42 protein-coding genes (1 of these 42 running past the window's edge) are annotated in these 57671 nt (G+C 72.3%); 31 read left to right on the top strand and 11 right to left on the bottom strand.

Annotated features, from left to right (window positions below):
• Positions 1 to 182, top strand: partial view of a nuclear transport factor 2 family protein gene (locus OIE69_RS40380; RefSeq protein ID WP_326580332.1) — the end only. 256 nt of this gene lie to the left of the window's left edge; only the last 182 of its 438 coding nucleotides appear in the window; the start codon falls outside the window, past its left edge; its stop codon occupies positions 180 to 182.
• A gap of 527 nt (positions 183 to 709) precedes the next feature.
• A complete protein-coding gene (locus OIE69_RS40375; RefSeq protein ID WP_326580330.1) occupies positions 710 to 1120 on the top strand; it encodes a hypothetical protein in 411 nt (136 codons plus the stop codon).
• 70 nt (positions 1121 to 1190) lie between these two features.
• On the opposite strand, the gene fabV is transcribed toward OIE69_RS40375, so the two are convergent.
• Both fabV and OIE69_RS40365 read right to left on the bottom strand, forming a co-directional pair.
• The gene (gene fabV / locus OIE69_RS40370; RefSeq protein ID WP_326580327.1) at positions 1191 to 2405 is read right to left on the bottom strand and encodes an enoyl-[acyl-carrier-protein] reductase FabV; all 1215 of its coding nucleotides are present in this window, start codon (positions 2403 to 2405) and stop codon (positions 1191 to 1193) included.
• Between the two features lie 178 nt (positions 2406 to 2583).
• Entirely contained in the window at positions 2584 to 3249 is a 666-nt protein-coding gene (locus OIE69_RS40365) for a methyltransferase (protein WP_326580325.1), read from the bottom strand.
• Between OIE69_RS40365 and OIE69_RS40360 the strand changes: the two genes are divergently transcribed.
• On the top strand, positions 3248 to 3649 hold the full coding sequence (locus tag OIE69_RS40360; RefSeq protein ID WP_326580322.1) for a hypothetical protein: 402 nt from the start codon (positions 3248 to 3250) through the stop codon (positions 3647 to 3649). The genes OIE69_RS40365 and OIE69_RS40360 overlap by 2 nt on opposite strands.
• Before the next feature lie 66 nt (positions 3650 to 3715).
• Here the strand turns inward: OIE69_RS40360 and OIE69_RS40355 are convergent, their stop codons facing one another.
• Both OIE69_RS40355 and OIE69_RS40350 read right to left on the bottom strand, forming a co-directional pair.
• On the bottom strand, positions 3716 to 4549 hold the full coding sequence (locus tag OIE69_RS40355) for a hypothetical protein (protein ID WP_326580320.1): 834 nt from the start codon (positions 4547 to 4549) through the stop codon (positions 3716 to 3718).
• Positions 4550 to 4862: 313 nt separating this feature from the next.
• Positions 4863 to 6050, bottom strand: a complete 1188-nt coding sequence (locus tag OIE69_RS40350) for a bifunctional class I SAM-dependent methyltransferase/NUDIX hydrolase (RefSeq protein ID WP_326580318.1) — start codon at positions 6048 to 6050, stop codon at positions 4863 to 4865.
• 361 nt (positions 6051 to 6411) lie between these two features.
• Here OIE69_RS40350 and OIE69_RS40345 point away from each other — a divergent pair, with 361 nt between their 5' ends.
• The 3 genes from OIE69_RS40345 (at position 6412) to OIE69_RS40335 (ending at position 10593) form a co-directional block, all read left to right on the top strand.
• Positions 6412 to 8775: a glycosyl hydrolase family 95 catalytic domain-containing protein gene (locus OIE69_RS40345; protein ID WP_326580316.1), complete on the top strand. Its 2364-nt coding sequence runs from the start codon at positions 6412 to 6414 to the stop codon at positions 8773 to 8775.
• A 158-nt stretch (positions 8776 to 8933) separates the two neighbouring features.
• Positions 8934 to 9989, top strand: coding sequence for an MBL fold metallo-hydrolase (locus OIE69_RS40340; protein WP_326580314.1), 1056 nt, complete (start codon positions 8934 to 8936; stop codon positions 9987 to 9989).
• A 148-nt stretch (positions 9990 to 10137) separates the two neighbouring features.
• A complete protein-coding gene (locus OIE69_RS40335) occupies positions 10138 to 10593 on the top strand; it encodes a VOC family protein (protein WP_326580312.1) in 456 nt (151 codons plus the stop codon).
• 25 nt (positions 10594 to 10618) lie between these two features.
• Here the strand turns inward: OIE69_RS40335 and OIE69_RS40330 are convergent, their stop codons facing one another.
• The gene (locus tag OIE69_RS40330) at positions 10619 to 11899 is read right to left on the bottom strand and encodes an MFS transporter (RefSeq protein ID WP_326580310.1); all 1281 of its coding nucleotides are present in this window, start codon (positions 11897 to 11899) and stop codon (positions 10619 to 10621) included.
• 417 nt (positions 11900 to 12316) lie between these two features.
• On the opposite strand from OIE69_RS40330, the gene OIE69_RS40325 reads away from it, so the two are divergent.
• From OIE69_RS40325 to OIE69_RS40295, 7 genes are all read left to right on the top strand, one after another.
• Entirely contained in the window at positions 12317 to 16108 is a 3792-nt protein-coding gene (locus OIE69_RS40325; RefSeq protein ID WP_326580308.1) for a S8 family serine peptidase, read from the top strand.
• 201 nt (positions 16109 to 16309) lie between these two features.
• On the top strand, positions 16310 to 19747 hold the full coding sequence (locus tag OIE69_RS40320; protein WP_326580306.1) for a phosphocholine-specific phospholipase C: 3438 nt from the start codon (positions 16310 to 16312) through the stop codon (positions 19745 to 19747).
• Positions 19748 to 20287: 540 nt separating this feature from the next.
• Positions 20288 to 21394: a maleylacetate reductase gene (locus tag OIE69_RS40315; protein ID WP_326580304.1), complete on the top strand. Its 1107-nt coding sequence runs from the start codon at positions 20288 to 20290 to the stop codon at positions 21392 to 21394.
• Positions 21387 to 22274, top strand: a complete 888-nt coding sequence (locus OIE69_RS40310) for a dioxygenase family protein (protein WP_326580302.1) — start codon at positions 21387 to 21389, stop codon at positions 22272 to 22274. Before OIE69_RS40315 ends, OIE69_RS40310 begins: the two co-directional genes overlap by 8 nt.
• Complete coding sequence (locus tag OIE69_RS40305) at positions 22255 to 25182, top strand: BTAD domain-containing putative transcriptional regulator (protein ID WP_326580300.1); 2928 nt, start codon at positions 22255 to 22257, stop codon at positions 25180 to 25182. The genes OIE69_RS40310 and OIE69_RS40305 overlap by 20 nt, the downstream gene beginning before the upstream one ends.
• Before the next feature lie 106 nt (positions 25183 to 25288).
• Positions 25289 to 25783 (top strand): flavin reductase family protein, encoded by a 495-nt coding sequence (locus tag OIE69_RS40300; protein ID WP_326580298.1) that lies wholly within the window; start codon positions 25289 to 25291, stop codon positions 25781 to 25783.
• 95 nt (positions 25784 to 25878) lie between these two features.
• Positions 25879 to 28116, top strand: a complete 2238-nt coding sequence (locus tag OIE69_RS40295; protein WP_326580296.1) for a LuxR C-terminal-related transcriptional regulator — start codon at positions 25879 to 25881, stop codon at positions 28114 to 28116.
• On the opposite strand, the gene OIE69_RS40290 is transcribed toward OIE69_RS40295, so the two are convergent.
• Entirely contained in the window at positions 28089 to 29603 is a 1515-nt protein-coding gene (locus OIE69_RS40290; RefSeq protein ID WP_326580294.1) for a 4-hydroxyphenylacetate 3-hydroxylase family protein, read from the bottom strand. The two genes, OIE69_RS40295 and OIE69_RS40290, sit on opposite strands and share 28 nt — an antisense overlap.
• Before the next feature lie 158 nt (positions 29604 to 29761).
• Here OIE69_RS40290 and OIE69_RS40285 point away from each other — a divergent pair, with 158 nt between their 5' ends.
• From OIE69_RS40285 to OIE69_RS40220, 14 genes are all read left to right on the top strand, one after another.
• The gene (locus OIE69_RS40285) at positions 29762 to 32587 is read left to right on the top strand and encodes a helix-turn-helix transcriptional regulator (RefSeq protein WP_326580292.1); all 2826 of its coding nucleotides are present in this window, start codon (positions 29762 to 29764) and stop codon (positions 32585 to 32587) included.
• A gap of 588 nt (positions 32588 to 33175) precedes the next feature.
• On the top strand, positions 33176 to 33769 hold the full coding sequence (locus OIE69_RS40280) for a malonic semialdehyde reductase (RefSeq protein ID WP_326581550.1): 594 nt from the start codon (positions 33176 to 33178) through the stop codon (positions 33767 to 33769).
• Positions 33770 to 34141: 372 nt separating this feature from the next.
• Positions 34142 to 34618 (top strand): cupin domain-containing protein, encoded by a 477-nt coding sequence (locus OIE69_RS40275; RefSeq protein ID WP_326580290.1) that lies wholly within the window; start codon positions 34142 to 34144, stop codon positions 34616 to 34618.
• A gap of 578 nt (positions 34619 to 35196) precedes the next feature.
• Positions 35197 to 35973, top strand: coding sequence for an HpcH/HpaI aldolase family protein (locus OIE69_RS40270; RefSeq protein ID WP_326581549.1), 777 nt, complete (start codon positions 35197 to 35199; stop codon positions 35971 to 35973).
• The gene (locus OIE69_RS40265; protein WP_326580288.1) at positions 35970 to 36701 is read left to right on the top strand and encodes a CoA transferase subunit A; all 732 of its coding nucleotides are present in this window, start codon (positions 35970 to 35972) and stop codon (positions 36699 to 36701) included. The genes OIE69_RS40270 and OIE69_RS40265 overlap by 4 nt, the downstream gene beginning before the upstream one ends.
• Positions 36698 to 37357, top strand: a complete 660-nt coding sequence (locus OIE69_RS40260) for a 3-oxoacid CoA-transferase subunit B (RefSeq protein WP_326580285.1) — start codon at positions 36698 to 36700, stop codon at positions 37355 to 37357. Before OIE69_RS40265 ends, OIE69_RS40260 begins: the two co-directional genes overlap by 4 nt.
• Positions 37354 to 38508, top strand: a complete 1155-nt coding sequence (locus OIE69_RS40255; RefSeq protein ID WP_326580283.1) for a thiolase domain-containing protein — start codon at positions 37354 to 37356, stop codon at positions 38506 to 38508. Before OIE69_RS40260 ends, OIE69_RS40255 begins: the two co-directional genes overlap by 4 nt.
• Positions 38505 to 38897, top strand: a complete 393-nt coding sequence (locus tag OIE69_RS40250; RefSeq protein ID WP_326580281.1) for a Zn-ribbon domain-containing OB-fold protein — start codon at positions 38505 to 38507, stop codon at positions 38895 to 38897. The genes OIE69_RS40255 and OIE69_RS40250 overlap by 4 nt, the downstream gene beginning before the upstream one ends.
• Entirely contained in the window at positions 38894 to 39805 is a 912-nt protein-coding gene (locus OIE69_RS40245) for a cupin domain-containing protein (protein ID WP_326580279.1), read from the top strand. The genes OIE69_RS40250 and OIE69_RS40245 overlap by 4 nt, the downstream gene beginning before the upstream one ends.
• A gap of 46 nt (positions 39806 to 39851) precedes the next feature.
• Complete coding sequence (locus OIE69_RS40240) at positions 39852 to 41204, top strand: MFS transporter (protein WP_326580277.1); 1353 nt, start codon at positions 39852 to 39854, stop codon at positions 41202 to 41204.
• Positions 41205 to 41225: 21 nt separating this feature from the next.
• A complete protein-coding gene (locus OIE69_RS40235) occupies positions 41226 to 42440 on the top strand; it encodes an MFS transporter (protein ID WP_326580275.1) in 1215 nt (404 codons plus the stop codon).
• Complete coding sequence (locus OIE69_RS40230) at positions 42403 to 43404, top strand: cyclase family protein (protein ID WP_326580273.1); 1002 nt, start codon at positions 42403 to 42405, stop codon at positions 43402 to 43404. The genes OIE69_RS40235 and OIE69_RS40230 overlap by 38 nt, the downstream gene beginning before the upstream one ends.
• A 41-nt stretch (positions 43405 to 43445) precedes the next feature.
• Positions 43446 to 44390, top strand: coding sequence for a DUF6282 family protein (locus OIE69_RS40225; RefSeq protein WP_326580271.1), 945 nt, complete (start codon positions 43446 to 43448; stop codon positions 44388 to 44390).
• Positions 44391 to 44449: 59 nt separating this feature from the next.
• On the top strand, positions 44450 to 45232 hold the full coding sequence (locus OIE69_RS40220; protein WP_326580269.1) for an IclR family transcriptional regulator: 783 nt from the start codon (positions 44450 to 44452) through the stop codon (positions 45230 to 45232).
• A gap of 198 nt (positions 45233 to 45430) precedes the next feature.
• Here the strand turns inward: OIE69_RS40220 and OIE69_RS40215 are convergent, their stop codons facing one another.
• The gene (locus tag OIE69_RS40215; RefSeq protein ID WP_326580267.1) at positions 45431 to 46351 is read right to left on the bottom strand and encodes a MurR/RpiR family transcriptional regulator; all 921 of its coding nucleotides are present in this window, start codon (positions 46349 to 46351) and stop codon (positions 45431 to 45433) included.
• Between the two features lie 62 nt (positions 46352 to 46413).
• Positions 46414 to 48192 (bottom strand): serine hydrolase, encoded by a 1779-nt coding sequence (locus OIE69_RS40210; protein ID WP_326580265.1) that lies wholly within the window; start codon positions 48190 to 48192, stop codon positions 46414 to 46416.
• Between the two features lie 575 nt (positions 48193 to 48767).
• On the opposite strand from OIE69_RS40210, the gene OIE69_RS40205 reads away from it, so the two are divergent.
• The 3 genes from OIE69_RS40205 (at position 48768) to OIE69_RS40195 (ending at position 52993) form a co-directional block, all read left to right on the top strand.
• Positions 48768 to 52172, top strand: a complete 3405-nt coding sequence (locus tag OIE69_RS40205) for a S8 family peptidase (RefSeq protein ID WP_326580263.1) — start codon at positions 48768 to 48770, stop codon at positions 52170 to 52172.
• A gap of 197 nt (positions 52173 to 52369) precedes the next feature.
• Positions 52370 to 52570 carry a cysteine hydrolase family protein gene (locus OIE69_RS40200; RefSeq protein ID WP_326580261.1) on the top strand — a complete coding sequence of 67 codons (201 nt, stop codon included), beginning with the start codon at positions 52370 to 52372 and terminating at the stop codon, positions 52568 to 52570.
• Between the two features lie 9 nt (positions 52571 to 52579).
• Positions 52580 to 52993, top strand: coding sequence for an isochorismatase family protein (locus OIE69_RS40195; RefSeq protein WP_326581548.1), 414 nt, complete (start codon positions 52580 to 52582; stop codon positions 52991 to 52993).
• 72 nt (positions 52994 to 53065) lie between these two features.
• On the opposite strand, the gene OIE69_RS40190 is transcribed toward OIE69_RS40195, so the two are convergent.
• Positions 53066 to 54253 (bottom strand): alpha/beta hydrolase family protein, encoded by a 1188-nt coding sequence (locus tag OIE69_RS40190; protein ID WP_326580258.1) that lies wholly within the window; start codon positions 54251 to 54253, stop codon positions 53066 to 53068.
• Between the two features lie 331 nt (positions 54254 to 54584).
• Between OIE69_RS40190 and OIE69_RS40185 the strand changes: the two genes are divergently transcribed.
• Complete coding sequence (locus OIE69_RS40185) at positions 54585 to 55061, top strand: MarR family winged helix-turn-helix transcriptional regulator (protein ID WP_326580256.1); 477 nt, start codon at positions 54585 to 54587, stop codon at positions 55059 to 55061.
• Between the two features lie 22 nt (positions 55062 to 55083).
• On the opposite strand, the gene OIE69_RS40180 is transcribed toward OIE69_RS40185, so the two are convergent.
• Both OIE69_RS40180 and OIE69_RS40175 read right to left on the bottom strand, forming a co-directional pair.
• On the bottom strand, positions 55084 to 55863 hold the full coding sequence (locus tag OIE69_RS40180) for an SDR family NAD(P)-dependent oxidoreductase (RefSeq protein WP_326580254.1): 780 nt from the start codon (positions 55861 to 55863) through the stop codon (positions 55084 to 55086).
• 268 nt (positions 55864 to 56131) lie between these two features.
• Positions 56132 to 57640: an FGGY-family carbohydrate kinase gene (locus tag OIE69_RS40175; protein WP_326580252.1), complete on the bottom strand. Its 1509-nt coding sequence runs from the start codon at positions 57638 to 57640 to the stop codon at positions 56132 to 56134.
• Between the last annotated feature and the right edge of the window lie 31 nt (positions 57641 to 57671).

Raw genomic sequence — 57671 nt, 5'->3', positions numbered from 1 at the left:
GTGCCGTCGTCGGAACGCTCACCGGAACGCTCACGGCCCACACCACCGGTGAGGAGTTCCCGCTGACCATGGTCGAGATCCACCAGGTCGAGGAGGGCACGGTCCGCAGGATCGACGTCTACACCAAGAACCCCCACGAGCTGGCCGCGTTCTACGCGCGGGCCGAGGCGGGCACCCGCTGACGAGGCCGGCCTTCAGAGCGCGGCCTCGCAATCCCACGTCAGCGGCACCGGTTGGGCCGGCTCGCGCTCAGGCCGCCGGTACCGTGCGGATTCAGCGTCACCGCCACCGGCTGTCCGAACCTGCCGTCACTCGCACGAGCCCGCGTAGATCCCCATAGCGGTTCCCAAGAGCAACGGTCCGTCGATGGTCACGTCCCATCGGCGGGCTGCCGCGACAAGTGCTGCCTGTACTTCTTCCACGGGGCGGCCCCAATGTGTCGCAAAGACCTCATCCCACACCGCTCGGAATCTCTGCGCCTGTTCCACGGCGTCTTGGACGGCCGCTTCTCTCCCGAGTCCCTGGTCTCCCACGCGTCGTACCCCTTCTCGTTTCTGCACGCACCCATGAAATCAAGCATGTGAGCGGGGTGGCTTCGGACTGCGGGCAGACTGGAAGCCACACAAGGAGGACGCATGGATTCCGACGAGCCGATGTACCGGTTCCGGCGCGATGTCACGCGGCATGAAGCCCCCCGAACCTTCTGCACGTGACAGGAGCGAACGGTCTGGCCCAGGCCGCCGGCATCGCGAGCTTCTGGATTCGCAAAGGCATCGCTGAACGCGTCGAGGTACTCCACCGGAAACGGCTGGTCATCGCGATCTCACGGTTCGACGTCCGCATGCTTGATGAGCCGCGTAGGCGGAGCACCTATCAGGTCCGGACGCTGGACCGGCGGCACGCCTTGATCCGGCTCGACCACGCGGCCCAGCTGCGGGATGCGTTGGTCGTCGTCGACGAGCGGTTGCTGTCCCGACGCGCATGCGTTCCGGTGGAGATTCGTACAGGCCGCTCCGTCGTTGCACTGCTGACCCGGGAGGACCTGGGTCGGGTGTGGCCCGGACGTGGCGTTCGCACGTGTATGGGGGAGGGCGACGCCCGATCAGCTGATCCTTCGTGAAATGCCGCTACGTGGCCACCGACGCTCGCAGCACGCTCGATCGCGGGCGTCCCCCGATCCACACCGCCCGTCAGGGGGTTTGGTCCGGCCAGGGGATGTCTGTGGCGACCGGGGCGGCGTAGTCGACGCCGGGCACGGAGAACCCGTACAGGCGCCGGACTTCGGCGTGGAACCAGTCGAGGTCGGCGAGGCCGGAGATCGTGTCGGTGGTCGCGGCTTCCCAGCGGTCGGCGACGGCTGCCTGGACGTCGTCGGCGAGTTCCCAGGTGTCCAGGCGGATCCGGTCCTCGTCGTCCGGCGCGAGCGGGGCACGGCCGGTGAGGTCGTCCCACAGGGCGGCGAGTTGGTGGACGGGCGGGAGCATGTCCTGACCGAGGACGCCGCGCAGCAGGCCGGTGTAGAGGGCGATCCCGGGGATGGCGGTGGAGGACTGGGTGACGGCGGCGCCGTTGACGCAGGTCACGGCACGCCCGCCGACGGTCTTGCCGAGCCGTTCGTTCAGGGTGCGGGCGGTGGCTTCCAGATGGGCCTTGGCCACGCCGATGGTGCCCTGCCGGTAGATCGCCGCCGTCAGCGGCGATCCGATGTACGACAGTGCGGCGGTGGTGAAGCCGTCGGCGAGCACACCCCGGTCGGTGAGGTGGTCGATCCAGCGCTCCCAGTCCGCGCCGCCCATCACGGCCACGGTCTGCTCGACGTCGTCCGGCTCGGCCGGTCCGGTCTCGACCTCGCGGACCTCGGGAACGCCCTGGTCGTCGAAGACGAGGGTCTTGGTGCGGTGCGCCCGCCCGATGGGCTTGAGGACGGAGGCGTAGGTGGTGCCGGTGTCGGGGTCGGTGCGGCGGGGGGCGGCGACCGAGTAGATCAGGTGGTCCAGCCTGCCGCCGAAACGCCGCTCGACGAGGTCGGCGACATGGTCCTTCATCGTGTCGGAGAACGCGTCGCCGTTGAGGAAGACCAGGTCCCGCCCGGCGGCGCGGGCGACGTCGGCGGTGGCGGCGGTGCGGTACCAGCCGGCGGTGGCGGTGCGTCGTTCGGTGGGGGCCTTCTCGAAGGACACCGCGATGCCGCGGATGCCGGCGCGCTTGAGTCCGGCGAGGGTGGCGGCGAGGCCGTATCCGGCGGAGGAGCCGATGACCAGCGCCACGGGGCCGGGGCCCTGCGGCGGGTCTGCGGGGTCGGGGCAGGCGCGCCACATGTCGGCCACCGACTGCCGGCAGCCCTCGGGGTGGGAGTCGAGGAAGAGGAAGCCACGGTTGCGGGGGGTCAGAACGCGCTCGTTCACGAGGTTTCTCCGAGGATGCCCCGGACCGCAGACCGGGGAGGAATCGGGCCCCTGCAGAGCAGGGCGGGAAAGGGGGTTTCGCCCCCAGGGCGAAAGATCGGCGGGTAGTGTGCGTGTTGTGCTGAGCGAGAACCAAGCCAGCGCGACGGCGCGTTGTGAGAACCAGGCACGAGCCACCTCAGCTTTGCCGCACACGACCGGGCAGGTTCCGTCCCGGCTGGTGTTGAGGGAGTAAGACCCTGTGGGTCGCTGACCCACGGGGCTTCCTGAGCCAGGAATCCCCTCGCGTCAGCAGGGGAGGGTTCAAGCTGGCAGTCCTTGGGTCGGTCGGCAGGGTGGCGGTACGGCGGCCGGCTCGGTCACCACGTGCTGCCAGTCTGCGGCAGCACCCCCGTGGGAACCGGCTTTGCCGGGGACAAAGTTCGCTTGTCGGTCTTGGAGCGTTTCCACCACGTGCGGCCGCCCCGGTGGGGTGGGCTTCACCCACCGGGGCGGCAAGGGCCGTGCGGACCCGCGGATCCGTGCGGCTTCCTCGTGGGGGGGGGTACGCGCGCTTGTGCGCGACGATCGCCGCGTTCGCGCCGGCCGCGTCCAGGGGCACGACCGTGGTCGCGGTGAAGCCCGCGTCGGCGAGCCACCGGCGGTACTCGCCGTAGGTGTAGTTGTGGCCGGACCGCGTCTCGACGAGCATGTTGAGGCCCATGAGTGCCGCGGGCGCGGGGCCCGTCTCGTCGTCGTCGAGGACCAGTTCGCAGATGATGACGGCGCCTCCGTCGGGCAGCGCCGCCCAGCATTTGTCGAGCAGCCGGCGACCTGTCTCCTCGTCCCAGTCGTGCAGGATCATGCTGAGCGGGATCACGTCGTGCCCCGTCGGCAGGGACGCGTCGGCCCTGCTGATGTTCCTGCCGATCGTCCCCTTCACCGGACGGGGCGTGCGGCGTGCGGCGGAGCTGGTCCGGGGTGCTCTGCACGGCTGCACCGCGCCGCCGGGCATCACCATGAACGTCCTCGACGGCGACACCGTCGACCATGTCGTCACGCCGGGCTTCACACCCGGGGAACCGGACGCGGTCCGTGACGCACACCGGACCCTGGACCGGCTGCACGCGACCTTCGGCGCCGAGGGCTACCACCCCTACCGCCCCGACATCGACCATCCCCTCCACGCCTCCCGCACCGCCCTGCACGGGCTGCTCGGCCAGGCTCTCGATCCGTCCGGGGTGTTCGCGCAGGGGCGCTTCTGAGGGAGGTGCGACAGGCCCGGCCGCGCTACGGCGGTACGTGCGCGGCCGGGCCCGTCCGACCTGACGTCACCCGCCGGTGCGGCCCCAACGGGCGACGCCGCCCGCGTCGGCCGGCAGCTTGCCGTCCTCCGTCCTGGCGGCGGCGATGCCGCGGGCGAGCTGGAAGGCGGCGACCGGGTCGCCCTTGTCCGTCCACGGTTCCGCACCGCACCACGGGCCGATGAGCCGGAACTGCTCGAGCGCGGCGGCGTGCTCGCCGTTCTCCCCCAGGTAGTACGCGAGCAGGTGCCGAAGGCGCGGCAGTTCCTCGGCGTCCTCGGGCACGTGGCCCAGCGACCGGGCGACCTCCGCCAGGATGCCCTTGACCTTGGCCGTGGCCACGGGTGCCGAAGCGCCGTGGCGTTCGGTGAGTTCGGACAGGGCGTGCAGGTAGATGCCCGCCAGCGGGCTGCCCTCCGGTGCGTTCCGCACGGCGCGCTCGGCGAAGTCCATCATCTGCTTGTCCGTGCCGCACCACTTGGCGCACCAGTACTGCAGGGCCTGCCAGTGGCCCGAGTAGTGGTGCGGATCGCGTTCGACCAGGCCCTCCCACAGCGTGTTGAACTGCATGCCGCGGTACTTGAGGGGACGTGCGGTGGTGATCATGACGACCCAGGGGCCCGGATCGCGCGGCGCGAGTTCGGCGGCGTGCTGCGCGGCCTTCATGGCGGCAGGCAGCATCTGCCGGAAACGCTGCATGCGTTCGGGCGGGACCTGGTTGACGTACCCGGGTCCCCGGATCTCCCATGCCCGGTGCACGAGCAGTTGGGCGTGGAGTGTGGCGGCGTCGCCGTTGTCCGGGTCCTTGCGGCGCCACTCGTCCAGCCAGGCGTCGTCGTGCCCGGCGATCTCCTGCAGCACCTCCAGCCGGTGCCAGCGCTCCCCCCCATTCCTCCCCGGCGCGGTCCACGTACGAGGCCGCCGTGCGCCAGTCACCCGCCCACGCGGCGTCCGCGACCGCCTGCATCTCCTCGACCCGGCGAGCGGGCGTGGGCGGCCCGGCCCGTCCGGCGTCGAGCATCGCGAAGGGCACCATCCCGTACTCGGTGGGGTCGAACTGCGTACGGACCCACCGCGCGAGGCGGGCTTTCTGCGTGAAGGCGAAAGGGTTCACGTCGGAGATCATCCAGACCGCCGTCACCTAGAGCAACCCATTAGCCTTCGCCCCCTGACCTCATGCCTCTTCGCCGCGGAGAGACGCGGTGCCGCCCGCCCCAAGGAGGTGGAGCCGGGCGGGCGGGTGCTCGATCGGCAGGTCGGGGCGCCAGGTGGTCAGACACTGGGCGCTCGGGATGAACAGGCCGTCGGGGAGCCGGTCGAGGGGCCACCACCGCCAGTCGCCCACGCTCTCGCCGGGCTGATCACCCGGTTCGCCGTCCCATGCGGTGATCACCGCGGCGACCGTCGCCCGCACCGTGCCCTGGACCTCGTCCAGGAGCAGGCCGAGCAACTCGACGTCCTCCTCGCGTACGGTGCAGCCGGTCTCCTCCTTCACCTCGCGGGCAGCCGTGCCCGCCAGCGACTCGCCCCGCTCCACGGAACCCCCGGGCAGCTCCCACGTACCCCGCCGGTGCCGGCCCAGCAGCAGGCCGCGGGGGCCGTGGAGGATGGCCCCCACGCCGAGGGCGGTGTTCGGCGGCGGCGGATCGGCAGTGCGGTTGCGGCTGGTGACCCGGGTGCGCCGGCGTACGTGGAAGAGGCGGCAGGAGGTCGGGACGTCTTCTTCCGGGGCGTCGAGGGTGTCGATCCGCGCGACGACGAGGCCGTGCTCCTCCAGCAGGTCCCGCCACAGCTCCGGTGCCAGGACCCACATCTGGACGGTCAGTTGCCCGCCGCCCGCCAGAGGCAGGATCTGCGGGCGTGCCGTCACGGTGTTCGAGGGGCCCTGGCCGTCGGAGTCGGTGTGCAGGACGGAGAACACCAGCCTGCCGCCCGGTGCCAGGGCGCCCGCGACGGCGGGCAGCAGCCGGCGCGGGTCGATGTACGCGAAACCGTGGACGGAGTAGATCACTTCATAGGGATCCGCCCGCCTCAGGTGGTCGACCGCGTCCGCGAGGACCAGGTGCAGTCCCGGCACGCCGGCGTAACGCGCCGCGGCGCGTTCGTGCTGGGTGGGCGAGGCCTCGACGGCGTCGACCACGGCTCCATGTGCGAGGGCGAGGTGGGCGGCGTGCCGGCCCTGGCCCGATCCGAGGTCCGCGATCCGCCGGCCTCGTACATCGCCCAGGACGTCCACGGCGTGCCCGTCGGGCCAGAACCCCCAGGAGATCTCCTCCGCGTCGGGGACGTGGGTGCCCCTTGCCACATGGTGGGCTCCGTAGACGGTCCAGGCGTTCGCGTTCGTCACTTCGGGATGGTCCACGGTGGAGTCCTTCCCCGCCGCGGGGTCGTCGGACCGTCGTGGACGGGAGGGCGCGCGCCGACTGGTCGCGTCAGCGCGGCAGTCGGTCCCTTCGGTCCGCCGGTGCGGACGCCCGGGCGCACGCTTTGCCCGTGCGCGGGGTCCACCACCCCGCCCGTCAGACATCCGATCTCATCCAGTCGAGGAGCTTGCAACTACCCACCCGCGATGAGGAAATCATGAACTAAAAGGGCATAAGTACAACGACCGTGCTGGCAAAGATCGGGTTAATCCAGCGATGGCCGTTGACATGGGCGAAACAAGTTGATTATTTATGAATACTTTTTGTGGGCTCCTGCAACCCCGGAAGGGAACCCTTGCCGTGTCCGCTTCTTCCCGTCGTGACTTCCTCCGCATCGCCGGTGCCACCGGCGGAGGTCTCGCCCTGTCGGGCGGCCTCCACCCGTTCGCCGCGCACGCCGCTCCCGCCCGCCCGTCCAGCGTGGACATCGTCCCGGAGGGCAAGGCGACGTCGATCTGGTACCGCACCCCTGCCAACGAGGCGCGCATCATCCAGGAGGCCCTGCCCGTCGGCAACGGCCGGCTCGGCGCGCTCGTCGGCTGCGATCCGGCGGACGACTTCCTCTATCTGACCGACGGCGCGTTCTGGACCGGCGGCAGCAATGACACCCTCACCGATGACGGTCAACTCCCCTACGGGCCAGATGACTTCGGCAGTTTCGGTCTTCTGGCCAAGCTCCGGATCGCGCTGCCCGGCCACTCCGGCAAGGCGGTCGCCTCCTACCGTCGCCAGCTCGACCTGAGCAATGGCGTGGTCTCCGCGACGTACCAGCACGAGGGCAACCTCCTCCGCCGCGAGGTCTACGCCAGCCAGCCGGACGACGTGGTCGTCGTCCGGCTCACCGGCGGCCCGCACACCGGTACGGTGTCGCTGGCCGGCACCCACGGCGAGACCACCGCGGGCGGCAACGGGCAGCTGTCCTTCGCCGGGAAGCTGAAGAACGGCCTGCGCTACGCCGCCGCGGTGACCGCGGTCAGCGCCACGGGCCGGGTCAGTGTGGACGGCGACAAGCTGTCCTTCGCCGGTTGCCGTGAGCTGGTGATCGTGGTGTGCGGCGGCACCGACTACTCCCCCGACGCCGCGAAGGACTTCCGCGAGCCGGGCACCGATCCCCTCGCCGTGGCACGCGCCAAGATCGCCGCCGCGGCGAAGGTGCCGGGGAACGAACTGCTGAAGACCCACGTCTCCGACTACCACCGGCTCTACAACCGCTTCACCATCGACCTGGGTCAGTCGTCGGCGCTGCAGCGGTCGCTGGACTCCTGGTCGCGCATAGCCGTGAGGTACACCGACGCGTCCACGCCGGACCCGGAACTGGAGGCCGCCTACGTCCAGTACGGGCGCTACCTGACGATCACCGGCTCCCGCGACTGGCTGCCGATGAACCTGCAGGGCATCTGGGTGCACAACAACAACCCGGACTGGTACGCCGACTACCACACCGACATCAACGTCCAGATGAACTACTGGCTGGCCGACCCCGCGGGCCTCGGCGAGAACTCCCTCGCCCTCGCCAGGTACTGCGTGTCCCAGCTGCCCGTCTGGACCGACGTCACCAAGCGGCTGTTCAACAGCGACCGCAACCGGTTCCGCAACAGCTCGGGGAAGATCGCCGGCTGGGCGGTCGCCTTCTCCACCAACATCCACGGCGGCAGCGGCTGGGCCTGGCACCCCTCCGGCAACGCCTGGCTGTGCAACTCGCTCTGGCGGCACTACGAGTACAGCCAGGACCGCGAGTACCTGGAGCTGATCTACCCGGTCCTCAAGGGCGCGGCGGAGTTCTGGCAGGCGCGGCTGATCACGACCACCGTCAAGGACGAGGACGGCACGTCGCGCGAGGTCCTGATCGACGACACGTCCTGGTCGCCGGAGCACGGCCCGGACGGCAAGGGCAACACCTACGGCCAGGAACTGGCGTGGGAGCTCTTCGAGGAGTTCACGACCGCCTCCCGGGTGCTCGATCGGGACACCGGGCTGGCCGCCGAGCTGCACGCCATGCAGGCCAAGCTCTACCTGCCACGGGTGAGCCCGAAGACCGGCTGGCTCGAGGAGTGGATGACCCCGGACAACCTCGGCGAGGTCACGCACCGGCACCTGTCCCCGCTGATCGGCTTCTACCCGGGTGACCGGATCGCCGCCGACACCAGCGCGCCCGAGCTGCTCGAAGGGGTCCGCGCGCTGCTGACCGCCCGCGGCATGGACAGCTACGGCTGGGCGTGCGCGTGGCGGTCGCTGTGCTGGTCCCGGCTGAAGGACGCGGAGAAGGCCTACCAGCTGTATCTGACGGTCCTGCGGCCGTCCATCACCAACAGCAACGGCACCTCGGCCAACTGGTTCGACATGTACAGCCAGGGCAGTTACACGATCTTCCAGATCGACGCGAACCTGGGCGGTGCCGCCGCCGCGCTGGAGATGATCCTCTACTCACGGCCGGGCGTCATCGAGCTCCTGCCCGCGCTCCCCGGTGCCTGGGCGGCCAAGGGCTCCGTGACCGGCGTCGGCGCCCGCGGCGGCTTCGAGGTGGACCTGGCCTGGCGCAACGGCAAGGTGACCGAGGCGACCGTCCGCAGCACCGGCGGGACCTCGACCGAGCTGCGCGCCGGCGGCTTCCGCAAGCGGCTCACGCTGAAGCCGGGCAAGTCCGTGACGGTGCGGATCCCGTAGGGCCGTGTGGCGAGGGGGCCGCGCTCCGGGAGCCCGGAGCGCGGCCCCCTCGCGGGTGCGATTGCGCGGGCGTGACGAGCGGAGGAGCATCGGTCTGGAGCCGTCTTGACCGGCGCCGGCGGCTGATCCCCTACGGCGCGAACGGACCTGGAACCGCCATGTGCGACACCACCCACGCCACCGCTGACGACGCGGCGCTCTCCGCCCCGCGGCCGGCGCCCGGCCGTGCCGTGGACCCGATCGCCCTCCAGCCCGTCGACGAGGTCCGTGTCACGGTCCTGATGGACAACGCCTTCGACGCCCTGCTCGTCGGCGACGAGCACACCGTCAGGGCCGGTATCGGGCCCGCGGACACAGCGGCAGGCCAGTTCGAGACGGGACGCACGGCAGTGGGCCTGCTCGCCGAGCACGGCTTCTCCGCCCTGGTCACGGTCCGCCGCGGCGACCGCGAGACCGTGCTGCTGTTCGACGCCGGTCTGTCGCCGTCAGGCCTGGTCACCAACGCCGACAGGCTCGCGGTCGACCTGGGGAGTCTGCAGGGCGTCGTCCTCAGCCACGGCCACTTCGACCACGCGGGAGGCCTCGGCGGCCTCGCCGGCAGGCTCGGCGCCCGCAGGATGCCGATGGTCGTCCATCCGCAGGCCTGGACCCGGCGCCGCCTCCACACCCCGCAGAGCACCTTCGACATGCCCACCCTCAGCAGGAAGGCGCTCGGCGCGGAGGGGTTCGAGGTCGTCGAACGCAGCCGGCCCTCCCTCCTCGTCGACGGAAGCGTGCTGATCACCGGCGAGGTGGACCGCACCACCGATTTCGAGCACGGCATGCCGGCCGCGCACCAGGCGTGGCGCCGCGACCGCTGGGAGCACGACCCGCAGGTCGTCGACGACCAGGCGCTGGTGGTGCACCTGAGGGACCGCGGCCTGGTCGTGCTCACCGGCTGCGGTCACGCGGGAGTCGTCAACATCGTCCGCCACGCGCGGCGGCTGACCGGGGTGCAACCGCTGCACGCCCTGCTGGGCGGCTTCCATCTGACCGGCCCCGCCTTCGAACCCGTCGTCGCCCCCACGGTCCGCGCGCTCCAGGACTTCGCCCCGCGGCTGATCGCGCCCGGGCACTGCACCGGCTGGCGGGCCCAGCACGCCCTCGCGGCAGCGCTACCCGACGCGTGGTCCGCCAGCAGCAGCGGCACCACGCACCGCCTCGTCTCGGCCTGACCCGCCGCCCCAGGCGGAGGACCGGCCCTGTGTCACAGAACACCGGCCGTTCCGGTCGACCACTGGGTAGCAGTGAGTTTCCCGGGGCCGGACACCTGCACCGCAGGCGGACCCGGGACCACCCCGCCTCGACGAAGGGTGACCAACGATGACGGCATCGCCCGCCGACCTCCCCGTGCCCGAGCACGGCCTCCTCCTGACGCACTTCCTGACCGTCCGAGACGTCGCGGTATCACGTCGCTTCTACACGGACGTCTTCGGCGGCGAGGTCGTGATGGAGGAGAACCCGGCGATCGTGAAGGTCGCCAACAGCTGGCTCATCATGAACCCCGGCGGCGGCCCCACCCCCGACAAGCCGGACGTGACGTTGGAAGTGCCCCAGCGCACCGACCGTGTGTCCGGTTTCCTGAACGTGCGCGTCGCCGACATCGCCGCTTTCCACGCGCATGCCGTCGCCAAGGGCGCCCGCTTCCTGACCGAACCTCTGGACCGAGGATCCGAGCTGCGCTGCTACCTGCGCGATCCCGACGGCTACCTGATCGAGGTGGGTCAGGCGACCGGCCTGCTCCGCGGCATCCTCGCCGATCCGGCCGCGGGGTCGTGACGGGTCCGTCCCCCTCGCGCACCGGTCACGGCAGGGCGGCCTCCGAGGCTGCGCGGGGGACGGTGCCGTCCGCGGCGTCGGGGGACGCCGGGAGGCGTCGTACGTCCGGAACGCACAGCAGGGCGATGGCGGCCGGCACGGCGATGACGGTCATCGCATACAGGGTGGGCCGAACGCCGAGGGTCTCGGAGACCGGGCCGGCGAGTGCCAGGCCCAGCGGCATGAGCCCCGCCGACAGCAGGTAGTCGTAGGAACTCACGCGGGACAGGGCGGCCTCCGGCACGTGCGTCTGCAGCGCGGTCTCCCACAGGACGAAGAAGAGCGAGACGGCGACGCCGGTGACCGCTTCGAGGATCGCGATCAGGGCGAGCGAGCCGCCGCTGCCGATGATGACCGCCTGGCAGGAGGCCACGGCGAGCGCGGCGGCGGCCAGGGCCATGGGGCGCGCGATCGTGAGGCGGTAGGCGCAGACGTCTCCGACGACGGAGCCGATGCCGAAGGCGGCGACCACCACCGACCAGCTCGCCGCGCCGCCCCATTCGCGTTCGGCCAGGACCGGTCCCAGTACGAACACCGACGGCAGCACGACGACGTGGTAGACCGCCATGGCCGCCATGCCGGACCACACCCAGGTACGGCTGCGCACCTGGGCCCAACCGGCGCGCAGTTCCCCGAGGAACGTCGTCGCGGTGGCGGCCTGCCCTGTCCCGGGTTCCGTCTCGCGAGGTCTCAGCCGGGCCAGGAACGCGGCACTGACCGCGAAGGTGAGGGCGTCCAGGGCCAGTGCGCCGCCGGGGCCCGCCAAGGCGATCAGCCCACCGGCCACGGCGGGACCGAGCACGAGTCCGGACGACTGCACGAACCCCCGCAGGGCGTTCGCCTCGCGCAGCCGGTCGGGCGCGACGACCAGCGGCAGCAGGCCGGTCGAGGCGGGCATGAAGAACGCGTCCGCCGTGCCGAACACGGCCATCAGCAGGATGAGGGTGGGAACCCCGGCGACGCCGGTCAGCAGCAGCACGGCGATGAGCCCCTGAGCGGCGAACCGCACCAGGTCGGAGAGCAGCATGATGCGGTGCCGCCGGAAGCGGTCCGCCCACACGCCGCCCACCAGGGTGAACAGCAGCATGGGCACCAGCCCCGCGGCGGCCACTAGTCCGACGTCGGACGCGGACCCGCCCGCCGAGAGCACGGCGAAGGGCACCGCCACGAACGACACCCGGTCGCCCAGCACCGACAAGGACTGCCCGATGAACAGGCGGGCGAACTGCGGCTCGTCACGCAGCACGCCGGGAATCACGGATTTCACGGGGTGACCGATCAGGGGCAGGGGGACACAACGGGCAGCGCCCGATCGTAAGGAATACCGGCTCGTCGGTCACCTGGATTTCCGCAGGCAGCGGGCCGTGGCCCGCGGACACCCGGGCGAGATGTGGCGCCCTTGTGACATGGCCCAGTTGTGCCAGGCGGGATCGCTGACAGGGCCCGCCGCCACACCGGATGATTCCGAACGGCTTCTGAACCGCAGTTGTACGAGGGGCCTCGGGCGCACTTGTGCGGGCTTCGCCCGCGCGGGGTCCCGGCCTCACGTTCCCACACCGTCGACGGCGGTGGGGTGTCAGGGACGGTTCATGCCACCCGCTCACGAACGCTCTGCCCGCGCGCCGGGATGACAGAAGGGGTGCAGACACCGATGAGACGGATCCGCCTTTGGGCGGCGATAGCGATGTCAGCGACAGTCGCGACGGGCGCTGTCGCGCCCGCCTCCGCCCAGGCCCCTTCGGGGTCCGCCGCACGGACGCCGGCGCCGCAGGACCGTACGACCACCGTGCGGTTGATCACCGGCGACCGGGTCACCGTCAGCGACGCGCCGAACGGCAAGAAGACGGCCTCGGTGCAGCGCGCTCCGGGGCGCGAGAAGGTGTTCTTCCAGATCGCCGAGAAGGAGGGCGCCCTGACGGTGCTGCCCTCGGACGCGGCGATGCTGGTCCGCACCGGGCTGCTGGACGCGGACCTCTTCGACGTGACGGCCCTGGTCGCCCAGGGATACGACGAGGCGCACACCGACGCCCTGCCCATGATCGTGTCCACGCCGGGGGGCTCCGCGCGTGCGGCGGCCAAGAAGGCCGACGCGCTCGCGAAGTTCCACGAGGACTCCGCCGAGCCGCGGCACCTGACGAGCATCGACGCCCAGGCGCTGCGCGTGGGCGCCGAGGATCTGGCCGCGTTCTGGAAGCAGCTCGCGCCCCCGGCCGGTGCGTCCGTGGCGAGCGCCGCCGCGGCGACCCCGAAGGTCTGGCTGGACCACAAGGTCCGTCCGACGCTGGACCGCAGCACCGCACAGATCAACGCCCCCGCCGCGTGGGCGGCCGGTTTCCACGGTGAGGGCGTCAAGGTCGCCGTCCTGGACACCGGCGCCGACCAGACGCATCCGGACCTGGCGGGCCGGGTGAGCGAGGCGAAGGACTTCTCCGACAGTGGTTCGACCCAGGACCACTTCGGTCACGGCACGCATGTCGCCGCGACCGCCGGCGGCAGCGGCGCGGCATCGGGCGGCCTGCACAAGGGCGTCGCGCCGAGCGCCGACCTGCTGATCGGCAAGGTCCTCGGGGACAACGGCTTCGGCAGCGAGTCCCAGGTCATCGCGGGCATGGAGTGGGCCGCGGCCGAGGGCGCCAGGGTCGTCAACATGAGCCTGGGCGCCGACATGGAGACCGACGGCACCGACCCCATGAGCCAGGCGGTCAACGAGATCTCCCGCAGCAGCGGCGCGCTGTTCGTCGTCGCCGCGGGCAACACCGGCGAGTTGGGCGAGATGACGGTGGGGTCGCCGGGCGCGGCCGACGCCGCCCTCACCGTGGGCGCCGTCGACCGCGACGACTCCCTGGCGTCCTTCTCCAGCCGCGGCCCGCGCCCGGGCGACAAGGCGGCCAAGCCGGACATCACCGCTCCGGGTGTCGGGATCGTCGCCGCGCGCGCCGCGGGCACGACCATGGGGACCCCGGTCGACGACAACTACGTCTCGGCCAGTGGTACGTCCATGGCCACCCCGCATGTGGCCGGCGCGGCGGCGCTGCTGGCGGGGCAGCACCCCGACTGGACGGGTGAGCAGCTCAAGGACGCGCTGGTCAGCACGTCCCGCACGGTGTCAGGGCAGGTGCCGACCGAGCAGGGTGGCGGCCGTGTCGACGTCAAGGCGGCGTTCACCTCCCCCGTGACCGCCACCGGGACGATCGTCCTGGGCCCGTTCGAGCGGGACGGATCCCCGGTGCAGCGGGCCGGCGTGGTCCGCTACACCAACCACTCCGGCAAGGAAGTGTCGCTGAGCCTGCGTGCGGCGCTGACGGCCAAGGGCGGCAAGGCACTCCCCGCGCAGGCGCTGACCCTGGGCGCGGACACCGTCCGGGTCGCCGCCGGCGCGACCGTCGAGGTGCCGGTCGGGATCGACCCGGCCAAGGCGGGCCGCGGCTCCTACTACGGCTACGTCACCGCCACGTCCGCCGACGGAGCGTCGGTCCACACCACCCTCAGCCTGTGGGTGCGCGCCCCGATGCACAAACTCACCACCGAGTCCTACGGACCCGACGGGCAGCCCACCTCATGGGCCCTGCTCAACGTCTACGGAGGGGACACCGAGGTCCGGTTCACCGACCTGGGCGTCGCCGAGGTCGAGGAGGGCACCTACCTCGTCGGCGGCACGCTCGCCGAGGACTCGAGCGACGGCGTCCGCCTGATCCAGGTCGTCAACCCCGAGGTGAAGGTCACCAAGGACACGACCGTCACCCTGGACGCGCGCAAGGCCAAGCTGGTGCGGGTGCAGACGCCCAAGCCCGCCGAGCGGCGCAACAACGTGACGTACCAGATGTACCGGAAGATCGACGGGGCCGAGCTGACGCTGGGCATCTACTACGAGGACGGCGGCGGGTTCGTGGACCTGTACGCGAATCCCACGGCGAAGGTCACTGAGGGCGCCTTCGAGTTCAACGCCCGCTTCGAGATGACCGCTCCCGAGCTCAGGACCGAGGTCCGCGGCGCCGACTTCGATCTCGAGCCGTTCTACGCCAAGCACTCCACGCCGTTCGACCCCCGGGGCGAGCAGCTGGTGGCCGTGGACGCGGGCACGAGGGACAAGCCGGACCTGCGGCCCGCCACCGTGCGCGGCAAGCTCGCCGTGATCCGCGACGAGTATGCGATGGACGGGTACGACCTGGCGGAGACGGCCGCGAAGGCCGGCGCCAAGGGCGTCGTCGTCGTCCTGCCCGAGGGCCTCATCGCCTGGACCCGCTGGAAGCCGATGGACACCCGTTCGGCGCTGCCCGTCGTCCGGATGACCGCGGGCGACGGCGCCAGGCTGCTGCAGTACATGAAGAGGCACAAGGCCGTCGTCGGCATCTCCGGGACGGTCACAAGCCCGTACCTGTACGACGTCGCGACGCAGTGGCAGCAGATCCCGCAGGACGTCACGTATACCGTCTCGGACCGCAACACCGCCCAGGTGAAGGCCTCCTACGCGAACAACGGCGCCCTGCACTGGACCAGCGAGCAGCGCTTCAGCTGGCGTCCCTACACCGACGTCGCGTGGGAGACCTCGCGCTGGGTGCCGACCGGAACGCCCCGTACCGAGTACGTCACCTCCGGCGACACGCAGTGGATGCACGACGTCGACTTCATGGCCGGCCCCGAGCAGTTCTTCGCCGGTGCGCTGCAGTCGGGCCTGCGCGACACCCCGCGCACCTTCAAGGCGGGCGAGAAGGCCACCGAGGAGTGGTACAGGGCCGTGGTGCGGCCGTCCATCCCGCGCGGCTGGGACCGACCCGCCGTCCGTGACGGTGACGTCCTCAGCCTGGCGATCCCGGAGTACACCGACGCGGTCGCCGGCCACTGGGGCCGCAAGCAGGTTCCCGCCTTCGGGGGAGGCATCGGCGGAAGGGCGGGGACGCCCGGGACGATGGACGACCCGTCCTACCTGAAGGGCGACACCGTCGCGGCGGTCCTCTACCGCGACGGCAAGAAGGTGAGCGAGGCCGAGGACGCCTGGCGTGACTTCCCCGTCCCCGCCGGAGCGGCCGAGTACCGTCTGGACCTGACGACCGAGCGCGACACCGAGTTCTGGCAGACCGGCACGAGGACCGCCACGTCCTGGACCTTCCGCTCCGGCACCGCGGCGAAGGAAACGCTGCTGCCGCTCCTTCAGGTCGACTACGGCGTCCCCGCCGACCTGGGGAACACCGTCGGCGGCGGCAAGCGGCACGACCTCGACCTGACCGTCAGGAACCAGGACGGCCTCGCCGCCCCCACCGGGGTCAAGCTGAAGGTCGAGGCCTCCTTCGACGACGGCAAGACCTGGAAGGGCCAGGTCCGCGTCAAGGACTGCGGCCGCGACCGGTTCACCGCCACCATCGAACGGCCGGGCGACCGGCGTGACGGCGGGTACGTGACGCTGCGCGTCACCGCCACCGACAAGGCGGGCAACTCGGTCCGGCAGACCGTGGAACGCGCCTACCGGTTCGGCGCGTAGGCACATCCACCCGACGGGCGGAGCGGGTGCCGGGGGCGCGACCCCCGGCACCCGCTCCGTCATCACCCGACAGTGTGCGGGCCGAATGCACGTGGACACGCCGTACCGGCAGGGGAACGTCCGGTGCCACCCGGTGAACGGTCGACGAAGATCGGTCACCCAGGGTTACGTCACGCGACGGAGGCGACCTAGCCTCCGGGCATGTCTGACGTTTCCCGCCGTAAGGTCCTCGGCGCCCTCGCCGGTGGAACCGCGCTTTCCTTCCTGCCCCCTTCGCTGCACCAGGCGATGGCCGCGCCCATGCCGCGCGGTGGCTTGCGGGCCATCGAGCACGTGATCATCCTGATGCAGGAGAACCGTTCCTTCGACAACTACTTCGGAACCCTCAAGGGCGTGCGCGGATTCGGCGACCGTACCCCGCTGCGTCTGCCCACCGGAGGAACCGTCTTCGAGCAGCCGCGGCCCGGCGGCGGCGAGGTCCTGCCCTTCTCCGCCCGGCGGGCGGCTCTCGACGCGGGCCGCCCCGAGAGCGACATCCAGTACCTCGGGTCGCTCGCGCACGGGTTCTCCGACGCCAACCAGGCCCGGGGCAACGGCTGGTGGAACGAGTGGGTCGCCGCCAAGAGCCAGAGCACCATGGCCTTCTACGACCGGCACGACATCCCGCTGCAGTACGAGCTGGCCGACCGCTTCACCATCTGCGACGCCTACTTCTGCTCCGTCTACGGCTCGACCAACCCCAACCGGAACTACCTGTGGACCGGCACGACCGGTTACGAGCCCGACGGTGTCAACCGGGCCGTCACCAACGCCGCGTACGACTACGGCCACGCCGGCTACGACTGGACGACGTACCCCGAGCGCCTGGAGGCCGCGGGCGTCTCCTGGCAGATCTACCAGGAGTGGGACAACTTCACCGACAACGCGGTGGAGTACTTCCGACCCTGGAAGGAGATCGGCCGGAAGGTCCTGGCCAAGGTCAGCGGTCAGTACGCCACCACCGAGCAGTTCTACGACAGCCTGTGGGACAGGACCGCGGATCAGCGCAAGGCCGCGCTGGCGGAGTTCCAGCAGGGCGTCGACGCGCTGACCAAGGCCGAGCGGCGGCTGTTCATGCGCGGCGCGTACCGCTCCGAGCCGGACACCCTCGTCGGGCGACTCGCCTCGGACATCGAGAAGGGCACGCTGCCGCAGGTCAGCTGGATCGTTCCGACGGCTGCCCTGTCCGAGCACCCCGGCAGCTCCACCCCGGTCGGCAGCGCCAACCTCGTCTACGACCTCCTCGACGCGATCGCCCGCGATCCCAAGACCTGGTCGAAGACGGCGCTGTTCATCAACTTCGACGAGAACGACGGCTACTTCGACCACGTGCCCGCGCCGGTCGCGCCGAAGCCGGCCTCCGGCAACGGCGACGACTGGTTCAAGGGCAGCCCCGTCGGTCCCGGCCCGCGCGTGCCCATGACGGTCGTGTCGCCCTGGACGGTGGGCGGTTTCGTCAGCTCGGAGGCCTTCGACCACACCTCGGTCATCCGGTTCCTGGAGAAGTGGACGGGCGTCCACGAGCCCAACATCAGCGCCTGGCGCCGCAGCGTCTTCGGTGACCTGACCTCCGCCTTCGACTTCGACCGCGCGCAGCGGCAGCCCGAGGTGGAGCAGCCCGCCCGGGTTCCGGCGCCGATAGGCCGGTGGAACCCCGTACCGCCGAAGGACCAGTCGCTCCCGGAGCAGGAGTCCGGCACCCGCCGCACCCGCCGCTCCCCGTACCGGCTGTCCCTGCGTGCGGAGGTCACCCGCTCCGCCGTGGAACTGCGGCTCGGCAACGAGGGCGGCGCCGGCGCGACGTTCACCGCCTACCCCGGCGACGACTCCGCCCCGCGGGCCTGGACCGTGTCCGCGGGCAGGAGCGCCGACGAAACGGTGGCGTACGGCGCCGACGGCTACGACCTGCAGGTCCACGGCCCCGGATGGTCGATGTGGGAGCTGCGCGGCGCCGGTGTGGGCGGCGAGGCGTACCTCGTCGAGCACCCCGCGCCCGGCCAGGTGACGGTGGTGTGCTCCAACCCCTCCCCCACCACCCGGACGTTCCTCGTCGGCGAGTCGGCCCACTCCGGCGGCCACGGCGACCGCGTGGAGACCGTCACCCTCAAGCCCGGCACGTCCCACACGGTGCGCCTGCGCCTGCCGGACCACGGCTGGTACGACGTGGTCGTCGTCGACCGGGACGACCCGTCCTTCCTGCGCCGCATGACCGGCCGTCTGGCCGACGGCAAGCCCGGCGTCACCGACCCGGAGACCGGCACGGCCCCCGCCCTGGCCGCGGCCATCGGCCTCCCGGCGTCGCCGCCGAACCTGGACACGCCGTTCGCCCAGGGCAACCCGACCGATGTCGTGGTCACCGTGCGGAACCAGGGCCGGCACCGGCTCGACGATCTGTCCGTCTCCCTTCTCGCCCCGACCGGCTGGACGGTCCGGCGCGACGGCGGGGCACCGACCGCGCTCCGGGCCGGTGACTCGGCCGACGTGCGCTTCGCGGTCACGCCCGCCGGGAACGCCACCGCCGGCCGGCTGGCCGTCGCCGCGCACGCCGACGGCGACGGGCTGCTCCGGATCGCCGACGCTCGCGTCCGGACGAAGGTCGCCCCGGCCATGAGCGTCGCGCTCACCGGGCCGGCGAGCTCCCCCGGAACGGACGGCACGGTGCTCTCGCCGGGCACACCGGTCACCGTGACGGCCACCGTCACCAACGCCGGCGGCACGCCGCTCACCGGTGTGGCGGCCGCGCTGGCCCTCCCCGAGGGCTGGACCGCGACCGCGAAGGGCGGCACGCCCACGTCGGTTCCGGCCCGCTCGTCGGCCTCGCTGGCCTGGGACGTCGTCGCGCCCGCCGCCGCGGCCCGCGCCTCCGGCAGCCTCAAGGCGACCGTCACCGCGAGGCTGAACGGCGGCGACACGCAGGCGTCCGCGTCCCTGTCCGCCAAGACCGGTCCCGTCATGACCGGTCATCTGCTCGCGGAGGACTTCGAGTCCGTCGCCCCCGCGCTCGCCGCGGCGGCCGATCTGAGCCGGCCCGGACTGCTGGGCTGGACCCGGACCGCTCCCGAGGGCTGGACCGTCACCAACGCGCCGGACATGCCGCAGGGTACGCGGGAGCTGCAGGGCTGGAGTTTCCTGTCCAAGCAGTTCTGGTTCCCGGCCGGGCAGGACCGCCCCGGCTTCAGCCGGGCCCTCGGTGTGGTGGCCGTGGCCGACCCCGACGACTGGGACGACACCGGCAGCCCGTCGGGCCGGGGCCGGTTCGACTCGACCCTAAGCACTCCGGCGGTGGCCATCCCCTCGGGCACGTCCACCCTCCACCTGGGCTTCGACTCCCATTACCGTCAGGAGAGCCCGCAGGAGGCCGAGGTCACCGTCACCTTCGACACCGGCGACCCGGTCCGGCTCCTCCACTACAGCAGCGCGACGTCCGGGAACACCAACCTGGGCCAGGACCAGCAGAACCGGCTCGTCCGGCTCTCCTGCCCCGTTCCCGCGGGGGCGACCTCGGCGAAGGTCGGCTTCCGGATCTTCAACGCGGGCAACAACTGGTTCTGGGCGATCGACAACGTCCGTCTGGGCACCGGCCCCATCGCCGACGCCTGACCGGCCTCAGGCCGACCGCTTCCGGCGGGGCGACGGGCATCACCCCGCCGCCCCGCCGCGTGCGTTGAGGAGCCGGCGACCGGAGGCAGACCCCCGAGCAGCGGGCGCCGGTGTTCGGGCGCGAATACCGCGGCCGATTCGGCCGCTCCGCCGGCTGCGGGCCACGGGAACTCAGGCCGCCTTCACCGTGTCCGCAGGAATTCGCGGCGAAGGTCCCCCCGTGCGCCGTCGCCTCGACCACCGGAATGGCGTCTACCGGGCCCGCCGGCGAAGAACCGCATTATTGAAGAATTCCGCGAATTGCGGTTCCTGACGGACGCAGCCCGTACTCTGCGGGGCTCATGCGCGCGCCGCCGCGCTGCGCGCATCACCTGTATGGGTGATATCCGCTGACGCCGCCGCCCATGGGCGGCCGTTCGCTCGTCACGCGAATGCGGTAATCGGTCCCGCCCGCACACAATCGCGCGGACCATTCGTTGACGCGTCACCGCACGGACGACAAGACTCCATTTCCGGTGAAGAAATATGCGAGGGGCAGCCATGAAGTCGTTCGTGCACAGAGGACAGATCACGAAAGTGGTCTTCGGCAGCGGAACGCGCGCGGGGCTCGGCGGCGAGGTCGAGGCGCTGGGGCGCGGCCGGGCCCTGGTGCTGTGCACCCCCGGGCAGACCGCCCAGGCCCGGGAAGTGCGTGGGATCCTCGGGGCGCTCACCGCCGGTGTCTTCGACCAGGCGGCGGCCCACACCCCCGTGGCGGTCACCGGGAAGGCGGTCGACGCGGCGCGGGCAGCCGACGCGGACTGCCTGGTGTCCGTGGGCGGCGGCTCGACGATCGGCCTCGGCAAGGCCGTCGCGCTGCGCACCGGCCTTCCGCACCTCGCCCTTCCGACCACGTATGCCGGATCCGAGATGACGCCGATCCTGGGCGAGACCCAGGGTGGTGTGAAGACCACCCGGCGACTGCCCGAGGTCCTGCTCGACACCGTCGTGTACGACGTCGATCTCACCCTCACCCTGCCGCCCCACGTCGCCGCGGTCAGCGGGCTGAACGCCATGGCCCACGCCGTGGAATCGCTGTACGCCCAGGACGGCGACCCGCTCGCCTTCCTGACGGCCGGTGAGGCTCTCGACGCCCTCGCGGTGGCGCTCCCGGCGATCCTGCGCGATCCCGCTGACACCGAGGCGCGGGCGACCGCGCTGTACGGTGCCTGGCTGGCCGGGACCTGCCTGGGCACGGTCGGCATGGCCCTGCACCACAAGGTGTGCCATGTCCTCGGCGGCTCCTTCGACCTGCCGCACGCCCAGACGCACGCCGTCGTGCTGCCCCACGTCATCGCGTACAACGCCCCGGCGGCCGAGGCGGCCATGGCCCGGATCGGCCGGGCGCTGCCCGGCCCCGATCCCGCGGGCGCGTTCTTCGACTTCGCGGGCGGCATCGGCGCCCCCCGGGCGCTGCGCGACCTGGGCATGCCCGAGTCGGGCATCGCCGAGGCGGCCGACCTGGTCGTCCGGGACGGCTACTGGAACCCGCGGCCCGTGCACCGGGACGCCGTGCGCGACCTCCTCCGACGGGCCTGGGCCGGCGAACCGCCGTCCCGGGCCGCCTCCGACCGTTCCTACGACCCGACGGGAGCCCGTCATGCGTGACCTCACCGACACCACCATCACCGAGGCCGTCGTCTCCACGGTCCGCGAAGCGAAGGACGCCCGCCTCGCCGGGATCCTCGAGGCGCTGGTCCGCCACGCGCACGACTTCGTCCGTGAGACCGGCCTCACCGAGCAGGAGTGGGCGCGCGGCATGGACTTCCTCACTCGCACGGGGCAGAAGTGCACCCCCACGCGGCAGGAGTTCATCCTGCTCTCCGACGTGCTGGGGATCACGATGCTGGTGGACGCGCTCGGCAACCGGCGCGCGGCGGAATCGACCCAGAACAGCGTCCTCGGCCCCTTCTTCCGCGACGACCGTCCGCAGGCGGCCGACGGCGCCGACATCTCCGAGGGACTGCCGGGCACACCCTTCTTCTTCGAGGGGCTGGTCACCGACGAGCACGGCGCACCGGTCGCGAACGCCGGGATCGACGTCTGGCACAGCGACGCGGACGGCCACTACGACGTGGACGTCCCCGGCCTGTCGGACCCCGCCATGCGAGCCCTGCTGCGCACCGACGGCGAGGGCCGTTTCCGCTTCCGCTCGATCCGCCCGTCGAGCTATCCCATCCCGGACGACGGGCCCGTGGGCGAGATGATGCGGGCCACCGGCCGGTCCGTCATGCGGCCCGCGCACCTGCACGTCATGATCGCCGCCGAGGGCTTCCAGCGTGTGACCACGATGCTCTTCCCCTCCGACGACCTGTACCTGGACCAGGACCCCGTCTTCGGCGTCAAGCAGTCGCTGGTGACGGACTACGCGAGCCACCCGGCCCGCAGCGGCCCGTACGGCACGCGGACCGACGAGCCCTACACCCTGCTGCGTCACACCTTCGTGCTCGAGCCGGGACGGTCGGCTCATGACCCGCGGCCTTCCTGACGGGCCGCTCCCGGGACTGCCGGACGTTCCCGCCGGTGTCGTCCCGCGGCCGCGGGTGACCCGCCGCATCCTTCAGGCGCTGGCCGGGCGTCCGGTGCTGGTCGTCGCGGCCTCCGCCGGGGCGGGAAAGACGACCGCGGTGCTCCAGGCGGCACGGGCCCTGCCCGGCCCGGCCGCCTGGATCCCGCTGGGCGGCCTCGCCACCGGCGACATCGCCGCCGAAGCACTCCGAGTTCGTCTTGCGCGGGCGGTGCCCGCCACCGGAGCGGGGCCGCCCGTGCTCGTGGTCGACGGGCTGGAGCACATCGCGGGCCGTGCGACGGCCGAGGAAGCGCTCGGCGCACTCGTCCTGCAACCGCCCAGGGGGCTGCGGCTGGTGCTCGTCACCCGGGCGGAGCCACCGGAGGGCATCGCCGGTCTCGGTGACGTCCATCGCGTGGCCTTCCTCGACGACACCGACCTCGCCTTCGACGTCTCCGAGGCCGCCCGGGCCCTTCGCCCCGCCGGACTGGAGGAGCAGGCGCAGTTCCGGGTGCGGGCCATGAAGGGCTGGGTCACCGGTGTCCTGCACGACTGGTGGGCCACCGATCCCGCGGCCGCGGCCGGCAGGCTCGACCTCCTCTGCGCCGGCCTGCTGCGGCAGCTCACCGAGGCGGAGGCGGCGCTGCTGGTCGCCACCAGCGTGCTGGACGAGGTGACCGCCGAATCCGCCAACGCCCTCGGGCTGTCCTGCCCGGACCGGACCATGGCCGCCCTGCGCCACCGCCGGCTGCCGCTGGCCTGGTCCCGCGACGGCACGCGCATGCGGCCGCTGCCACGGTTCCGCGGGTACCTGCGCAAGCGCGCCGACGCCATGGGCGAGAACGCCCGGCGCGAACTCAGACGCCGCCACGCCCGGTTGCTGGAAGCGGCAGGCCGCCACGAGGAGGCCGTGACGGAACTGCTGATGGCGGGAGAGCCGGCGGCGGCGCGGCGCGCCGCCGAACAGGTCCTGCCCGGCGTCCTGGACCGGCTGGACCTGGCCACGGCGGAGAGCTGGCTCGACCGGATGCGGCCCGTGCCCGGCCCGCCGGCCCCGGGGCTGGTATCCGCCGCGCTGCGTATCGCGTTCGGACGCGAGCAGTGCTGGCGCGGGCTGCGGCTGGCCGACCAGCACGGACCGTCCTGGTGGGGCGGGCTGCCCGGGCAGCCCGGCGGCAGCGAGGACCTGGCGCTGCTGGTGTGGTGCTTCTGGCACGCGGGCAGGACCGACGAGGCCCGGCAGATGCTGCGCGTCATGCCGCCCGGTCGCCACCGCGACATCGCCGCGGCCCTCATGTCCCTGGCGGACGGCACCCCCCTCACACCGCTTCCGGACCTGCGGGCCGACGCGGCGGGCCCGGTCGAGGTCATGCTGATGCGGATCGCCTACATGGGCGGCCGACTCGCCGAGTTGCAGGGCGATCCCGCTGCTCCGCCGGGCGATTGGCGCCGGGCCACCGGTGCCCCGTGGACCGTGGCGGCGCTCCGTGCGACGGGACGCATCTCCCGGGCCGGCGAAATGTACGCGTCCCTCGGTGACGGACCCCGCCCGGTGTGGCTGACGGCCATCGACGACGTGGAGCTGATGGCGGACCTCGGACGGCGCGAGGAGGCCTGGGCCGCGCTGACGGCCGGACGACAGGCCGTCGCGGCGACCGGCTCGCGTGTGTACGAGATCCTCAGCCTGCTGCTGGAGGCCAAACTCGCCCTGCGGCTCGACCGCGACGTCGCACGGGCCACCCGTGCGCTGACCGAGGCGGCCCGCCACGGCAGTGCCCGCTACGCCTTCACCGGGGAACTGGCCGGCACCTGGCACGGACTGCAACTCCTCCTGGCGGGCCGGCACGGGGAAGCGGCCCACCGACTGGCCGTCGCCGTCGCCGCCATGACCACGGGCGACCGCCTGCTGGAACTGCCCACCGCGGCCGTCTACCTGAGCGAGGCGATGTGGCGCGCCGGTGACGCGGAGGCCGCGGACGCCGCGGCCGACCTCGCCCTGGGTGTCGCATCGGCCCAGGGCGGCCGCCATCTGCTGCTGCAGGCGCTGGACGACGTGCCGGCGGTCGCCGTGCGCAGGGCCGACGCCGAGCCCTCGCACTCCTCGCCGTGGCACGAACTCGTGGCGGCGCTGTCGTCGGGGCGGGCGGCACTGAGCGCCCCCGCCTCTCCGCGGCTGGTCCTCGAGGAGTTCGGGGTGGTCCGGCTGTCCGCGGACGGGCGGGAGGTCCGTCCACGTCTGGCCAAGAGCACCGAACTGCTGGCGTTCCTGCTGAACAGGCCGGCCGCGACGGCACGACGCGCGCTGCTGCTGGAGTCCTTGTTCCCCGGCCGGAGCGACGCCGCCGGGCGCAGTTACCTGCGGCAGGCGGTGTACCGGCTGCGGGAGGTGCTGCCCGAAGGGGTGGCGCTCCTGCAGGAGGGCGACGTCCACCGGCTGACGCCCCATGCGTCCGTGGCCGGGTCCTCGGGTTCCTTCGAGCGCCTGCTGGCCGAGGCCGGCAGGCAGGACGGCGAACACCGCTTCCACACCCTGCTGGAGGCGCTGCGGACGGCGGGGAGGGGCCCCTACTTCGAGGGCGTCTCCACCCCGTGGCTGGACGCCCGGCGCGAGGAACTGGCGGCGGCACTCACCCAGGCGCAGGTCGACGCCGGCGCCGTCGCCCTGCGCCTGGGCCGGATCCGCGAGACCCGGGAGCTGGCGGGAGCGGCGCTGGAACGCGATCCGTACCGCGAGCAGGCCTGGCGACTGGCGCTGGCGGGTGCCGAGGCGGCCGGGGACGACGGCGAACTCATCGAGCTGTACCGGGGTTACCTGCGGGCCATGGCCGACCTCGGCGTGCGCCCGTCGGAGGAGATGCGACGTCTGGTCGAGCGGCTGCGCCGATGAGACATGAACCCTCCGCCACAGTGCGGTTTCCCCGGCATTAACAGGTGGCGGCGCACAGTTCACCACGTCCACCAGGGCTCGGCTCACTCCTTCCCGGAGGTCTCCCATGACTGAAACCCTCGACATGTCCGTCGCCTTCCGCGCCACGATGGGACGCCTGGCCACCGGGGTCAGCGTCATCACCACCAGGACCGCAAGCACCCCCGTGGGCATGACGGCCAGTGCGGTCTCCGCGCTGTCGCTGGACCCATTGCAGCTGATCGTGTGCATCGGCAACCACTTGTTCACCCGGACCGCGATCGCCGAGCACGGGCGCTTCGCCGTCAATGTCCTCGGCGAGGACTGCGAGCACCTGGCCCGCACCTTCTCCGCTCCGGTGCCGGACCGCTTCGCCGGCGTGGCCGTGGACGAGGACCACGGGGTGCCCGTGCTCAGGGACGCGATCGCCACGGTGGTCTGCGACGTCTCCCAGGCCCTGCCGGGCGGCGACCACACCATCTTCGTCGGCGACGTCCGGCACTTCGAGCACCGGGCCCAGGCCCGTCCGCTGCTCTATTTCGCGGGCGGATTCGGTGTCCTGAGCCCGCAGAGCGGTCTCTGACGACCGCGACCCCCACAAGTCCCCCCGGTGCCCGGTGCCGTGTCGTGCCCGCCGGGCACCGGGGGCCCCGACCGGCCGGCCCGATGGGAGGCTCCGTGCACACCATTGCCGCGTACAAGCTCCACCCGCCCGCGCGGCCACGGCAGTTCGTGCCGCGGCCGCGGCTGCTGCGCCGACTCGACGCGGCGGCCGAACCCGTGGTCGTCGTCTCGGCGCCCCCGGGCGCCGGGAAGAGCGTGCTGCTGGCCGACTGGGCCCGCGCCCTTCAGGCTCGGGACGGCCGGGTGGCGTGGCTCGAACTGGACGCGTACGACAACACCCCGGCACGGCTGTGGGCCGGGATCCTCGCGGCGCTGCGGCCGCTGCGGCCCGGGCTGCCCGCTCCCCCGCCGGCCGGGGCCTGGACGCTGGAGGTCTGGGTCGAGGACCTGCTGCCCCGCCTCCTGGGCGCGCTGGGCGAGGGCTCGCCGCTCACCCTGGTGCTGGACGGGGTGGACCGGCTCACCGACCGGGCGGCCCTGCGCTGCCTGGGGGACTTCCTGACCGCGCTGCCCGACGGCGTACGGGCCCTGCTGGCCACCCGTCACCTCCCGGGGGCGCCGGTCCCGGCGCTGCGTGCCCGGGGCCTCGCCGCCGACCTCGGGGCGGACGAGCTGCGCTTCACCCCCGCGGAGGCCACCGACCTGCTGGCGAGCCGGCCCGGCGGCCCGCCGGACGAGCGGACGCTGCGCGAGCTGTACCACCTGACCGAGGGATGGGCGGCGGGCCTGTGCGTCCTGGGACGCGCGCACACCACGTCCGGGGCCGGCGCCCGCAGCGGCGACGGGGCCCGCGCCGTCGCCGACTACCTCGGTACCGAGGTCCTGGACCGGCTGACCACCGAGCAGCGCGCCTTCCTGCTGCGGACCAGTGTCCTGGACGAACTCAGCCCCGGGTCCTGCCATGCCGTCACGGGCAGCGACCACGCCGGAGTGCTGCTGCGGGAACTCGCACGGACCGTCCAGCTGCTCCTGCCCTCCGCCGCCGCCTCTGGGACCTACCGGCACCACCGGGCGCTGCGCTCCGTGCTCGCCGGGCTTCTGGCCGCCGAACAGCCGGGCGGGGTCGCGGCACTGCACCACGCGGCCGCGTGCTGGTACCGCGAGCGGCAGCGCACGACGTCCGCCGTAGGGCACTTCGTCCAGGCCGGCGACTCCCCCGGCGCGGTCGTGGCCGTCCTCGACGCCTGGGAGGAGGCGCTGGCCGGAGGCCGGACCGCGGACGTCGCGCGGTGGCTCGGCATGCTGCCCCCTCGCGCGGTCCGCTCCGACGCCCGGCTGTGCGTCGTGGCGGCGATGACCGCGCTGTGCGAGGGGGACCCCGAGGCGGCGGAGCGCTGGCTCGACGTGGCGAAGGCCCAGCCGTCCTGGCAGGGCGCCGTGGGGGAAGGGGGGACCGTGGCGCAGGCGGCGGCAGTGGCCCGTGCCCTCGTCCGCTGTCTGCGGGGGGAAGGCCCGGTCCCGCTCGGCGAAGGAGACGTGCACGGTGCCTCTTCGCTGACCGGCTGGCGGGCGCTGGCCTGCGTCGCCCAGGGCACCGCACTGCTGTGGCAGGGGCGTACGGAGGAGGCGGACGTCCGTCTCGCCGAGGCGGTCCGCGACGCGCACGGCGCCCGGCACACGCTGGTACTGGTCCGCGCCCTGGGCTCGCGGGCCCTGTGCGCCTACCTGGCCGGGCGCCCGGCACGGGCGCGCACCCTCGTGGAACAGGCGCTGGACGCCGCCCGCGCCGAGGGACTGACCGGCCACTTCACCGCCGCGCCCGCCCAACTGTGCCGGGCGGGGCTGCTGCTGGACGACCTCGCCCGCACCGAGGCCGCCGAGGCCCTGGCCGGCGCCACGAGGGCGCTCACGGCAACCGTCCACGGCGGCGAGCCGCCTCTGCGGGCACTGGCCGGCGTCATCGCGTCGGGGCTGCCGCGCGGCCTTCGCGGCACCGTGCCCCTGCCCGCGCAGGAGGAAGGGGGTGCCGTTCCGCAGGTGCTCGGCGGTCTGCTCCAGCGCCTGAGCACGGCCCGGCCCGCCCCGGCCGCCCCCCTGCCGCTGCCTCCGCGGGCGCGGGACCTGTCCCCCGGGGAACGCCGGATCCTGCGCGCGTTGTGCGGCCCGCTGACGCTGCGGGAGATCGCCGCCGAGCTGCACGTGTCCCGCAACACGGTGAAGACACAGGTCAGTGCGGTCTTCCGGAAGCTCGGCACGCACAGCCGCAGCGGCGCGGTGGCCCGGGCCCGGGAGTGCGGCATGCTCCATCCCGGGCCCGGCACCGCCTACGAGGCGTCCTGGCGGCGGGCGTAGTCCGCCTGGGCCGTGTAGGCGGTGTCCTGCTCGCCGGCGGCGCTCTCGATGCCGCACACCTTCCGGGCGAGGTCGGCGATCGGCCCGCTCGGGGACAGTTCGGCGCGCTTCATGGTGAGCGTGCGGATCGCCAGCAGCGGCGTGCCGTTGAAGTTCTCGAAGGTGCTGATGCGGTCGCCCCAGTCCGACAGGAACAGGTCGCGGATGACCCGGCTGATCTTGAGCCGGTCGTGCGGCCTGCCGACCGGGCCGGTCTGCAGTGCCTCCAGCCAGGGCCGCAGCTCCGGGCGCTGCCACTGTCCCTCGGTCGGGAAGATCAGCGACGCCCGGCCGGCCAGGTCGATCACCTCGTTGACCATGCGGGCGATGTTCTCCAGGTAGTACGCCCGGCCGTAGTCGAACATCAGGACGTTCGGCTTGTACAGGCCGCCCGGGGTGGTGAAGCCCTCCTCCTCGCAGGCGATCACATGGGCCTTCAGGGTCTGGTGGAACCCGGCGAACTGCGAGATGCGCGCCTGCACCGGAGGCAGCTGGTACGTGCCGATGTGCTCGGTGATCAGCAGGGTGAGCCCCAGCATCAGCTCGGCACGCACCATCTGCCGCACCAGCGCCTGGTAGTGCAGCCAGTCGAAGACGCGCTGCGGGTACAGCGCGGCGTGCTGCGGGTTGCCGATGTGGAACACCCGGTCCCAGGGGATCAGCACGTCCTCGAAGAGGATGACGCTGTCCAGCTCGTCGCCCTGCGAGGCCAGCGGGTGCTCGACGTCCTCGCCGTCGCGGACGTTGCTCTCCCGGCAGATGATGGTGACGCCGGGCGCGTTGGGCGGGACGGCGCCGAAGATGACCTGCTCCGGCTGGATGCCCGGGCGGTAGAACACCCCGATGTGGATCCAGTCGCCGAAGGCCGCGCCCGTGCCGATCGCCTTCACTCCCCGCACGGTGATGCCCTCGTCCGAGGTGGCCACCACCTTGAGCGCGGGCGACTCCGCCTGCGCGGACTCCCGGGAACGGTCGGTCTGCGGGTCCACGAAGGCCGGCGTCGTGTTGAGGTCGCCGTCCCGCGCCAGCCGCCAGAAGTCGCGGATCCCCTCGGTGAGGTCCCGGCCACCGGTGCCCACGGCCTGGCTGCTCCACGGCTCCGGGTCGTCGACGTAGGTCAGCAGGACGTAGTTGTTGACGTCGGGGGTGCGCGGGGTCGCGCCGCCGCCCAGCTCGCGCAGCACGGTCTCGATGTAGCGCCGCTTGCGCTTCAGGTCGTCCTTGCCGCGGTGCTGGAACCACGTCATGGACCGGCGGACGCCGTCCTCGTCCACGAACGTCATGACGTCCTGGAGGTCCGGGCGGTGGTGGAGGTCGTAGAACTCGGCGATCCGCCGGGCGTACGCCCTGGTCTTCGGGTGCGTGGCGACGTTGTCGACGAGTTCGTCACCCACCCACAGCTTCCGGCCGTCGTCGAGCGCCGCCAGGTATTCCTTGCCTGTACGCACGTCGTGCTCCTTTCCGGGACACGCGATCTGGACGGGACGGATCCTGCGCCCCGACGGGGTGAGAGCGAGCCCCGCCACGGCACTTCACCCCGGGTGAAACCGCCGGTCACAGGCCCTCTGCCATTGAGGAGGCCGGTCACCTGCGGCACGATTGCGGCATGCACGATGCGGTCTCCCGGACGACGTACTCACCCCACCTGAGGGGCCGCGACGACGAGATCGGCGCCCTGCGCGCGGCCCTGGACTCGGTCCTGCGCGGGGAGGGCACGTGCGTCCTCCTGGAGGGCGCGTCCGGCACCGGCAAGAGCGGACTGCTGACCCGCCTGGACGAGCTGGCGGGCGCCGCCGGGTTCGACGTCCTGTGGGTGCGGGCCGACGAACTCGACCAGTACGCCCCGCTGGCCGCGCTGTACTCCGCGGTGCACGGATCCTCCGCCGCTGCCGGCGGGGCGCCCGACGCCACCGGCGACCGGCGTCTGTGGCTGCTGGACGGCATCACCGACGCCCTGGAGGAGCGCTCGCAGCGCGTCCCGGTGGCGGTGCTCGTCGACGACGCCCAATGGGCGGACCCCGCCACCTTGTTCGCCCTGCGGACACTGCCCGGACGGCTGGCGGCGTCCCGGGTCCTGTGGGTGATCGCCGTACGCTCCGACGCCGAACGGGCCGACGTCACCCGGATGAGCCGGGCGCTGCGCGATCGGGGGGCTCGCGGACTGGTCCTCGGGCCGCTCCCGGCCGCGGCACTGGGGCAGCTGGCGACGGACGTCCTCGGGGCGGCGCCCACCCCCGCGCTGTCCCGGCTGCTGGACGGCAGCGCGGGCAACCCCTTCCTCGCGATCGAACTCCTGCGCTCGCTGCGCGACGCCGACGCGGTCGGGTTCCACGGCGGCACCGCGACCCCCCTGACCCGGGAGATTCCCGCCGGATTCCGGCGCAGCGTCCAGGAGCGGCTGGACCGGCTCCCCGAGGACGCGCGGCATCTGCTGCAGATCGGCTCGGTACTGGGCCGCGCGTTCGACCTCGGCACCGTCGCCCGGATGCTCGGCAAGCCGGTCGGCGGGCTGCTGTCCGCCGTGGACGGTGTGATGCGCGCGCAGTTGCTGGTCAGCGCGGGCCGCCGGTTCGCCTTCCGGCACGACCTGATCCGGCAGGCCGTGCACGACGAGCTCCCACTGCCCGTGCGAGTGGCCCTGCACCGGGACGCGGCCGACGCCCTGCGGGACGGCGGCGGGGACCGGGCGGAGATCGCCTGGCACCTCGTCCTCGCCGGCGGGACCGTCGACGACGCGTCCCTGCACACCCTGACCGCCGCGGTCCGGGAGCTGTCGCGGACCGTCCCCGGGTCCGCCGCCGACCTCGCGCGCCAGGCCGCGGACCTGCTGCCCGCCCATGACGCGCGGCGCGTCGAGCTGCTGACGAACGCCGCCGAACTCCTCGGCTGGACCCGGCGGGTCACGGAGGCGCTCGAACTGGTCGACGCCACCATCTCCGACGGTCCGGCACCCGCCCAGGAGGCGGCACTGCGGCTGGTCGGCGGGGAGATCCACCAGGCGGCGGGCGACGACGCCGCGGCGATGACGCATCTGGAGCGGGCGCTGGAGCTGCCCGACCTGCCCGAGGACCTGCGCGTCCGGCTGCTCAAGGCCAAGGCGACCGCGCACATCCACCGCCGCGAGATCGCGGCCGCCGAGGAGACGGACACCGGGCTGGTCGAGGCGGCGTACCGCAGCGCCGATCCGGCCGTCGTCGTCAGCGCCATGGTCTTCCAGTCGCAGACCGCCTTCTACCGCGGCCACCTGTCCCGCGCCGTCGAACTCGCCGAGCACGCCGCCCTGCGTGCCGCCACGACCGCCGACGGCCTGCGGCTGCGGCCGCCCCGCATCCCTGCGCTGTGGCTCGCCATCGCCTTGGTGTCCACCGACCGGCTGGAGGACACCGCACGCGTCCTGCGTGAGGGCCGGCGGTCCGCCGAATCCCTCGGCCTCGGCTGGTCGCTGCCCCACTGGCACGCCTGCCAGGCCATCGCCCTGCTGGAAGGCGGCGCCCTGGACGACGCGGCCGTGGAGGCCGAAGCCTGCCTGACCGTCGCCGCCGAGCTGGAGACCGCCCGCGCGGTGCCCCTCGCCCGCGCGGTCCTGGCCCTGGTCGACACCGCCCGCGGCGACGTCGCCCAGGCCGGGGCCCATCTGCGAGCGGCGACGGCGGCCACCCCCGGCGGCACCCCCTACGGCCCGTGGACGGCGCTCGCCCACGCCCGCGTGCTGCAGGCCCAGGGCCGCGGCACCGCTGCGGCCGAGGCGCTCGGCGCCTTCCGCGCCGGGGACCGAACGGCCTGGCTGCTCTCCCTGCCCCCGGGCCACTGGCCCGCGCTGGCCCGTGCGGCGCTGCGCGGCGGGGACCGGGCGACGGCCGGGGCGGTGGCCGCGGTCGTACGCACCGTCGCCGAGGAGAACGGCGACCAGGGCGTCGTCCTCGCCGTACGGGACCACATCGACGGGCTCCTCCACGACGACCCCGCGGCGCTGCGGGAGGCCGTCGCCGGGCACGGTCTCGACGGCCGCCTTCCGGCGCTGGCCGCGGCCCACGAGGACCTGGGCACCCTTGTGGCCACGACGCATGGCCGTACCGACGAAGCGGTCGCGGCGCTGGAGGAGGCGGCACGCCTCACCGCCGCGAGCGGCGCCGTCCACGACCACGAGCGCGTCCGCCGCCTCCTGCGCGACCTCGGCGTGCGCGCCGCCGGCATGCCCCGCCGGGCGGCCGCCACCTCCGGCTGGGAGAGCCTGACCGAGTCCGAGCTGAAGGTGGTCCCGCTCGTCGCGGAAGGACTCACCAACCGGGCCATCGCCGACCGTCTCTACGTGTCCGTCCACACGGTCAACACCCATCTGAAGCACGTCTTCACCAAGCTCGGCATCAACACCCGTGTCGAACTGACCCGGTTGGTGGTGGAACAGGCGCGCACCGGTACCGACCGTCCTTGAGGAAGCGGGCCGCCGAGATCCCTTGAATGGGCGATGCCCGCCCATGCCACCCCTCCCGATGCTGGTGACGGGGCAGGCCACCGGCCCGGTGGCCGCCCCTTTCAGTTCCGGGAGTGAGGGACCATGACGACCGCACGCGGATACCGCGGCTCTCTCCAGGGCGTCGTGGCGGCCGGCGCGGCACCTCACGGCTACACCCTGGCCCTGTGGACGGCCACCGCGGTCACCGTGTCCGCACGGGACACACCGTCCGCCACGGAGGCGCTGGCGCTGCTCACCGGCGCCACGCTCACCTACGTGACGGTCGGGGCCGCCGCCCACGGCGGGCCGGGGCGGCCGCTGGCCCGCACGGCACCACCGGCCGGGCCCGTGTGGGCCGCACTGCACCTGCCCACGGTCGCCCTCGGCGCCGTGCTGAGCGGGCTGCTGGCGCATGCCCTCTCCGGCCTCCTGCTGTGGGGGCTGGTGGGGGCCACCGCCACCGGCGTGTACCTGCTCGGCGCGGCCGCCCAGTTCCGGTGGGCCGGGACCGACCGGCGCCCCTCACTCCCGTCACCCGTTCCGACCGCACCGACCCGAGGAACCGCCATGACGCTCGTGCTCGACCCCGCCGCACAGGACCTGCTCTTCCGTGAGGCGCGCACCGCCAACACCTTCACCGACACACCGGTCACCGACGAGCAGGTCCAGGAGATCTACGACCTGGTCAAGTACGGCCCGACCTCCATGAACCAGCAGCCGCTGCGGATGGTCCTGGTCCGTTCCGACGACGCCCGCGCACGCCTGGTGCAGCACATGACCGAGGGCAACAGGAAGAAGACCGAGACCGCGCCGCTGGTCGCCCTGCTCGCCGCCGACAACGAGTTCCACGAGCAACTGCCCACCGTCTTCCCGCACTTCCCGCAGGCGAAGGACGTCTTCTTCACCGAGCGCGCGGTCCGTGAGCGGTCGGCCGCCCTCAACGCCGCGCTGCAGGTGGGCTATTTCATCATCGGCGTCCGCGCCGCAGGCCTCGCCGCCGGCCCGATGACCGGCTTCGACGCCGACGCGATCGACAAGGAGTTCTTCCCCGAGGGCGACCACTCCGTCCTCGCCGTCGTCAACATCGGCAACCCGGGTGCGGACGCGTGGTTCGCCCGCAACCCGCGGCTGGCCTACGACGAGGTCGTCAGCACCGTCTGACGCAGGGCGGCGAACAGGCCGCGCTCAAGCCCCCGGGCCACACCCCGGGGGTTCGGCGGTAGGCGGCCCCGCACTCCCGGCCGGCAACGTGGGCGCGGCCCGGGTTCGCGATGCACCGCTATGGCGTACTCCGCACCGGGTTCTCGGTGAAGACGACGCGCGTATCGGAACGGGTCAGAGACGGCCGCGACGGGACGCATTCGCCTTTCCGGCCGGCATCCGCAGCCCGGGCGGTCGGGCCGATTCCGTTTTAGGATCCTCGATGGGTTCCGGTCGCGGCATGAATTCGCGGAACGGAATCCGTCCGTGACGTTCCGGAACGGATCGTGCACCGTACATCGGAGAAAGTGAACAGGACAGGAGATCGCCGCCATGACCCGAATGGCGTTCCGTCGAGGCCTGCTCGCTCTGGGTCTCACCATGGCGGCGGTCGCCGCGTGCGCTCCCGCGGCAAAGGACGTCGACGGCGAGGCGCCGGCCGCCGCGGTCTCCTCGGAGCCGTCAACGAGGCCGCCCGACAAGCTGTCCATCCAGTTCGAGCAGGCGCTTCCGAACGTCAAGGGCAAGACGTTCACCTCGGCTGTCGTCGACTATCCGCCCAACGGGAGTACGCCCCCGCATCACCACGGGCAGGCCTTCGTCTACGCCTACGTACTCAAGGGCGCCGTGCGCAGCCAGCTCGCCGGCGAGCCCGTTCACACCTACCGCCAGGGCGATTACTGGATCGAGCCGCCGGGCGCGCACCATGTTCTGTCGGAGAACGTCAGCCGAACGGAGCCCGCGCAATTGCTGGTCGTCTTCATCAGCAATACGGGCGACGCGATCAAGGTCAACGATCCCTCGCGTTAGGACGTCGGCGGGGTAGCCGGCCCCGGCGCCGCCGACCGCGAAACAGCCGAGGCATGACGCCGCGCCCGATTCCGCCGACCGTTGCCCGCGGAGCCGTCCGCCTGGTCGACAGCCCCCACGACGACCCGGTCCGTCAGCCGAACGCGGAGTCCTCGCCGATCTCCGACCGGCGCCCCGCACCCCCATAGCCTCACCGGCGACTACGCCGTCCAAGTGAACCCGCCGGCCGCGCGACCGCGGCCGGCGGGTTCTTGTCGTGTGCAGCCGACCACCGGGCTCGGCACGTCCGCCCGACCAGCCTCTCGACGGCCGGCCTCCGATCGTCCACGGCACGCACCCGGCCGTCCCCGGCATGACCGGATCGGACCCTTCCCGCGTGCCGTGATCCGCACCGGACCGGGCCCTCCCACCGGCCGCGAAGTGCGCGGACCGGCCGTCCCGTTGGGCCCGTTGCCGGTCCCGGATTTCCGATCCCGTTCCGTCTCTTGCCCGGTCGACCCATCGGTGCCATGCTGCGTATCGCGAACAGGGTGTTCGTAATATGAACTCCGTACTGCTGACCATCGGAGAGCGTGATCATGTTCCAGCAGTTGTTGAAGTCGTCCGGCCCTCCCGTGGTCGGCACGTTCGTCAAGATCCCCTCCCTGGAGATCGCCGAGATCATCGGTGCGGCAGGGTTCGACTTCGTGGTCATCGACACGGAGCACGCCCTGCTCTCGGTCCGCGACGTGTACTCCCTGGTGGTGCTCTACTCCCGCATGAACGTCGCGCCGCTGGTCCGGGTCACCGACCACGGGTACGGCGACGCCCAGCGCTACCTCGACGCGGGAGCGGCCGGGATCCTCGTGCCGCACGTCTCCGACGCCGCCCAGGCGGAGATGACGATGCGACAGCTCCTGTTCCCTCCGGCCGGCACCCGGGGGATGGGGCTGGCGGCGCGTGCCGGGTTGTGGGGAAGTATCGGCGGCGGGTCGGCCGAGTACGTTCGCGCGGGTCAGGAGGACGTCGCACGGATCGCGATGATCGAGGACCAGGGGGCGGTCGAGGACATCGAGGCGATCCTCACCGTCGCCGGTGTGGACGCGGTCTTCATCGGGCCCGGTGACCTCTCGCTCAGCCTGGGGGTGCCCGGCGGCTCGCCGGCCGTGCACGACGCCGTGACGAGGTCGATCAAGGCGGCGGTCCGCGCCGGTGTGCCGGTCGGCACGGTGGTCGCCGGCGAGGAGCAGATCCGCCTGCGGGCGGAGCAGGGCTGCCGGTTCATCCTGGTCGGCAACGACACCGGGATGATCTCCACGGCCGCGCGGCGCACACTCGCGCAGGCGCGGGAAGCCCTGCCGGCGGCCGTCCGATGATCGACAAGATCCGGCCCGGCGCCGTGGACTGCCTGACCGGGATCCGCAGCGGCTCGTCCGTCGCCATCGGCGGGTTCGGGCAGACCGGGGTGCCTCTCGACCTGATCGACGCGCTCTGCGACCGCGATGTGCGCGGGTTGCACATCATCGCCAACAACGGCGGCCGCGGCCTGCCCGGCGAGCGCGGGATCGGCAGGCTGCTCAGGGAGAACCGGGTCCGCAGGCTCTCCTGCTCCTTCCCGGTCAACCCCGACTTCTTCCGGCGGTACTTCGCCGGCGACGTCGAGATCGAACTCGTGCCGCAGGGCACCCTGGCGGAGCGGCTGCGCGCCGGCGGTTCGGGGCTCGGCGGGTTCTACACCCCGACCGCGGCCGGAACGATGCTCGCCGACGGCAGGTTCGTGGTCCGTTACGGGGAGGGCGGCGGCGCCCGGGAGACCCTGGCGGAGAAGGAGAGCCGGGTGATCGACGGCCGCACGTACGTGCTCGAGTCGCCGTTGCGGCCGGATTTCGCCCTGGTGAAGGCGCACTTGGCGGACCGCTACGGCAACCTCCGCTTCCGTCTGGGCGCCCGCAACTTCAACCCGCTGGCCGCGATGGCCGCCGGCTGCACGATCGTCCAGGCCGACCACATCGAACGCGACGGCTCCCTGCCGCCCGACGACATCCACCTGCCGGGCCCGTTCGTGGACCACGTCGTGCAAACCGCAGGGGAGACGGTCCGATGACGACTGCGCAGCAGGGCCTGACCAGGGCGGAACTCGCCCGGCGGGTGGCCGACGACCTGGTGGACGGCTGGTGCGTGAACGTGGGCATCGGTGTGCCGCTGCTCCTGCCGGAACAGGCCACCCCGGGAAGGGAGATCGTCTACCACTGCGAGCACGGCCTGCTGGGCGTCGGCCCGGCGCCTCAGGGCGCGCCGGACCCGGATGTCACCGACGCGGGCAAGAACCCCGTCACGCTGGTCGAGGGGGCGGCGTCGTTCGACTCGTCGCTGTCCTTCGCCATCGCCAGGGGCGGCCGGCTGGACCTGTGCGTGCTCGGCGCGCTGCAGGTCGGTGAGAACGGCGACCTCGCGAACTGGCTGGTCCCCGGCGGCAACCCCGGGGTGGGCGGTGCGATGGACCTGGTGGCCGGCGCCCGCCGCGTCTGGGTGATGATGACCCATCTCGACAAGCAGGGACGCCCCAAGCTGCGCGAGCGATGCAGCTTCCCGCTCACCGGGCCGGGCGTGGTCGACCGCGTCTACACCGACCTGGCCGTGTTCGAGTTCACCGACGGCGTCCTGACGCTTCGCGAGTGCGCCCCCGGCGTCACCCCGGAGCGGATCGCCGCACTGACCGAGGCGACCTACTCCGTCGATCTGCGAGGGGAGTCCGCATGACCAGGCAGGTGTCCGCGCGCATAGCCGGAGCCTTCGAGCACCCCCTGCGCAGGATCCCCGACCGCACCGTGCCACAGGTGCTCGCGGAGGTCGCCTACGGCGCGCTCGCCGACGCCGGGCTCGGCGTCGCAGACGTCGACGGCTTCTTCTGCTCGGAGGTCCCCGGGCTCGGCTCGATCGCCATGGCCGACCATCTCGGACTGACCGATCTGTCGTACGTGGACGTCACGGAAGGCGGCGGGGCGTCCTACCCCATGCACGTGGGGCACGCCGCGGCCGCCGTCGCGGCCGGCAAGTGCCGGGTGGCCCTGGTCGCGATGGCCGGGCTCCCGCTGAACGGCGGGGGGACCACCGGCGGCGCCCGCGGTCCCGAGCACCCCTACGAGGCGGGATACGGCGTCACCGTGCCCGCCGGATACGCCCTGGCGGCACGACGGCACATGCACGAGTACGGCACCACCTCCGAACAGCTCGCGGAGATCAAGGTGGCGGCCGCACACCACGCGCAGTACAACCCGAACGCGTTGCTGCGCAAGCCGGTAACGATCGAGGACGTCGTCAACTCCCCGCTGATCTCGGACCCGTTGCACCGGCTGGACTGCTGCGTCACGACCGACGGCGGCGGCGCGCTGGTCATCGTGTCCGAGGAGATCGCCCGCACACTCCCCCGCCGCACCGTCAAGATCCTGGGGCACGGCGAGACGGTGAAGCACAGCGCGAACGGCCGGATCGACCTGACCCGCACCGGCGCCGCGGTGTCCGGTCCGCGCGCCTTCGCCGAGGCCGGGCTGACACCGCGGGACGTCGACTACGTCTCGATCTACGACTCCTTCACCATCACCGTGCTGATGAGCCTGGAGGACCTCGGCTTCTGCGAGAAGGGCAAGGGCGGCGCCTTCGTCACCGGCGGCACCCTGCGCGCCGACGGCCGGCTGCCGTTCAACACCGACGGCGGCGGCCTGTGCAACAACCACCCCGATTCCCGCGGCGGCATGATCCGCACCATCGAGGCCGTCCGCCAGTTGCGCGGCGAGGCGGCGCCGGAGGTCCAGGTGCCGGACTGCCGGATCGGGCTGGTCCAGGGCCACGGCGGCAGCCTCGGCTTCCGCACCGCCGCGGCCACCCTGCTGCTCGGATCGGAGGAGGCATGAGCACGCACGACCCCGTCCTCGCCCGCCTGGAGGAAGCGCTGGCCGAGGGCCGGCTGGAACTCCCCCGATGCGCCGACTGCGGAACGCTCATCTGGTACCCGCGCGCCCGCTGCCCGCACTGCATGTCGGCCGCCCTCGCCTGGGAGGCGCTGTCCGGTACCGGCACCGTCCACTCCTACACCGTCAACCACCGCGGTCAGGGCGACTACGCCGGAAGAGAACCCTTTGTCATCGCCTATGTCGAACTGGCGGAAGGCCCCCGTGTCCTCTCCCACGTGGACGCCGATCCGGACTCGCTGCGCGTCGGCACGCCCGTGCGGCTCAGCCGGGGACTGGACCACGAGGGACACCTGCACCTGCGGTTCGAGCACGCCGAGGAGAACGCATGACCTACACCAAGGACGACCTGAGGTCCGCACTGTCCGCGAAGGCGCCCCCGCGGTCCGGAGAGGCGATCGCCGCACCGGAGTTCCACGACTTCTCGATCACCGCCCCCGGAACCGTCACCGAGGCGGGCAGCCGGCAGTGGATCGTGCGGGGCCAGAACTTCGTGCTGGTCCACACCCGGCCGGAGCCCGGCGACACGATCTTCTCGGCCGAGCTGGCATCCGAACAGGTCGTGCTGCTGATCGACGACACCAGCTCCATGCGCGGCACCGGATCCGGCGAGGAGCTCACGGTCACCGGCCCGGCGCTGGTCGTCGTCCCGCCCGGTGCCAGTGAGATCGTCAGCACGGGTTCCGGGACGATCGTCCAGCTGATCCAGTCCGACGAGGCCGCGTGGGCGAAGCGGGCGGCCAACGCCGACCGCTACGCCGAGCCGCACCCGCGGGTCGCACCGCTGGAGCCGTGGCCGGAGCCGGTCGGCGGCTACCGCTGGCGCACCTACCTGATGGCGGACGTGCCGGAGGATCCTCAGCGGTTCGGCCGGCTCTTCCGGACCCGCGCCTTCATGGTCGGCTTCTTCGAGCCGGGCGACGGCCCCCGTGATCCGCGCAGGCTCTCGCCGCACACGCACGACGACTTCGAGCAGTGCAGCCTGGTCGTCGCGGGCACCTACATCCACCACATCCAGACGCCGTGGGGCCCCGACGCCACGGCCTGGCGGCCGGAGGACCACGCCCGCGTCGGCAGCCCCTCGGTCGCCATCATCCCGCCGCCCACCGTCCACACCTCACAGGCCATCGGCTCCGGCGTGAACCACCTGATCGACATCTTCGCCGGGCCGCGCCACGACTTCTCCGCCCAGCCCGGCTGGGTGCTCAACGCCGACGAGTACCCCGCACCGGGCAACTGACCTCATCCCCGCACACCGTGCCTTCAACGCCGAAGGGACCCTCGCCATGTCCTCCACCACCGAAGTCGCCAGATCCGCCGACACCGACCTACGGGCCCGCAGACGGCGGGCGATCACCAGCGCCTGGGCCGGATTCGCCGTCGACTCCTACTCCATCTACGTGGCATCGACGGCCCTGCTGCCCGCGATGGTCTACTTCCAGTCCGACCTCTCCCCCAGCCAGCTCTCGGTCTTCGTCGGCATGACCTTCGCCGCGACCCTGATCGGCCGGCCGATCGGCGCCCTGCTGTTCGGTCACTTCGCGGACCGGATCGGCCGCCGCAAGGTCGGATCCGTCACCATCTACGGATTCGGCACGATCTCCCTGCTCATCGCGATGCTGCCGGGCGCCGAGGTCGTCGGCGCCACCCTGGCCACGACGCTGCTGATCGGGCTGCGGTTCGTCGAAGGCATCTTCCTCGGCGGGGAGTACACCGCCGCCACGCCGATGGCGCTGGAGTACGCACCCGAGGGACGCCGGGGATTCACCGGCGCGCTCATCCAGTGCTCGGCCAGCGGCGGCCCGTTCTTCGTGGCCGTGCTCACCTCGATCGTCCTGCTGTTCGCGCCGAACGCCGGGCTGCACTCGCCGTACGTCCAGTGGGGCTGGCGGATCCCGTTCGTCATCGGAGCCCTGATGTCCTGGGGAGTCGCCTGGTTCCTGCGCCGGCGGGTCGAGGACTCGGACGTCTACAAGGAGACGGCACGGTCCAAGTCGCCGTTGCGCGACATGCTCAAGGGCTCGTCCGGCCGGGCGTTCCTGCAGTCCTACCTCATCATGACCGGCGTGTTCTTCGCGGTGAACATGCTCGGCAGCGTCATGCCGCAACTGCTGCTGTCCAACAAGGGGTACACCGCGTCGGACCTGGCGCACACCCAGCTGATCAACGCGTGGCCGGGCATGGCGACCTACCTCTTCTACGGCTGGCTGAGCGACCGGATCGGCCGCAAGCGCGCGCTCTACATCGCCGCGTCGACCACGGTCCTGCTGACACCGGTCACGCTCACCCTGATGGGCGGCGGGCACGTGCACGGCTGGCTCGGACTGACCGCCCTGGCCTCGCTGACCAACGTGTTCATCGTCGGCTCGCTCGGCGTGCTCCCGGCCTACATCAACGAACGCTTCGCCACCGCGGTCCGGTCGTCGGGCTGGGGCGTCGCCTACAGCACCGCGGTCGTCATCCCCGCGTTCTTCTCCTACTACCAGCTGTGGCTGGCCCACCTCGTGCCCTTCCACTACACCGCGGGGATCCTCTCCGCGTTCGGCGGGCTGATCATCCTGGCGGCCGTCTCGGCCGGGCCGGAGACCCGCGGGGTCGACCTGAACACGGTGGGCGAACGAGCCGGCGCGAAGGCATGACACTCCCCACGAAGGCCAGGTATGCGCCCGGACCGGAAAGCCACGCCCGTCGCCGTAGCCGTGTTCGTCCTGCAGACCGCCGGCAGCGGTGTCGCGGTGTACGGCATCCCGGTCTACATCGCGGCGTTCCTGCGCTCGGGCACCGTGAGCGCGGCGGAGCTCTCCCTGGCGAGTACCGGCTTCTTCGTGGTGGGCGCGCTGACCGGGCCGTTGTTCGCCCGGCTCGGACAGCGCAGGCCGAACCTGGTGATGCTGGGCGCGGTACTGGGAGGGACGGCGGCCATCACGGCGATGGCCGTCCGTCCCACCGGGACCGTCGTCATCGTCGCGTTCGCGACGCTGGGCGCCATCTTCAGCGGCGGACTCGTCGTCGTCGGGACGATCGTGCTGGTACGGGTCTTCGACGGCAGACCCACGGCCGGGATGGCGCTGGCGACCTCCGGCTCCTCGGCCGGCGGCATCCTGGTCTCGCCTGTGCTGGCGCTGCTGCTGACCACCCAGGCGGCGATCGCCCGCTCCTTCCTGGTCGTCGCGGCGGGTTTCCTGGTGATCAGCTGCGGCGCGCTGGCGCTCGGCTCGTGGGCGACGGCACGATCCGCTCCGGCACGCACGCCCACCGCCGCGGCGGGAACGGCGCGGCTGCTCCCGCACTGGCCGTTGGTCGTGGCGTTCGGCCTGGTCAGCGCCTCTCAACTGGGCGCGACCTCCTACATCGTGGCGACCGGGCTGTCCCGGGACTTCACCGGCGCGCGCCTGGCGGTCTCGGCCGCCACCGGTGCGGCGGTCGCCTCACGGTGGATCGGCAGCGCCGGTATCCGGCGTCTCGGCCTGCACCGCTGGACGGTGGCCAGCTTCTGCGCGCAGGCCGTGGGAGTGGCCCTGGTCGGGGTGGCGCCGTCCGGGTGGGTCCTGTTCCTCGGGGCCGTGCTGATCGGGCAGAGCCTGGGCATCACCATCCTGATCCGCTCGCAGGTGATCGTGGAACTGTTCGGGATCGACGACTTCGCCCGGAAGTTCGCCCAGTTCCAGACGTGGACGAGCCTGGGCTCCGCGACCGGCCCGCTGCTCCTCGGTCAGGTCTACTCGGCGACCGGGGACTACGTCCCGGCGTACCTCCTGCTGTTCCTGCTCAACGCCGTCGCCGTGCCGTTCCTGCTGCCGTGGATGCGCACGTCCCGCCCCCGATCCTGGAGGACCGATGAAGAACCCCGGCGCTCCGACCGTTCCCCGGTATGAGGAGCTGCTGCGCCGTACCGACGCCCCTCCGGGATCGTCGTGGCACCTGTTCGGCCCGGGCGACCAGCTCGGCACGCTGAACTTCCTGACCCCGCAGACCGCCCTCGACGGCGCGGCCCTGGTCCGGCGCGGCCGGGCGTTCAACCTGGACTACCCGATCAACACGTTCGTGCCCAGCCTGGCCGGCACGCGGCCGCCGACCGCGCACCACATCTTCGCGAACAACCCGCATCACCGCGACGACTGGCTGGACTCGTTCTACCTGCAGTCCACATCCCAAGTGGACGGACTGCGGCACATCCGCCATCCCCGGTACGGCTTCTACGGCGGCGTCGCGGAGGCCGACATCGACGAGGGCACGCCTTCGCTCGGCATCCAGCTGCTCGCCGAGAAGGGCATCGTGGGCCGGGGCATCCTCCTCGACGCCGTCCGCTGGTTCGACAGCATCGGTGAACCGCTGGCACCGAACGCGCCCCGGGGCATCACGCCGGCCGATCTGAACGCCATGGCCCGGCACTTCGGGGTCGAGGTCCGCTCGGGCGACATCCTGCTGCTGCACACCGGATGGGCCCGGCACTGGCTCGAGTCCACGCCGGAACAGCGCGCGGCCCGCACCGGCAGCCCGGGACTGCACCAGTCGGAGGAGATGCTCGCGTGGCTGTGGGACCACGGGATCTCCCTCGCCGCGTCGGACAACGGCGGCCTGGAGTCGTTCCCGGTCGATCCGGGCTCCGGATGGGTGGACCCGGACGAACCGCCGCCCCCGCGCGGCCCCTCCCACAACGGCATGATGCACCGCCCGCTCATCGCGCTGCTCGGCCTGATCATCGGCGAGCTGTGGAAGCTCGACGAACTGGCCGAGGACTGCGCCGCGGACGGCACCTACGAGTTCCTGCTGACGGCCAAGCCGCTCAACCTGGAGGGAGGCGTCGGATCGCCTCCCAACGCGCTGGCCGTCAAGTAGCCATCACCCGGCACGAAACGACACGAGACGAGGACGAACGCATGACGCAGACGGTGAACGAGCTGTGGGACCCGACGCTGGACGCCGACCGGCTGCGGGCCGACCCGGAGGCCGACGAGTTGCTCACCGGCGCCGTGGACCTCCACACCCATCCCGGCCCCAGCCCGTTCCCGCGCCGGATGTCCATCATGGACGCCGCCGCCGACGCCGCGTCCCTCGGATTCCGCGCCCTGGTGGCGAAATCGCACCACCACAGCATGCAGACCGACATCCTGGCGCTGGAACAGGCCGGCCTGCAGGACATCCCGGTCAAGGTCTACGGGGGCGTCGCCCTCAACCACACCGTCGGCGGGCTCAACCCGTACGCGGTCGAACTGGCCCTGCGCATGGGCGGCAAGGTCGTGTGGTTCCCGACCATCGCGTCGCGGGCGCACCTGGAGTTCCACGCGCACAACCACAGCGGTTTCCCGATCGCGGGCGTGCCCTTGCGCGAGAACGAGCCGATCAGCGTGCTCGACGCAACCGGCAGGCTCAACGCCGCCACCCGTGACATCCTCGACGTGATCGCCGCCGAGTCCGGGATCCTCAACTGCGGGCACCTGCCGGCCGCCGAGATCGACGTGCTGATCCCCGGGGCGCTCGAGGCGGGCGTGACGCGGATCGTGATCAGCCATCCCGACTTCGTCCTCGGCGCTTCGCCCTCGCTCATCGGCGACTGGTGCCGCAAGGGCGCTTTCGTGGAGCACTGCCTGGCGATGCTGGTCGGCCGGGAGCCGAAGGACAGGCCGTTCGACCGGATCGCCGACTTCTACCGGGCGGCCGGTCCCGGCCGGACCATCCTCTCCTCCGACCTCGGCCAGAAGGGCAACCCGCTGCCGGTCACCGCGTACCGCAGGATGGTCCGCGTGCTGCTGGACGAGGGCGTGGCACCCGCCGACATCAAGTCGATGACGGGAGGGAACGCCGCGGGGCTCCTGTCCATTTGAACCGCACGCCGGTCGCTCGGTAGAGTCCGCTCGGCGTGATAACGACGTGAGGAGTGGGCTTGAGCAGCGGGGGCGGCACCGGCGACATCCAGGCGGTGCACCGCGTCGCGGAGATCCTGCGTCTGTTCACGCTCAACAAACCGAAGGTCACCGTGGCCGAGGCCGCCGCCCAGATCGGCCTCAACCGGACCACCCTGCACCGCTACTTCACCTCCATGGTGCTCGACGAGATCCTCGAACGCGTGCCGGACGACGCGACGGCGTACATGCCCGGGCGGCTGCTGCTGCAGCTCGGCGCCGTCGCCCAGGGCCAGCGGCGGGTACTGGACATCGCTCCCCGTCACATGGACGCGCTGTCGGTCGAGACCGGCCGGTCGGTGGTGCTGTCGTTGTGGGGTGCGTCCGGTCCTGTGGTCTCGCTCGTCTCGGAGGCCGGCACCCACCCGATCCTGATCACCGTCCGGATCGGTTCGACCCTGGGACCCGACTCGGCGCAGACCCGGCTCTTCGTCGCGCTGTCCAAGGACGAGGAGCGGGCGAAGAGGTACCTGGCCCGGATTCCGGACGAGGCGCGGACCAAGCTCGAGGGCACGCTGGAGCCGTGCCGGTCGCGCGGTCTCAGCCGGATCCGGGTGCCCTCCATCGACGGGGTGGTGCTGGCCGCGGCCGTCTTCGACGAACACGACGTCGCGGCAACGGTGGCCCTGGTGGGCACCACGTCGTCGCTGCCGGAGCGGGCGCCGGAGATGGAGTCGGCGCTGCTGCGCGCGGCCGCCGCGATCACCGAGGAGCTGGGCGGCACCGGGACCCGCGATGCGGTCCTCACCGACGCCGCTGTCTGAGCGGACCTCGGTCAGTGCCCGCGGGTCCCCATCAGCTCCGGGGCGCCGCGTGCCGCTCGCCCCAGCGCCCCGGTGCCGCCCGCCGCAGCCGCTCGTCCGGCCAGGCGCGAGTCACGCCCGGGGCGTGTGGCCGGGGCCGCGAACCCCGATCGGGCCGGTGGCCGAGCGACGCTGCGCGCGCCGGGGCGCCGATCCCGTTCACCTCGGCCGCCTGCCTCCGGCCGGGCGGGGGCCGAGACGCTGCCCGCTGACGGCTTCGTACGTCGCCGCCAGGGCCTTCCCCGACTGCTCCGGATGCCGCTGGGCGATACCGATGAACAGGCAGTCGATGACCGTCAGCTGCGCGATGCGGCTGGCCATCGCGCCCGACCGGAACGTGGTCTCGCGCGCCGCGGTGGTCAGCACGAGATCGGAGACCTCGGTGATGGGCGAGCGGGGAAAGTTGGTCAGGGACACCGTGGTGGCTCCGTGCCTCCGGGCCACCCGCAGTGCCTCGACGGTGTCGGCGGTGGCGCCGGTGTGGGAGAGCCCGAAGGCCACGTCCCCGGTCCGCAGCACGGCCGCCGACGTCAGCATGATCTGCGTGTCGCTCCAGGCGAAGCCGACCCTTCCGATCCGGTGCAGCTTCTGCTGGAAGTCGGCGGCCACGAAGGCGCTCGCGCCCACTCCGTACACGTCGACGCGTCCCGCACCCGCCATCGCGTCGACCACGTCGGCGAGAACCGCCACGTCCAGCTGCGCGCCGGTCTCCTCCACCGCCCGTGCGTCGGCGAAGGCGACCTTGCCGACGACGCCGGCCAGGTCGTCGGTGGAGGTGATGTCGTCGCCCAGGTGGCTCTCGGCGCGCGTCCCGGCGCGGGCGGCCTCGGCGGCCATCGCGATCCGCAGTGCGGGATACCCGTCCAGTCCGATCGACCTGCAGAACCGGATCACCGTGGTCTCGCTGGTGCCCGCCGCCGCGGCCACCTCGGAGATGCTCCGGCGGGCCGTCCGGGCGGGGCTGTCCAGCACCGCCCGGGCGACCCGCTGCTCCGCCCGGGCGAGGCCGGGCAGGAGCGAGCGGATGCGCACCAGGAGGGCACTGTCCCGCAGGTCGTCAGCCGTGTTCTCGGTCACCACGCGGGAAACCTACTGAGGGCCTTGCCGCAGGTCAACGTGGAGCCGACGCCCCGGCGCGGGCGTCACCGCCCTCCGCCCGCCGGAAGTTCCCGCCAACCGGCCGAGGTCAGCGGGGCGTCCGGCTTGTCGCCGTTGAGCAGGACATGCGTCCCGTCGGTGACCCGCAGCCCGCTGAGGTTCACACCACGCCCCTCGTAGACCGAGTCGGTGGTGTAACGCCAGCGCAGTTCGAGACCGGACGCAGCGCTCGGGACCTCCGCGTGCACCCGCCACCAGGCGCGTACGGCCTGCCCGGACAACGAGGTGACACCGTCGGCGGGAGCACCGGTACCGGTGACCCGCAGCGTCACGGGCTGCCAGGTGGCACCGCCGTCGGAGCTGGCCTCGAGACGGAGGCGATCCGTCGATTCGGTGTTGACGAAGGACCTGAAGTCGACGTCGACCGTCCCGGAGGCGTTCAGCGGACCGGTGGTCAGCGTGCTGGTGGCACCGCCGCCCTGTCCCGAGAACCACGAGCGGCCGGCGCCGGGCGCCTTGACCCGCATCGCCTGGGCGAGGGCCCCGGCGATGCCGCGCCGGGCGGGGTTGGTGGAGGGGGTGGTACGTGTGGCGTGGACCCGGTTGGTCAGCAGGACGGCGAACGACCGCGACTCGGGGTCGATGACCAGCGAGGTGCCCGTGAAGCCGGTGTGGCCCAGCGTGCGCGGGCCGGACAGACCGCCCATGTACCAGATCTGGTCCAGCTCGAAGCCGAGCCCGTGCGAGTCGCCGGGGAAGGCCTGGTTGAAGTTCTCCTCCAGCAGCGAGACACCGTGCCGGCTGAGGACCCGGTGGCCGCGGTACGTTCCGCCGTTGAGGATGGCCTGGGCCAGTACGGCGAGGTCGTCGACGGTGGAGAAGACGCCCGCGTGCCCGGCGACGCCACCCATGGCCCAGGCGTTCTCGTCGTGCACCTGACCGTGCACCAGACCCCGCGCCGGGGTGGTCTCGTACTCGGTCGCTGCGATCCGCGACAGCTTCGAGGCCGGTGGGTTGTATCCCGTGTCTGTCATGTGCAGGGGCCGCGTGATGTCCTCGCGGACGAGGGTGTCGAGGCTCCGCCCGGTCACCTTCTCCAGCACCAGCTGCATCGTGAGCATGTTGAGGTCGGAGTAGGTGTAGGTCGTCCCGGCCGGGTTCACCGGCGTGGTGTCCAGAATGGCCTTCACCCGTGACGGGATGTCGGGGTAGCCCTGCCACAGCGCCGGCTCGGGGTCGGGCGCGAGGCCGGAGGTGTGGGTGAGCAACTGCCTGATGGTGATGGCGCCCTTGCCGTGCACCGCGAATTCGGGCAGGTAGTCGGCGACCGGGCTGTCGAGCCGGATCGTTGCGGCCTCCAGTTGCTGTACGGCCACCAGGGACGTGAACAGCTTCGACAGCGAGGCCAGATCGTAGATGGTGTCGGTGCGCGCGGGTGCCCACTGGTCCTCGGGCAACTCGGTCCGAGGGGCCGAGTACCGCGTCGCGTAACCGGTGGCACCGCGCTCGACGACCTTGCCGTCGTGGACCATCAGACTGGTGGCACCGGGGAAGAGATAACCGGCGCCGCTCGCCGGGTCCGCCCAGGCGGCGACCTGCTCCTCGAAGGCGGCGATCGGGGCCGGGTCGAGTCCGGCGGCCCTGGGGGAGGCCGGCCGCAGCACGGTGCCCGCGGGCGCGAACCCGGAGTACGGCTGGTCGAAGCGGCGGCCGCCGCCGTCGGTCCCGGCCGCGGCCGACGCGGCGGCCGTGGCTCCGGCCGGCAGGGCGAGGGCGGCCACCATGGCTGACGCCGCGGTCAGTGCGAGTACAGGAATCCGCATGGGTACCTCGTTGGTGAGGAGTTGGCTTCGCTGTGCGGCACGCCTCCGGCCTGGCCGGCCGCCGGCCGGGTCGCGTGGACGGTGGGGCGGTCAGGGGACGGAGGCGTGGTCACTCGGCACGTCGGCAGGGAGATCCGACCCCCCGGGGCCGAAACTCGTTAACCAACTCGGAGCGATGTTCGTAAGTTAGTAACCAAACCCGGGGCGGTCAACATCCCGACCGGTGCCGGCATTCGGACGGCACGGTCACCGCCCGCCGCCCGCCGCCCGCCGCCCGCCGCCCAGGATCTGGCGTGCCGTCAGTGCGGGCCGCCTCCCGCCCCGCCAGGGCCCCGCGTGGAACCGGGAGAGGATGCGGATTCCCCCGCGGCGGCGCAGACCGCTAGGCAACCTTGATCAAATGTGCTTTTCTCGTCGCTCGTGACCAGGACTCGATCCGGAGTTCGAACCGAGCGGGGCGTCAGCACCCCGACGCCGGGCTCCCGGACCGGGTCCCGGGTGTCCGGCGACCGCCGGGCCCCCAACTGTCCGCCGTCCGCGCACAGGTCTCCCGGGCGGCTCGAAGGTACTCACACATGCGCATACACGCCCGATGGGCCCTGCTGCCGGCACTCGCCGGTCTGCTCGCGGGGGCCGTGCCCGGCGCCGCCCAGGCGTCGCCGGCCCCCATGACCGTCAGACCCGACGCCGGTATCGCGTCGTCCGAAGGCAGAACGGTCCGCACCCTCACGTTGATCACCGGTGACAAGGTCACCGTCACCGGCGGCGCCAGTGGTACTCCCGGAGTGGGCGTCCGACCCGGCCCCGGCCGCACACGCATCGGCTTCCAGGTGTCGCACCAGTGGCACGGGGCCGACCACCACATCTCCGTGGTTCCGTCGGACGCGCAGCCGCTCCTGGCCGCCGGGAAGCTCGACCCGCGCCTGTTCGACGTCACCGAGCAGCTCGACGCCGGGTACGACGACGCCTCGAGCGACTCACTGCGGCTGATCTACTCCAGCCGCCGCGGCACGTCCGCCGCCGCCCGCGGCGCGATCCTGCGGCACGGCGCCAGGATCACCCGGACGCTGGACGTCCTGAACGGGGGCAGCGTAGCCCCGGCCAAGCGGGACGCCGCCGCTTTCTGGACGTTCGTCAGCGGGTCGCAGGGGCTTCGCGGTCCGCTGGACAAGGTGTGGCTCAACGGTGTCAGCCGGGTCGCCCTCGCCGAGAGCACCCGCATCATCGGCGCCCCGAAGGTCTGGGACAGCGTCGACTCGACGGGTGCGCACGTCACCGGCAAGGGCGTCACCGTCGCGGACCTCGACACCGGCTACGACCCCACCCACCCCGACCTCGCGGACAAGGCGGGCGGCGACCGCGCCAGGGACTTCACCGGCACCGGTTCGGTGGTGGACGGCAACGGCCACGGCACCCACACCGCTTCCACCATCGCCGGCACCGGCTCGGCCTCCGACGGGACGTACAGGGGCGTCGCCCCCGACGCCGAGCTGCTGATCGGCAAGGTCTGCACCGACGACGGCTTCTGCCCCGACGACGCCGTCATCAACGGTATGACCTGGGCGGCCGAGTCGGGCGCGACAGCCGTCAACCTCAGCCTGGGCTCCGCCCCCTACGCGCAGACCGACCCGCTCACCGAGGCCGTCGACGCGCTGACCGCCGAGCACGGCACCCTGTTCGTGATCGCGGCCGGCAACGAAGGCGCCCCGGCGGCCGACTACTTCGGCGGGACCGTGGGCTCCCCCGGCATCGCCGACTCCGCGCTCACCGTCGGCAGCACCACCAAGCAGGACGCGCTCAGCAGCTTCTCCAGCCGCGGTCCGCGGATCGGGGACTTCGCCGTCAAGCCCGACATCGTCGCCCCCGGCCAGGACATCACCGCGGCCCGCGCCGCGGGCACCGCCATGGGCGACCCCGCCGGCCCCTCGTACGTCACCGCGTCCGGCACCTCGATGGCGACCCCGCACGTCACGGGGGCGGTGGCGCTGCTCGCCCAGAAGCACCCGGAGTGGAAGGCCGCCGACTTCAAGTCGGCGCTCACCAGCGCCGCCAAGGGACTGCCCGGCCTGACCGCCTACGACCAGGGCACCGGCCGGCTGGACGTGGCCCGCGCCGCCGAGCAGGACGTACGCGCCACCTCCGGCAGCATCAGCCTGGGCAAGGCCGACTATCCGCACGACGACGTCACCCGGACCGGCACCGTCACCTACACCAACGACGGCGCCGACGACGTCACGCTCCACCTCTCCGTCGACGCGTACGGGCCCAGGGGCAAGGCCGCGCCCGCGGCGGCCTTCGCCCTGTCGGCCGACACCGTGACCGTCCCGGCCGGGGGCACGGCGTCCGCCGGCATCACCGCCACCGTGGACGACACGATGGCGGGGGCCTACGGCGGTTCTGTCGTGGCCACCACGGACGACGGCGCCACCACAGTCCGCGACGCCTTCGGCGTCTACGCCGAACCCCTCACCCACGCCCTGTCGCTGACCGTCCTCGGCCTCGACGGCAAGCCAGTCGGACCGGACATCAGCGTCTCCGCCTTCGACAGCCGGACCGGCCTGCAGTACAGCCTCCCCACGGACGCCGACGGCAAGGTGTCCATGCAGCTTCCGGAGAGCGAGTACGACATCTCCGCGAGCAAGTTCGACCCCGTGGCGCAGACCTCGGTCCTCTTCTCCCGGCCCGGCGTCAGCCTCACCACCGACACCCCGATCGTCCTCGACGGCCGCAAGGCGAAGCCGGTCGACCTCACCGTCGACAGGCACGGCGCCCAGAACGACGGCATCTTCGCCAGTACGACCTCGATCAGCGCGGACGGCCGGTACGGCACCCAGAAGTTCGTGCTGGGCTTCCCGGGCAGCCGCGTCTACGCCACGCCGACCACGAAGGTCAGCAGTCACCCGTTCTGGTTCCTCGCCACCCAGCGCTGGAGCGGCACGGTACGCGGTACCGCCGGCAGGCCGGCCTCGAGCTACGCCTACAACCTGGCCGTCAACAGCAAGGGCGCCATCCCCGCCACCCTGACCCGCCCCGTGCACGACCGCTCCCTCGCCCGGGTCGAGGAGACGTACGCCGACCAGGGCGGCAAGCCGCTCGGGGTGCGGATCGACACCCCGGTCCCGACCTACGGCGCCGTCACCTTCGTCGACGGCAACCAGATCCCCGTCCCCGGCAGGCAGACCCGGTACTACACCGACGACCCGGCGATCGTCTGGGACCGCACCCTCGGTATGCGCGCGCAGGGCACCGCGGGCTACGACGAGATCCAGTTCGCGGGCACCACGCGGTTCACGCCGGGCAGGAGCTACACCCGGGGCTGGAACCTGGCGCCGCTGCGCGCCCGGTCGGTGGACGCCGTGCGCGTCGAGGACCGGATGTTCCTCACCCCCGGCCTGTTCTCCTCGACCGCCGCGGACACCCCGACCCACTCCGGCGAGGCACGCGACACCACGGGTTCGTCGACCCTCTACCGCGACGGTGAGAAGATCGCGTCGCTGGACTCCCTGGGACGGCTCGACACGGCGGTCCCGTACGAGAAGGCCGCCTACACCCTGACCTCGTCCGGCACGCGCAAGGTCGGCTGGTCGAGTCTGGGCAGCAGGGCATCCGCCACCTGGACCTTCGCCTCGGCACGCCCGGCCGGACCGGAACCGGCCGAGCTCCCGCTGATGAACGTCCGGCTCGGCGGCCCGTTGGGCGGCTCGGGCACCGTCACGGGCGGCCGCCCGTACCTCTTCACCGTGACGGCCGAGCGCGGCGGCACGGCGGCCACCCGGAAGCTGGGTGTCCAGGTCTCCTTCGACGACGGCCGGAGCTGGAAGACCCTCACGGTCCGGCGCGTGGGCGACCGCGGCTTCGTCAAACTGACGCCGCCCTCGGCCGGCGGTTACGCCTCGGTCCGCCTCACCGCTGCGGACACCTCGGGCAACACCGTCGACCAGACCGTCATCCGCTCGTTCCGGGTGGCACGCGGCCGGTAGGGCGGCCGCGTACGACGACGCGACCCCGGCACGCGGCCTCCCCGCCGCGCACCGGGGTCGCGTCTTCCGCAACCAGGGACTGTGCCGCCGCCGCGGCGTGCGCTTGCACCGCGCCGGGGTGAGAGTTAGCGTCGAAAGAAGTCACTGATTTTGACTATTTTGGACGGTTCCATCCCCCGACTGCAGGAGTGTGCAGCATGTCGGACACCAAGTTCCACGAGTTCCTGACCCCCGACAACAGCGCGCTGGTCCTCGTCGACCACCAGGTATGCCTCTACAGCGGCGTCCGGGACACCGATCTGCTGGAGCTCAAGCACAACGTGGTGGCCTTGGCGAAGGCGGCACAGGTCCTCCAGGTCCCGACCGTCGTCACCACCACCTCCGCGGACAGTCTGTGAGGCCCGCTCATCGACGAACTGGCCGATGTCCTCCCCGACACGGTCAAGGTCATCGACCGCAGCACCGTCAACGCCTGGCACGACGACCGGGTACGCGAGAGCATCACGTCCACCGGGCGCCGCAAGCTCATCTTCACGGGCATCTCGCTGGAGGTGTGCGCCTCACTCCCCGCCATCGCGGCCGCCGCGGAGGGCTACGACACCTACGTGGCGCTCGACGCGTCCGGAACGTTCTCCGACGCCAAGCGGGAGGCGGGCCTCATCCGGCTCCAGCAGGCGGGTGTGATCGTCAGCGACTACGCCACGCTCATGGTCGAGATCCTCGGCGACAACGCCGCGCCCAAGGCCGGCGCGGTGTACGAGGCCCTCGACATGCCGTTCGCCGTCCTCGTCGGCCAGATCTCCGCCGCGTACGGCACGTAGCGATCCCCTCCCCCGGCACCCGGACCTCCGGTGCCGGGACCGTCGTCGGCCCCGGAACCGGACGTCGCACGGCTACGCGCCCGTCGACCTCCACAGCCGCAGCCGCTCGCCCAGCCAGGCGCGCGTCACACCCCAGGCGTGTCCGTCCGGGTCAATCACGTCGAAGTGGTCCGCTCCGGGCGACATGACGAGCGTGACGTCCGCCCCCTTGGCCGCGGCGGCCTGCGCGTACGTCTGCGCGTAGGCCGGCGGGATCACCTCGTCGGCCGATCCGTGGACGATCAGGACGGGGACGGGGATCCCGCCCGCGGCGAGTTCTACGGGGGAAGCCGCCGCGTACCGGTCCGCGTGTTCCGCGACGCTCCCTCCGAGCAGCAGCCGGGTGATGCCGTCGCCGGCCCGCGCCGCCACCGCGGGCCACACCTCGGCATGGGAGGGCGGCGGCACGTTGGGCGGGATGTCGGGGTCGGAGTCCGTCAGGCCCTCGCCGAGTGCCACGGAGTCCGCGTCGACCAGGTCCAGCACGCCGGCCAGCGACACCACCCCGATGGGCTCGACCTTGGGATGCGCACCGGGCAGGCCGTCCGGCTGGGCGGAGCGGTGCGCGACCCAGGCGGCCAGGTGACCGCCGGCCGAATGGCCGACCACCAGGACGCGGCCGGTGTCGACCGCCGGGTCGAGGTGTGCGACGGCGTCCACGGCCGCCGCCATGTCCTCGAACGTCCCCGGCCAGCCGCCACCGGGTTCGCCGATCCTGCGGTACTCCACGTTCCAGACGGCGAAGCCGCGCGACACGAGGTCCTCGGCGAGCGGCACGACCTGCCGGCGGTCGAACATGGCCGTCCACCATCCGCCGTGCACGAGCACCACGACGGGGAAGGGCCCGTCGCCCTCGGGCAGGTACAGCTCTCCGACCTGGGAGGGCTCGGATCCGTAGGCGATGGTCCGCACGGCCCGGGAGCCGTCGGCGGCGTCGTCGTAGCGCACTCCGCTCTCGGCGCTGACGAGTTCGTCGATGGTGCCGAAGAACGCGGCGATCTCCGGGAGGTTCGCCCCCTTCGCGCGCGACTCGTCGAAGGCCAGCGCATCCGTCCATTCGACAATGTCCAGCCAGGTGTCGTCGGCGACGCGCACGAGGCGTGCGGCGACGAAGCCCCGGCGGTCCTTCCGGAACGCCGACAGCATGCCGGACCGCGCCGACAGCATCTCCGACGTTCTGTCCGGTGCTACGACGAACGTGGTCAGCTCGATGACAGACATCCTCAGCTCCTGACGAGGTGGTGCAGGGAAAGCATTTGGTGAGCAAAATTGATAGTCACTAATCTTGACTACTCACCCTAGGTGCCCGAGGGAACGGCCGCAAGCTCGAACGGAGTGCTCCGGCGAGGAGGGGAAGCCGGGGCCCGAGGCGCCGTCAGGACCACACCGGCGCAGGCCGGACCGTGCGCGTCGCGCCGCCGCGGATCGGCGGGCGGGTGACGCGCCCCGGACGCACGGCGGTCACCCGGCGGGGCCGTCCCACTACGATCGACCGTAGCCATGGACACAAGACACAGAGGGGTGGCCGGCCGTGCGGCGCAGTGAACGGAAAGTGACGGATCCCGACATCGGGATCATGTCCGCACGCCTGCTCTTCTCCGTCCAGAAGGAACTCTTCGAGAAGCTCGCCGAGCAGGGCCATCCCGAACTGCGCCCCCAGCACGGCGCGGTGCTGGGATACATCGACGAAGAGGGCAGCCGGGCGACGGACCTGTCCCGGCTGTCGGGAGCCCACAAGCAGGTCATCGGGAATCTGATCGACGAACTCGAAGCCCTCGACTACGTGGAGCGCCGCCCGGATCCCAGCGACAGGCGCGCGAAACTGATCGTGCCCACCCCCCTGGGACGCGACCAGATGCGCAAGTCCGATGCCATCATGGCCGCCATCGAGCAGCGTCACGCGGAGGAGATCGGCGAGCGGGAGTACGCACGCTTCAAGGCCGCTTTCCGGCGGATCACCACGCTTCAGACGGAGCACTTCGACGACGCCGCGGCCCCCCGCAGGCGCCGCTCCGCGGCGGGCGGCTGACGAACCGACCGCCGGCAGCGCTCTACAGGCGGGCCGTCATGCCGCCGTCTATCGCGAGCGCGGCTCCGGTGATGAACCCGGTCTCGTCGCTCAGCAGGAACGCCGCGAACGCGGCGATCTCGTCCGGCCGGGCCATCCTCCCCAGCGGGTGCATCCTTTCGGCCGAGCGCCAGGAGTCCTCCGGGGTCGGGCCGGGGTCGCCCTGTGCGAGAGCCCGCGACAAGGGCGTGTCGACACCGCCGGTGATCAGGGCGTTGACCCGGACGCCGGTCGCGGCCGCGTCCAGGGCGGCCGACTGCGTGAGCCCTATGACGCCGTGTTTGGCGGCGTTGTAGGAGGCCCTGTTCGGGTACGCGGCGACGCCGCACACGGAGGCGTTGTTCAGGATCGCGCCGCCGCCGCTCGCCTGAAGGGCGAGAATCTCGTACTTCAGGGCATAGAAGACGCTGGTGAGGTTGAGCTCCAGGTCCGCGTGCCAGGCCTTGCTGTCGACCTCGGTGACCGGGCCGTCCGCGGTGGGGGCGCCCGCGTTGTTGAACGCGCCGTCGAGCCTGCCGTACCGGCTCAGCGCCAGCCCGACCGCCTCCGCCACCTCGGCCTCCACGGTCACATCGGCGGGGGCGAAGACGGCCTCGCCTCCTGCGGCGCGGATGTCGGCCACCAGCGCCTCGCCGACTTCCCGGCCACGGGCCACGAGGACGAGCTTCGCGCCCTCTCCCGCGACGCGCTCCGCGGTCGCCCAGCCCATGCCCGAGGTGGCTCCGGTGATCAGGATGACTTTCCCTGCGAAACGTGCGTACACGATCACTCCCATGGCCACCTGCGGTGCGACGCCCTGGCGACGCGCCCTGACGCGAGGCGGAAGCAGACGGTAATAAGTCTTGATTGTCCTGATTTTTACGATTAAGGGTAACGGCCCCACGCTCGGCGGCAAAGGCCCCCGTCGGAGCGTTCACCGTCGGCGACCTGGATCTGGGCCCGACCCGTGATCCGGTCCTCAAAGCCGCGCTGGGCCGGCTGCACCGGCAGCCCGGCTGCTGTTCCTGACAGCACGCCCAAAGCCGTGGTCGTCAGGACGGCGTGCGGCCGGAACCCTCACCCGCGGCTTCACGCTGGAGCCGGGCGAGGGCGTGGACGGTGTCGCGTGTCGCCGGATACAGGTGCCGGTACAGGCCGTGCAGCCTGTCGTACGCGGCGCGGGCGGCCGGGTCCGGGACGCACCGGTCGCGGACCGGGTTCCACGACGCGGTCGCCGCCGGGTCGGCGAGTTCGGCGGCGAGCCGGGCGGCACCGTAGGCGGCGCCGACGGTGACGGTGGGGACGTCCTGGGGCAGCCCGGTGACGTCGGAGACGATCTGCGTCCACAGCCTGCCCTGGGTGCCCCCGCCGACCGCGACGACCCGTTCGATGCCGGCGCCCGCGCGCCGCATGGCCTCGATGTTGTGGCGTACGCCGTGCGCGGTGGCCTCCAGCGCGGCCCGGTACAGGTCGCCGCGGGTGTGCTCGACGGTGAGACCGGCGATCACCCCGCGAGCGTCCGGGTCGGCGACCGGGGTGCGCTCGCCGGCGAAGTACGGGAGCATCACGAGGCCGCGCGCCCCCACGCCGCTGTCCGCGGCCTCCGCCAGCAGAGCCGCGCGGTCGGGTGCGCCGAAGAGGCCGCGCAGCCACTCGGTGACGGCTCCGGAGGTGGCCATGCCACCGGCCAGGGAGCGGGTACCGGGGTGGGCGCCGACGGTGCTCCACAGCTCGGGCACGCGCAACTGCCCGGTGACGGTGGCGATGAGGAACATCGTCGTGCCGTACATGAGCATCAGGTCGCCCGGTCGTGTCGCGCCGACGCTGACGGCCTCGGCCCAGGCGTCGATGGTGCCGGTGAGGACGGGTGTGCCCGGCGCGAGCCCGGTCGCGGCCGCCGCCGCGGCCGTCACCGTCCCGGCCTCCTCGCCCGGCCAGAGCAGCTCGGGCAGGTCCGCGTGCGGCCACACCGCCTCCACCCAGGGGCGGTACCAGTCCTGCGCCCGGGTGTCGTAGAAGGGGGCGGACTGGCTGGCCGAATGGTGGTCCAGTACGTAGGCGCCGGTGAGCCGGTGGGCGAGGAAGGAGGCCGGCATGAACAGCCGTCGTGCGGCGTGGAACACCTCCGGCTCGTGCTCGGCCACCCACGCCACCTTCGGGCCCACCGCCTGGGTGGACAGCACGCTGCCGCACCGGTCGAGGACGGCCTGGCGGCCGAGTGCGGCGTCGAGCCGGGCGATCTGCGCGACGGCCCGCGTGTCCACGCCGTAGAGCACCGCGGGGCGCAGCGGCCGGTTCGCGGCGTCGGCCAGCGCGACGCACGGGCCCATGCCGCTGACACCGACCGCCTCGACCCCTGCCGCCCGTGCACCGCCGGACAGCAGCTCGCGGGTGATTCCGCAGAACTCCAGCCACCACGCCTCGGGGTCCATCTCGACGTGTCCGGGTCTCGGGCGGGAGACGGTGTGCGCGCGCACCGCGGTCGCGACCACCGTGCCCGAGGCGTCGACCAGGACGCCCTTGCTGCTGGATGTGCCGATGTCGACGCCGAGGAAGGTCATGACTGCATGTCACCACACGGGTGGACCGCGA

It is taken from the genome of Actinacidiphila glaucinigra, assembly GCF_035918135.1.
Taxonomy (GTDB): domain Bacteria; phylum Actinomycetota; class Actinomycetes; order Streptomycetales; family Streptomycetaceae; genus Actinacidiphila; species Actinacidiphila glaucinigra.
The sequence above is the reverse complement of the archived record's forward strand: the minus strand, read 5'-3'. Positions and strand labels throughout refer to the sequence as shown.

Bases quoted from the DNA above. Each gene is read 5' to 3' on its own strand.
- OIE69_RS40275 (WP_326580290.1), top strand. From the start codon at position 34,142: ATGACCCGAATGGCGTTCCGTCGAGGCCTGCTCGCTCTGGGTCTCACC.
- OIE69_RS40265 (WP_326580288.1), top strand. From the start codon at position 35,970: ATGATCGACAAGATCCGGCCCGGCGCCGTGGACTGCCTGACCGGGATC.
- OIE69_RS40300 (WP_326580298.1), top strand. From the start codon at position 25,289: ATGACTGAAACCCTCGACATGTCCGTCGCCTTCCGCGCCACGATGGGA.
- OIE69_RS40320 (WP_326580306.1), top strand. From the start codon at position 16,310: ATGTCTGACGTTTCCCGCCGTAAGGTCCTCGGCGCCCTCGCCGGTGGA.
- OIE69_RS40325 (WP_326580308.1), top strand. From the start codon at position 12,317: ATGTCAGCGACAGTCGCGACGGGCGCTGTCGCGCCCGCCTCCGCCCAG.
- OIE69_RS40310 (WP_326580302.1), top strand. From the start codon at position 21,387: ATGCGTGACCTCACCGACACCACCATCACCGAGGCCGTCGTCTCCACG.
- OIE69_RS40255 (WP_326580283.1), top strand. From the start codon at position 37,354: ATGACCAGGCAGGTGTCCGCGCGCATAGCCGGAGCCTTCGAGCACCCC.
- OIE69_RS40190 (WP_326580258.1), bottom strand. From the start codon at position 54,253: ATGTCTGTCATCGAGCTGACCACGTTCGTCGTAGCACCGGACAGAACG.
- OIE69_RS40260 (WP_326580285.1), top strand. From the start codon at position 36,698: ATGACGACTGCGCAGCAGGGCCTGACCAGGGCGGAACTCGCCCGGCGG.
- OIE69_RS40235 (WP_326580275.1), top strand. From the start codon at position 41,226: ATGCGCCCGGACCGGAAAGCCACGCCCGTCGCCGTAGCCGTGTTCGTC.
- OIE69_RS40240 (WP_326580277.1), top strand. From the start codon at position 39,852: ATGTCCTCCACCACCGAAGTCGCCAGATCCGCCGACACCGACCTACGG.
- OIE69_RS40200 (WP_326580261.1), top strand. From the start codon at position 52,370: ATGTCGGACACCAAGTTCCACGAGTTCCTGACCCCCGACAACAGCGCG.
- OIE69_RS40175 (WP_326580252.1), bottom strand. From the start codon at position 57,640: ATGACCTTCCTCGGCGTCGACATCGGCACATCCAGCAGCAAGGGCGTC.
- OIE69_RS40280 (WP_326581550.1), top strand. From the start codon at position 33,176: ATGACGCTCGTGCTCGACCCCGCCGCACAGGACCTGCTCTTCCGTGAG.
- OIE69_RS40365 (WP_326580325.1), bottom strand. From the start codon at position 3,249: ATGATCCTGCACGACTGGGACGAGGAGACAGGTCGCCGGCTGCTCGAC.
- OIE69_RS40210 (WP_326580265.1), bottom strand. From the start codon at position 48,192: ATGCGGATTCCTGTACTCGCACTGACCGCGGCGTCAGCCATGGTGGCC.
- OIE69_RS40335 (WP_326580312.1), top strand. From the start codon at position 10,138: ATGACGGCATCGCCCGCCGACCTCCCCGTGCCCGAGCACGGCCTCCTC.
- OIE69_RS40205 (WP_326580263.1), top strand. From the start codon at position 48,768: ATGCGCATACACGCCCGATGGGCCCTGCTGCCGGCACTCGCCGGTCTG.
- OIE69_RS40340 (WP_326580314.1), top strand. From the start codon at position 8,934: ATGTGCGACACCACCCACGCCACCGCTGACGACGCGGCGCTCTCCGCC.
- OIE69_RS40360 (WP_326580322.1), top strand. From the start codon at position 3,248: ATGCTGAGCGGGATCACGTCGTGCCCCGTCGGCAGGGACGCGTCGGCC.
- OIE69_RS40250 (WP_326580281.1), top strand. From the start codon at position 38,505: ATGAGCACGCACGACCCCGTCCTCGCCCGCCTGGAGGAAGCGCTGGCC.
- OIE69_RS40270 (WP_326581549.1), top strand. From the start codon at position 35,197: ATGTTCCAGCAGTTGTTGAAGTCGTCCGGCCCTCCCGTGGTCGGCACG.
- OIE69_RS40230 (WP_326580273.1), top strand. From the start codon at position 42,403: ATGAAGAACCCCGGCGCTCCGACCGTTCCCCGGTATGAGGAGCTGCTG.
- OIE69_RS40305 (WP_326580300.1), top strand. From the start codon at position 22,255: ATGACCCGCGGCCTTCCTGACGGGCCGCTCCCGGGACTGCCGGACGTT.
- OIE69_RS40315 (WP_326580304.1), top strand. From the start codon at position 20,288: ATGAAGTCGTTCGTGCACAGAGGACAGATCACGAAAGTGGTCTTCGGC.
- OIE69_RS40285 (WP_326580292.1), top strand. From the start codon at position 29,762: ATGCACGATGCGGTCTCCCGGACGACGTACTCACCCCACCTGAGGGGC.
- OIE69_RS40225 (WP_326580271.1), top strand. From the start codon at position 43,446: ATGACGCAGACGGTGAACGAGCTGTGGGACCCGACGCTGGACGCCGAC.
- OIE69_RS40245 (WP_326580279.1), top strand. From the start codon at position 38,894: ATGACCTACACCAAGGACGACCTGAGGTCCGCACTGTCCGCGAAGGCG.